Here is a 56,755-nt window from a genome sequence, read left to right as displayed (position 1 = left end):
ATCACCCGCTCCAGCTCGTCATGATTGTTGATGTCCACCTCCAGGGCCGCCAGCGTGGTGGGCAGGTTAAAACGCTTATAGGCGTTCACGAGCTGCGCCAGCACATCATCCTGACCGAGCAGGGCGCTTTGCACCAGAATACCGTAGGCTACTTTGGTGCCGTGCAGGAATTTCTCTGTTTGTGGCAATACTGTCAGACCGTTGTGAACGGCGTGCGCTGCGGCAACACGGGTATAGCGCTCGCCGAGACCGCCCACCATACCGCCACCGGCGATAATCGCATCCACCACGTCACGAAACGCCTGCGTCACGTCGCCACGCGCCTGATCCGCCAGCGCTTCTTCGCTACTGGCGAGTAGCACATCGCGAATCGCCAGCGCGTTATTAATCCCCAGACGTACCGTCAGCGGCAGCTTTTCCGGCGCAGGTGCCAGCACCACCGCTTCATACCATTTCGCGAGCGTATCGCCGATCCCCGCCAGCAGATATTCCGCAGGGGCACGAAGAATGATCTGCGGTTCGACCAGTACCAGAAAATTGGCGTCATCGAAAATCTCGAACTGTAGCGCCTGACCGGCGTCGTTATACCAGACGGAGAGCGGCGTCCAGGCAGCACAAGTTGCCGCAATGGTCGGAATTGCCACCACGGGCAAACCTAAACGACGCGCCACCGCTTTGGCTGTATCCAGCAGGGCGCCGCCGCCTACGCCTATCACGACCGCGCGATCGTCACCGGACAATTGCGCCAGCTCCGCCACGTCATGCTCGCTGCAATGGCCTTTGAACAACAGATGCTTCGCGCCCGGTGCGTTAAAGCCCTCTGGCAGGAACGGACGCGCCCCTTCAATGGCGCGTTCGCCGTAAATCCACACCGCACGGGAAAGTTGCTCAGCCGTATAAAAATCATGGAGATGCGCGAGACTTCCCGCGTGTGAGAAATAGTTAGCCGGGCCGGTGACGACGCGAATATTGGTGTTGCTCATTTGTTGTGTCCTTGTGTACTATCGCTAACCTGATGTTATGTCTGGACATCCGGATGGCTAATATTATTTTGCTTTATCTTATGCCTTTTCTGTCGTTGCCAGTCAAGGCGGCGTATGAAAAATTCGTCAAATAAACTTATTTATCAGGAACTCGCGTCGGATGAGCACTAACCACCTCGAAATGCGCACTATCAGCCTCGCGTTTGGCGGGTTCAGCGCATTGTCGCATGTTGATTTCACCCTGCGCGGCGGTTCCGTTCATGCACTCACGGGCGCGAACGGTGCAGGAAAATCGACCCTGATGGCGGTGCTGTGTGGCACGCATGACCACTACGAGGGCGAGATCGCCATCAATAACCAGCCGGTTTCTATTCGCACCCCGCGTGACGCGAAACAGCTTGGTATTCATCTGGTGCAGCAGGAAGTGGACGTGGCGCTGATCCCCGGCCTGTCGATTGCTGAAAACATCATGCTCGACAGACTGGCGGAACCGGGGCACGCCTGGCACTGGGGCGAAGTGCGTAAACTCGCACAGGAAGCCCTGGCACAACTGGATGTATCGCTGGATGTGCGTCGCTCTATCGATACCTGCACCCTGGCGGAGAAGCAGCAAATCCTGCTGGCGCGCGCGTTGTCTCATCATTGCCGCTTTTTGATTCTGGATGAACCCACCGCCCCTCTCGATCAACACGAGAGCGAGCGCCTGTTCACCGTGGTGCGACGTCTGCAACAGCAGGGCATCGGCGTGGTGTTTATCTCCCACCGCATCCATGAACTGAAAGCGATTTGCGACACCCTGACCGTGCTGCGTGACGGCAAGCTGATTGAGTCTGGCCCGATGGCGGAACTGAGCGGCGAGCAAATCGTCGAGAAGATGCTCGGCCATGAACTGAGTGATATCTACCCGCCTAAGCGCCCGCCGCACAGCGATGAAGTGCTCTTGAGTATTGACGGCCTGCATGACGAGAAACTGCTAAAAGACATCTCTTTGCGCCTGCGCAAAGGGGAGATTCTGGGCATTGCCGGGCTGGCTGGTGCGGGTAAAACCGAGCTGTGCAAGGCGCTGTTTGGTGCGAGCAAAAGTAAAGTCACGCGCGGCGAGCTTAACAGTCAGCCGTGGCGACCACGCGACCCGGCGGATTCCGTATTACGCGGTCTGGCGCTGGTGCCGGAAGAGCGGCGCAAAGAGGGCATCTTCATTGAAGAACCTATTGCCATGAACCTTTCGGTGAGCGCGGACAACTCTTTTTCCCGCTGGAGCCTGTTCGGCCATCGTAAGTCCTGGCGTTGGGCGCAAGAAGTGATAGCCCGCGTCGGCGTGCGCACCACCGGGCCTGGGCAGACCTTGCGTCGCCTGTCCGGCGGTAACCAGCAAAAAGTGGCGATTGGCAAATGGCTGCGCGGCAACGCCAACGTGGTGATTTTTGACGAACCGACCAAAGGGGTCGACGTGAAAGCCAAAACCGACCTGTTCCAGTTGATTGACGGGCTGGCACGGGAAGGAAAAGGCGTGATTTATGCCTCCGGGGAGTTTTCCGAACTGGTGGGCCTGTGCGACCGCATATGTGTGCTCTGGGATGGGCGCATTGTCGCAGAAGTGAAGGGCGAGGAGGCCCGCGAAGAGACTTTACTTTATTTTTCCACCGGAGGAACGGCAGCGTGAGCAAAGCCCTTTCAGTTAAGGCTGCGGTGTCATCCCGTCAGCAGTTTTTCGATTTTCTTTATAAATGGGGCATGCTGCTGACGGTGGTCGCGCTGGTCGTCATCTTCGGTCTGGCATCGGATAACTTCCTCGACCCGTTCAACATCATCAACATCTTACGCTCCATCGCCATCGTCACGGTAATTGGGGTGGGGGTCTCCATTTCGCTGACTATCGGCGGTTTCGATCTGTCCGTCGGTTCAACCGCTTCACTGGCAAACGCGCTGGTGATTTCACTCTTCGTCTGGCATGGCTTTGGTACCACCGAAGCCATTCTGGTGACGCTGGCGCTCTGTACGCTGGTGGGGCTGTTTAACGCGTTTTTAATTGTGGTGCTGCGTATTCCCGACATGCTGGCGACGCTCGGCAGCCTGTTTGTGATTCAGGGCGTGGCGATGACCTACAGCTATGGCGGTTCGATCACCGAAAACATGGTGCTACCGAGTGGCGACATGGCAGAAGGAACGATCCCGGCGGCGTTTGGTTTGCTCGGCCAGGTGCCGACCATTGTCATCATCATGCTGGCGGTGACCATTGTGGCGCAGCTTGGCCTGTCGCTGACTACCCACGGGCGCCGTATGTATGCCATTGGCGGTAACCCGGAAGCGGCGCGTTTATCCGGTATTCGCACCACCCGTTACAAAGTGGCGGCCTATGTGATTGCCTCACTGCTGGCGGGCTTAGGCGGCATTCTGCTGGCTTCGCGCATTGGTTCTTCGCAGGTGAACGCCGGTGGCGGCTACCTGATGGATGCGGTTGCGGCGGCGTGGATTGGCTTTTCGCTGGCCGGTTCCGGCAAGCCGAATGCGCTCGGCACGCTGGTGGGGGCAGTGATTCTCGGCGTGCTCTCTAACGGACTGGTGATGCTCTCCGTTCCGTATTACGCCATGGACATTATTAAGGGACTGGTGCTGGCCGGTGCCCTTGCATTGACTTACTTCCAGCGTCGTTAATTATTCAGGGGATAACAGATGAAAAAGATAGCACTCTCTTTACTGACGCTGGGATTACTGAGCGCGCTGCCGGGTTATGCGGCGACGCCTGCCCCGGTTCCGGACGCCATTGCTAACCATAGCGGCCCGATTCGCATCGCGCTCATCCGTAACCTCGGTTCCGATGACAACACCACCCAGTTTGTGTCCGGCGCGTTGCAGGAAGGCAAAAAACTCGGGTTTAAAATCAGCACCTTCCTGAGCAACGGCGATGACGCTAAGTTCCAGGACTTTGTGAACCAGGCCATCACCCAGAAATATGATGGCATCATCCTCTCGCAGGGCCGTGATCCGTACTCCACTGCGCTGATTAAAAAAGCGGTCGATGCCGGGATCAAAGTCTCGGTGTTCGATACCGCAGTGAACGGTGAAATCCCTGGCGTGACCGTTACCCAGCAGGACGATGCCTCCCTGACCAAACTTTCCTTTGGCGCGCTGGCTAAAGATTTCAACGGCAAAGCCAACATCATCAAGCTGTGGGTCGCCGGTTTCCCGCCAATGGAGCGTCGCCAGGCGGCTTATGCTGAGCTACTGAAAGAGTATCCGGGCATTAAAGAGCTGGAATCTATTGGCGCGGTCTCTTCCGACGTACAGGGCGACACCGCCAACAAAGTGGGCGCGGTGCTGGCGAAATACCCGAAAGGGCAGATTGATGCTATCTGGGGTACCTGGGATGCCTTTAGCCAGGGAGCTTACAAGGCGCTGAAAGAGAACGGCCGCACCGAGATCAAGCTCTACAGTATCGACGTGTCGAACCAGGATCTGCAACTGATGCGCGAGTCCAACAGCCCGTGGAAAGTGAGCGTGGCGGTGGATCCGAAGCTGATTGGTGCCACTAACGTGCGTCTGGTTGCCAACAAGATTGCCGGCGAACAGACCCCTGCGACCTACGACTTTAAAGCCGCCGCCATTCCACAGGCGCTGCTGGCGGCGCAGTCGGGGGCGGTGAACGTGGCATCACTGGCGAAAATCATCCCAGGCTGGGGCCAGACCGAAGACTTTATCGCGCCGTGGTTCGCTACCCTGGAAGCAAAAGCGAAGTAACGGATGCTTTCCCCCTCCCTCACCGGGAGGGCGGCCTGCTCTTCTCCCAGTACTCAGGGGGAAGGCGGTTTGCTTTTCTCCCTCTCCCGTGGGAGAGGGTTGGGGTGAGGGCAACAGGCCGCACCCCGGCTTAAAAGGAACAACAATGGCAACTGAACTCCCACGCCCGGAATACAGCCGTAATATGCGGCTGATTGGTCATAGCGACCAGGGTGGACGCCCGGACGGCGTACAACTGATGGTGCATCGCGGCTATGCCTACATCGGCCACATGGTCTCTCAGGGCTTCTCCATCGTCGACGTGCGCGACCCCAAAAATCCCAGCCCTGCTGGCTATGTTCCGGCCCCTCCCGGTACCTGGAACGTGCACTTGCAGGCGCATGACGATCTTCTGCTGGTGATCAACGCCCGCGACCTCTTTGCTGACGCCCGCTTTGCCGATGAAAAAGTCTATTACACTCGCTCGGTGGGTGAGACGGTCAGTGACGTACAGGACAAAGGCTGGAGCGCCGGGCTGCGCATTTTTGATATCTCCACGCCGGATAAACCGCGTGAAATCAGCTTTCTGTCACTTAGCGGCATCGGTATTCACCGCATCTGGTACGTAGGCGGACGCTGGGCCTATGTTTCTGCGTTGATTGATGGCTTTACCGATTATATTTTCCTGACTATCGACCTGGCCGATCCGCGCAAACCGGAAGTGGCGGGGCGCTGGTGGCTACCGGGGATGAACCAGGCGGCTGGCGAAACGCCGGACTGGGAGGCGGGGAAACGCTATGCGCTGCACCATGCGATTATCGCGGGCGATACCGCCTACGGGAGCTGGCGCGACGGCGGCCTGACGCTGTTGGATGTGAAAGACCGCACTCAACCGACGCTCATTAGTCACCGCAACTGGAGCCCACCGTTTGGCGGTGGCACCCATACCGCGCTGCCGTTGCCGGATCGTGATCTGCTGGTGGTGCTCGATGAAGCGGTGCTGGATAACCAGGAAGACGGTGAGAAGCTGATTTGGCTGTTTGATATTCGCGAACCGTCAAACCCGGTCAGTATCTCCACTTTCCCGCAGCCGGATGAGATTGACTATGTGGCGAAAGGGGCGCATTTCGGGCCGCATAACCTGCACGAAAACCGTCCGGGGAGCTTTATCAGTTCGACGCTGATTTTTGCCACTTATCAGAACGCCGGTGTGCGTGCCTATGATATTTCCAATCCCTATCGTCCGGTGGAAACCGGGGCGCTGGTGCCTGCCGCTCCGGCGAAAATGATGGATACGCGTCCGGGCCGCCCGCAGGTGATTCAGTCCTGTGATGTGTTTGTGGATGCGCAGGGGGTGATTTACAGCACGGATTACAACGGCGGTTTGTCGGTGATTGAGTACCTGGGGTGACACAACCCTCTCCCTGAGGGAGAGGGGATCGATCTGCACCCACTTTTCTCCCTCTCCCTGTGGGAGAGGGTCGGGGTGAGGGCACCAGCGCGCACTCAACTATACTGACGCACCCGGGCAATCAGTTCATCCACGCTGTCAATGCGCGGGGCGATCACAATCAGCACCTTGCCGAGCGCAATAGCATGGCGCAGGCATTCGTGGCGCATCTCTTCATCGGCGATGGTGTCGATATCCGCGACATGCGAGAGGCCCACGCTGCGGCGAATCAGCTCGGTACCGCAGAAGCCGACCGCGTCCGTCCACACTTTTTTGAGAAACTCAGACGCATAGCCCGGTACGCTCAGGGCGGCATCTTGTGTTTTCTCGCGTGCCAGCGCCTGGAAACGCTCGGCGAAGGTTGACCAGAGTTCCTGAATATCTATCAGACGCTGCTCACGCGCCGCTGCCGCATCCCGAATGCCCAGATGGCCCGGCAGGCCGCAGTAGTTAAGCAGCAAATTCCCGATTGCCGTACCGATATCAAAGCCGATTGGACCAAAATAGCCGAACTCGGCGTCAATCGCTTTCAGGCTGCCGTTGGCAACAAAAATCGAACCGCTATGGATATCACCGTGCAACAACGCTTCAGCATGCGAGAAGAAGCTGTGCTTGAGGGAGGCGACCGCCAGCTTAAGCTGTGTGTCCTGGCGCAGGGCATCGACGTCGGCCTCCAGGGCTGCCGGGTAGTTATTACGTTCATGGGCCTGATAGGGATCGTTAAAGAACAGGTCTTCGGTGATCTCGCACATTTCCGGGTTAATAAACTGCGCGACCTGGGCTTTTTTCACATGCGGATGCAGGTAAAAATCGCTGGTATGGAACAGCGTTTGCGCCAGATATTCACCTAACTGGCGTGCGGCCTGCGGGTAGTAAACGTTTTTAATCAGCTCGCTGCGCCAGATGCGATGGTCAGAGAGATCTTCCATGACCATCACCGCCAGTTCCGGGTCGTAATGCAGAATATTGACCGTGTGCTGCGGGGCGTGTTTATAGTGCTCGACCAGCGTTTGCGCTTCCAGACGTGCGCGATCAAGGGTTAGCGGCCAGGACTCCCCAACGCAGCGCACATAGGGCAGCGCCTGTTTGACGATAATGCGGCTTACGCCCTGACTATCAAAAATCTTAAACACCAGGTTCAGGTTACCGTCGCCGACCTCCTGCGCTTCAACCAGTTCGGACGGCGTGTCCAGACCACCAAATTGTTGTGCATACGCCACAGCATCCTGGGCGTTGAAGGTACGGTATTGCGACATTGCCAGTTCCTCATGTTCTTATGCTAATAAAGCCATTCAGACGTCTATACATCTGGATTTCATCCTGACACAATACGATACAACAACGCAACAGGGATTTAACGCTATGCAGACATTACAGACCACCAGCCTGCGGGTTGTTGATAATCAACTCTTTATTCTTGACCAGCAGGCGCTGCCGCAGGAAAAACGCTGGCTGCCAGCGGATTCGGTGGCTTTGCTGGTGGAACATATTCATGCGTTACGCGTGCGCGGCGCGCCGTTGATTGGCCTCTCCGCCAGTCTGCTGTTGGCGCTATTGGCGGAAAAGGGGGCGAACCGTGACGTGCTGGCCCAGTCGCTGGAGACCCTGCGTGCCTCGCGCCCGACGGCGGTTAACCTGATGAATAATCTCGACCGAATGAAACAGGCGCTGACACGCGAAGATTTCGTTCCGGCGCTGGTGGCAGAGGCGCTGCGCTTGATTGCAGAAGATAAAGCCTTGTGCGACAGCATCGCGCAGGCGGGCAGCAGGCTGGTCAAACCGGGCAGCCGCTTGTTAACGCATTGCAACACCGGGGGGCTGGCGACCGCTGGCGTCGGTACGGCGCTGGGTGTTATTGCGCTGGCCCATCAGCAGGGCAAGGTGGCGAATGTCTGGGTGGATGAGACGCGTCCGTTGTTGCAGGGCGGGCGTTTAACGGCGTGGGAGTTAGGCGAACTCGGGGTGCCCTATCAGTTAATTACCGACTCGATGGCCGCCAGCCTGATGGCCAAAGGGCAGGTGGATGCGATTTGGGTGGGGGCAGACAGGATTGCCGCTAACGGCGATGTGGCGAATAAAATCGGCACTTACTCGCTGGCGGTACTGGCAAAATTCCACGGCATTCCGTTTTATGTTGCGGCACCGCAAACCACGCTGGATCCGAACTGCCCGAACGGCGAGGCGATTCCTATCGAGCAGCGCGCCGCGAGTGAAGTGACGGGCGTTGCCGGGAGCTTTGGCGCCGTGCAGTGGGCGCCGGAAAATGCCCAGGTCTATAACCCGGCTTTTGACGTCACGCCCGCCGCACTTATCAGCGGCTGGGTGCTCGACAGCGGCGTGGTCATACCGGAGCAGGTGAGTGGCGGGTTTTTTGCCCGCTGAGTCGGTCTTTGGCTCTCATCTGTTTTCTCCCGGATGGCGGCATAAGTGCCTGATCCGGAATACGAATTGACCCTCTCCCTGTGGGGTGAGGGGGAAAATGCGGCTCGGGAGGCGGGTTCCGTTCACCGTATGTTCATGGCGAAATGTCACCTTCGGACACGTGAACGGGTAAAGGGGAACACCGCGTTCCCCTTTACAATCCCCGCGGCCCCGCAAAAAATCGGTGCTTCGCACTGCGTTCGCCTCCCGCCCCGCTGCCTGCGGTCGGTTTGACTCGACGGCCTGTCTCGACAAACCTCAGTCCGCCATCCCTGGCGGTCTGCCCTTGTCATCGGGTCTTCGTCTCACCGATTTCAGCGGGGACTCAACCCCCTCGCTGCACGCTCTGCGCCAGGGGGGCACAAAGATGACGCTGTGGTTGTCATACGGGAAAACGAGTCAGCCATGGCTAACAAGGTTGAAGACGTTCACAGTAGCTACCGTCCGAAAACATAGCCCGGCTAAGCGCAGCGCCAGCCGGGGTGTTTGTTGTTACCACTTCATCTCGCCGGTGTTCACCTTCGCGCTCAACTCCAGCGAGCTCTCATCCGCAAGCCCTGGATACGCTGCTTTCATCGCCTCGATCACGGCCGCTGAGCCCTTCTGATGGTTCAGTGTCTGTTCGAATGTTTTCAAATAATCATGGGTAAAAGTAATCGCTCCATCGCCTGCCGGGCGTTCGCCCAGGTAGTGACCCGGAATAACCTGTCGGGGTTTCAGTGCCTGCATTTCGCGTAATACGTTCATCCATCCCTGGCGAATGGCCGGGGTCTGGGTATCTGCCGTCCAGACATGAATTCCTGACGCAATACCGGTGCCGCCTAAAATGGCCTTGTTCGCCGGGATCCAGACATAGGCGGCATAATCACCTACGTATTTCAGCTCCAGCGCTTCCCCGTCGACGGTAAAACGCGTGGCGGTGGTTGCCTGCGGAACGATAAGTGTCGTTGGCGCGCCATCTTTCATCTGTGGCCCCCAGAAAGCCAGTTTGGCCTCTTTCGTTGCCTTGATATGGTCAACTACCGCTTTGGACGCCACCACTTTTGCCTGTGGGAAGGCTTTTACCAGCGGTTCGAGACCAAAATAAAAATCCGGGTCGCCAGAGGTGATCACAATCTCTTTTAGCGTTTTGCCACGCGTTTTGATGAGCTTCACCAGTTCCTCGCCATCTTTAACGCTGAACTGCGCATCAAACAGCACGGCTTCTTTTGGCCCGGAGACCAGCGTTGAAGAGACCGGGAAAATGCCTTTCTCCTGCGGGTTATACACATCCAGTTGCAGTGGTGCGGCAAATACCGGTGCGGCGGCCAGCGACAGTAACAGGGTGGCGGATTTTGCGTTCATGACATTCCTTAATGGCTGAGTGAAGAGAGAAGGGGATTAACCAGTGTGAAAAATGCCTCTGGTTGCCCGTAATAACGCGAGACAGGTAAGAGCGTGTACTGCCCGTCTTTATTGATGAATACCGCGGTGGGGAAGCCCTGGCCGCCCGTTTGTGCCATCAGCATTCGTCCATGTTGAATGGCATCCAGCGCTTCATTTTCCGGAATTTGCCCCAGCATGATGTCTGCCCCAACGGATTGACTCAGTACTTCATTGACCACATCGGCGCGGGTAATGTCCTGCCCCTGTTCGTACCAGGCGCGCTGTACAGTATTCAGAAACTGGATGTCGCTACCGGGAGTCGCAAAGCGTTGTGCAGCCAGAAGCCCACGGCTGGCGGGGAGGGAATCCAGCACCATCTCACTGTTCGCCAGCAACTGCGTGCGGTAATCGCTGCCGAAAGTCATGCCGGTTAAAGCAGCGATACGCGCATCATGTTCATGAACATGCGAGAGCCACCCGGCGTCGAGCTTTCTGCGCCGGGTGCCGATGAATAATCCCCCCGGTAAAATATGCTGTTGCGTAAAATCCTGTGCCACACGGTTGAGCAAGGGCAATGCGCCATAGCTCCAGCCGCAAAGCGGATCGATTATCCAGTAAAGGCCGGGTTGAAATCCCATCATGCAGTTCTCCAGAAAGTCAGTGATCACCATTCTACGGATTGCAGCTTCTGCTACTATTCCTGAAACAATTCATGCTGTGTTTCGTAAAACGATCAAATGGAGTGGCAATGGACAGGATCATGGCGGCAATGACCTACAACCGGATTTGCGAACTGGGCAGCCTGAGCGCGGCGGCACGTTCGCTGGGTATTTCACGCCCGATGGTCAGCCGCTATCTGGATGAAATGGAAAAATGGGCCGGGGCGCGCTTGATTCATCGCTCGACGCGGCGGCTAACCTTAACCCCCGCCGGTGAGAAAATCCTTGAGAAAACGCGGCAACTGGCTTCTCTGTCGCAAGACATTGAAGGTGACGCCACGCGCCTGACACCTTCGGGCACGCTGCGTATTGCCTGCGCCCACTTTACGGCGACCCACCTGCTGGGGCCGGTGATCCCGGCGTTTCTGGCGCGCTACCCGGCGCTGCGCATTGAAGTGGATATCAATAATCAGCCGGTCAGCCTGGTGGGTGAGCGCATCGACCTTGCGATACGGATAACCAATTCCCCCGAACCTGGGGTGATTGCCCGCGCGCTGGGGGAATGCCGTTCGGTATTGTGTGCCTCCCCGGCCTACCTTGCGAGAGCCGGGCAGCCTGAAACCCTTGACGATCTCACTCAGCATAATTGTCTGCATTACAGCCGCTTTTCAGGACAATCATGGACGTTTCGCGATCCGGAAAAGGGTACTGTTGCCGTTGCGGTTAATGGTAATTTCAGCGCCGGGATATCGTCTTTGCTGTGCGATATGGCGATGGCGGATGTAGGGCTGGCGCTGGTGCCGGAAATTGAGGCGCGCGTCGGGCTTCAGAGCGGACAACTGGTCAGCGTACTGCCGCAACTGGAGCCGCAGCCGCTGGGCATTTATGGGTTATATCAATCCCGCGATCATCAGCATGCGGCGCTCGGCCTGTTTCTCGATGCGATTAAGCAGCATCTCGCCGCTTAAGCCTGGCTCAGTTCCGCCATCCACTGCTTATGTTCTCTGTCCAGCTCCCGGGCGGTGAGTTCGAGGAAAGCATTGACCGCAGTCGGTCGGTGTTTGCTTCCCGGCACCTGAATCTGCAAAGTGCGCTGGCTTAGCGACGAGTTATTGATCGTTTTAAGCGTCATGCCATCCTGCTTTGCCCGCCACAATACGCTGAAATGGCTGCACACGGTCAGGGCATCGGGTGTATGACGGGTAAAACCGTACAGGGCGGCAAAATTATTGCTGCTGAACGCCGGTTCCAGAAAGGTGCCCGCCATTCGACAGGAGAGATCAAAAAGCTGGCGCAGCGTGGTGCCAGCCTCCGGGAGAACCAGCGGATAGTGGTGCAAATCTTCCATCGCCACACCCGGCTGCGACACCAATGGATGCTCATCCGCCAACAGCAACAGTACCGGCGCGGGCCAGGCGGCAATAATTTCCACGTCCCGTTCAGGCGCGAGGCTGAACTGAAACGCGACATCACAATCATTGCGCCGGATCCACTCCGCCACCTGCATCGCCGTGCCGACCTGCAAATCAAAACTCACCGCAGGATGTTGCTGACGAAAACGCGCCAGTACCCCCGGCAACAGGTCAAACGCCATGCCCTCGGTACAGGCAATACGTACCAGGGCTTTGCGCACCGCTTTCAGCCCCTGAATTTCGGCCATCGCAAATTCCATATCGCGCATGTTTTTGCGCACATGGTTAGCCAGAATCTGCCCGGCATCGGTTAAAACCATACCGCGCGAATGCCGTTCAAAGAGCGTGACGCCCAGCCGGGTCTCCAGCTTGTGGATTTGTCGGCTGATGGCGGAACCCGCCACGTAAAGCTGTTCGCTGGCGGTGCTGAGAGAGCCGGTGGTGGCCACCGCAAAAAAGTAGCGTAGTTCATTGCTCAACATAGATGAATCCTCTGCGATGCCCTGAGATTGTGCAGTGTACCCTTATCAAAAAAGCAACGCCAAATTACAATTATTATTATTGTGGCAAGGCTCTGTTCTGGTTTAGAACAAAAAGACAACAACATCTCATTGCGCCATCGGCAGCAAATGAACCCTGAAAAATTCGCGTTGCAGCCACGCAACTGCAGCTCGACATTTGACGGGGACAGACAGGGCAAACAACATGACAACACAACAGATCGTCGACCAGGCGCTGGCGTGGTTCGACAGCGGCCATTTTAAAAGCATCCTTGCCAGCCGGGTGGCAATCCCCAGCGAAAGCCAGCGTAATGACAGAGATGACGCGCTCACACGCTATTACAACGACGTATTCATTCCCGCTTTTCAGGAATTGGGTTTTACGACTGAGGTGATTGCTAACCCGGTCAATGCCGCCCGACCATTTTTACTCGCCAGCCGCGAAGAAGACCCGATGCTGCCCACCGTGATGTGCTACGGACATGGCGATGTGGTCTTCGGTGACGATGCGCGCTGGGCCGAAGGGCTTTCGCCGTGGACGCTGGTCGAGCGTGATGGCAACTGGTACGGACGCGGTACGGCTGACAACAAGGGTCAACATTCGGTTAACCTCGCCGCACTGGAGCAGGTTTATCACGCGCGTAACGGTCGGCTGGGGTTTAACTGCGTCTGGCTGTGCGAAATGGGCGAAGAGGTGAGTTCGCCGGGGCTGGCCGCCGTCTGCGAACAACTTAAAACACGCATCAATGCAGACCTGTTTATCGCCTCTGATGGACCGCGCCTGAGTGCTGAGCGCCCGACGTTATTCCTCGGTTCGCGTGGCTGTTCCAACTTTCGTCTGACCATTAATGCGCGCGCCAAAGATTATCACTCTGGCAACTGGGGCGGGCTACTGAGCAACCCCGGTACGCAACTGGCAAACGCCATCGCGAGCCTGGTGGATGGTAAAGGCGAAATCCAGATTGCGGCGCTGAAACCGCCGGCCTTAACGCCTGAACTGAAAGCCATCCTGGCGGATATCACCCCGGCACGTGGCGAAAACGATCCCATCACCGACCCGAACTGGGGCGAGCCCGGATTGTCGGCGGCAGAAAAACTGTTTGGCTGGAATACCCTGGAAGTGCTCTCTTTCCTGACAGGGAATCCGGCTCAGCCCATGAACGCGATCCCGGGGCAGGCGACTGCGGTCTGCCAGTTGCGCTTCGTGGTGGGTACCGACTGGGAACATCTGGAGCAGGCGGTTCGTGCGCATCTGGACGCGCACGGCTTTTCCATGGTGACTATCAGCGAAGTGCGCGGCACCCCTGCAACACGCTTTGACCCGACCGATCCGCTGGTGAACTGGACGCTTGAGGCGATGGCGGAGACGACCGGCAAGAAACCGGCCCTGTTGCCAAACCTCGGCGGCTCGCTGCCTAATGATGTGTTTGCCGGGATTTTGGGCCTGCCAACGCTGTGGGTGCCGCATTCGTACCCGGCCTGTGGCCAGCATGCGCCGGACGAGCACCTGCCGATTGCCATTGCCCGCGAGGGGCTGGCGATCATGACCCGCCTGTTCTGGGATTTGGGCGAGCGGGGGGCGGCACTGCTTGCCAGCCATCAGGCGCATCAGAATGGAGGTGCAAAATGACAATTCTCGCCCGTGAGACAGAGCAGGGCAGCGTGCGCCCGAACCTGGCGAAAACGCTTTTTGCCACCTGTATTGGTAATGCCCTGGAGTGGTTTGATATTGCGGTGTACGGCTTCTTTGCCAGCTATATCGCTCAGGTCTTTTTCCCAACGACTAATCCAACGGTCTCGCTGCTGCTCGCTTTCGGTAGCTTTGGTATCGCTTTTTTGATTCGCCCGCTGGGGGCGGTGGTGCTTGGCGCTTATGCCGATAAACACGGTCGTAAGGCCTCGCTACTGCTCTCTATCAACCTGATGATGCTGGGCGGGGCGATGATCACCTTTATGCCCGGTTATGCCACCCTCGGTTTGGCCGCGCCGCTGCTAATTTTGCTGGCGCGCCTGATTCAGGGCTTCTCCGCAGGTGGTGAGTTTGGTAGTTCGACGGCGTTTCTGGTGGAGCACTTCCCGGAGCGTAAAACCTTTATCGCCAGTTGGCAGTTCGCTACTCAGGGAGCCAGTACACTGATGGCATCCGCCTTTGGTCTGGGACTGGCACACTGGCTGACGCCGGAGCAGTTGCTGGACTGGGGATGGCGCGTGCCGTTCGCCTTTGGTTTGCTGATTGGCCCGGTTGGGCTGTGGATCCGTCGCCATGTGCACGAGCCTGAGGCGTATGTTGAGATCGAGAAGCCGCGTCATCCGGTGAAGCAACTGTTGGGTTCGCAAAAACGCCTGTTGGCGCTGGCGATTGGTCTGATGGTGGTCTCCACGGCAATTAACTACATGCTCAATTATGTGCCGACCTGGGCGACCAAAAGTCTTGGCCTGCCCGCGTCATCCGCCTACAGCGCGACGTTGCTGGCCGGGGTGATCCTTACCGTGGTGACGCCAATAGGTGGCCTGCTGGCGGAGCGTGTCGGGCGTGAACGTCTGTTGTGGACCGCGTTGGGCCTGCTGGCGTTTACGTTGCTGTCCGCGTTCTGGCTGACCAGCCTGAACGTCACGCCCCTGTCGCTTTCACTGCTGGTGGGATGGATGGCGTTGTTGAAATCCATCTACTTCTCGACCATTCCGTCGGTGATGGCGGATATTTTCCCGGTATCGACCCGGGCCAGTGGGATGTCCATCAGTTACAACATCGCCGTCACGGTATTCGGTGGGTTTGCGCCATTTATCTGTACGTTGCTTATCAGCGCAACCGGCAGCCACTTCGCACCGGGCTTCTACCTGATGGTTACCGTGTTCCTGAGCGTTGCCGCGCTGTGGCATACGCAAAAACAACTCCGTTAATCAGCAAGCTGCCCCTCTCTGTCCGGAGAGGGGTTATCCCTGTGCGCCAGATCCCGGCAAAATCACCTGAGAATTATCAATTTCACTGTTTGGCGTCTGCGGCGCACTTTTTTTGCTGCTAACGATATTGTTTTCATAACGCGGCGGAGTGATGACCGGATAGACGTAGCTTTCCTGTTCCGAACATCGCACAGGATCGCGCGAACCCGCATAAAACAGATAGTACTGATGGGAGTTGGGGAAATAGGCCAGATCGTCGCCATTGCCAAAGGTGGTGGTCCAGAAGGGCACTCCGGCTTTGGTGTGGCTTTGCAATTTGCCTGAGGCGACCTGGAAGTGATCGCCCCATTTCATGGTGATGAGATAGTAATCAAAAAAGGAGACGGTGATGGCCCCACGGGGCGGGCAGTTAAGTTTGACGGCGTCATCCGCACGTGCCGCCAGTGCCGGTAAGGTCAGTAATAATAAAAACAGGGGATATTTCACGCATCCATTCTCGAGGCCGTAAGGTCAGGAGCGGAATCCTACGGTGTCGGGCCGTGGCATGACCAGCAGCAAGCTGTTACATCTCCCTCTAAAGTTAATCAAAATATGACGTTACTCTTATTCGCCCGTTAGTTTTCCACTACCATCCATCATGACAGTGAATATCCCTTTTCGGGGATAATGTGCGTTTAAAGGGAGAGTCGCTGATGGATATGAATTTTATCTGGCTGAGTATCACCAGTCTGATATTAATGGCTATTGCCATTCCGCTGCTTTTGCAGAAGGTGAAACCGAACCGCTGGTATGGGATAAGAACCGCGCGAACGCGCAATGATGACGGGCTGTGGTATCGGGCCAATCGTCTGTATGGTATGGCGATGCTGACGGCGGGCGTGGCATTTTTTGTGCTCTCGGCTATCCTCGGGAACTGGCGTCCGGGTGAGGATAACCAAAAGATAAGCCTGGTGTTGTTTATGCTTGAAGTGCTGGTGCCTGTGTTCTTTACCCAGGTGAGAGCAAGAATCCTGGCACGGAAGTGATCCCCCTGCGTTTCCCCGCCTGGCGCAGCGCTTAGCCGGGCTACGAGCAACCCCGATTCAGTGAAGTAGCCCGTATAGGGCGCTTGCGCCACCATCCGGGGGCCGGTATCGCTGCGGGCAATCCCTTAAACACAGGGTCCCTTCGCGCAACCGTACATCATCACCAGCGGGAAAATGGGGATCATCAACGGCGCCATATAACTCACATTCTGTTCGGTTTTGTCGGTGATCGTCACCGTCACAGGGGGATCCAGTTTCGTCGCGTCAGCGGTAGAGTAATGCAGGCTCCCGGCATAAGTGCCTTTGGCTTTAAACACGGCGACCATCGTTTTCCCGGACTCCATCACATGCGCATTATAATGATATTTGAGCCTGTCCTTCTGGGCGGCTGTTAACTGAGTCGCATCGACAATCGCGCGATATTCCGCCGTGACATCTTTATCTTTCACCACAAAGTACACCGCCACACCGGGGCTTTTATCCCCGAACTCGTCATAAAAGGCTTTGTAGTCGTTATAAACATCACGGGTCTTATCACGTTTAAAGACATAGCCGTACTTGTCTGACATGACCGTAATATTATTTTCCGTCACCCGCAGGTAGTCGAGTGTGTCCTCTTTCGGCATTGGCACTGTGGTGGCGCAACCGCTGAGCACCATTGCCAGGAGCATCAATATAATTTTCTTCATTCTTCCTTCCCTGTGAATCGCATTCGCAAAAAGAGCAAGTATAGGCCGGGTTTGGCAGGAGAAAAGACAGGCTACAGGAATGGGTAGGGGCCAAAAAAAGCCCCGCGTGAATGCTGGGCCACAACAAGGGGCGGGAACTCACGCCAGCCGTGGATAGTTTTCCGCAATCGCATCGCCGGTGAACTGTGCGATCCAGCCTTCCGGGTTGTCGAAGATGCGAATGGCGGTGAAGTTCGGCTCGGAACCCATATCAAACCAGTGCGGGGTACCGGCGGGCACGGAGATCAGGTCGTTCTTCTCGCACAATACCTGGTACACCTCGTCATCAATATGCAGGCAGAACAGCCCGGCACCTTCCACGAAAAAACGCACTTCGTCTTCGCCGTGGGTGTGTTCGTTGAGGAATTTGGCGCGTAGCGCCTCTTTTTGCGGATTATCAGCACGCAGGCTGATCACATCCCAGCTCTGGTAGCCCTTCTCAGCAACGAGTTTGTCGATCGCGTGCTGGTAGGCGACGATCACCGTCTCCGGTGATGGATCTGCGCCCAGGTCACGGTCGGCTTCCCAACGCTCAAAACGGACGCCTTTGGCGTTCAGCTTTTGCTGAATCCCGGCGGCGTCGGTGCTTTGCCAGACAGGCTTGCTGGCGTCTTTGTCAGAATAAATCGTCAGTGCGCTCATGAGGGGATCTGCTCCGGCTTAATGTGGTCGAAAGAGGGAACCTGGTGATGTTGGCTCGCCGCGTCATGGTCGCCGCGAATCAGTTGTATGGTTCGTAAACCGGCCTGCGCTGCGGCGTCCAGCTCCTGATGGATATCAGAGAGGAACAGGATCTGCCCCGGCGGCACGCCCAGTTGTTCAGCGATATTGCGATAGGACTGAACCTCGCGCTTCGCCCCCACCAGGGTGTCGAAGTAGCCGCTGAACAGATGAGTAATATCACCTTCGTCGCTGTAGCCAAATAACAGTTTTTGCGCCGCCACTGAGCCAGAGGAATAAACATACAGATCAATACCTTTGGCTCTCCATTTCTCCAGTGCGGGCAACACGTCCGGGTAAAGATGACCGGTGAAGTCGCCATTGACGTAGCCATCACGCCAGATAATGCCCTGTAGCGCTTTCAGTGGCGTGGATTTGCGATCCTCATCCATAAACTGCACAAGCGTATCAAGCAGATCGGCGGTGGTCGCCTCAGGCTGTGCTATCTCTTCACGCAAGTTATCAAGGATAGTTTTTACCGGCTCGATATACTGCTGCGCGTTCAGAAAAGCCGGCAAACGTTCGCGGGCATAGGGAAATAACACGTTGTGTACAAAGCGAATATCGCTGGTGGTACCTTCTATGTCGGTAACTATCGCGCGGATCATTATTTCTCCAGCAGACGGCGCTGCATTTCGCATTCAAATAAAAATTCCAGCCCTTCCAGATGGCGACGCGCTTCAGCCACATCGCGCCCCCAGCATGTCAGACCGTGACCACGTAGCAAAAAGCCATAGTTCAAGGGGCGTTCTTGCGCGTAATGTTCAATATGGCGGGCGAGGGCATCAATATCCTGAGCGTTATCGAAAATTGCAATCGGCACGGTATCAAGATGTGTGGTTTGCCCGCGCAGGGATTTTTGCATTTCGAAGCCGCTGATCAACAATTCAGGGGCACGCTCAACGCGTGACAGTACGGTGGCATTCACCGTATGGACATGCAGCACCGCATTCGCATCCGGGAACAGGCGGTAAATCAGCGTGTGCAGGCCCGTTTCCGCTGACGGCTTACGCCCCGACGGCGCATGGTTATCGGCGATCGACACTTGCAGGAAGTCGGCTGTCGTCAGGCTGCCTTTGTCTTTGCCGGATTCGCTCAGCCAGCACCATTGTGCATCTTCACGCACCGACATATTGCCACCAGTGGCAGGGGACCAGCCTTTCTGGCCTATCCAGTGACAGGCGTTAACGAGCTCATGGAGTTGCAGGTTGTTTGTCATAGTCTTCCTGGGTTGCGCGTCGGCAGGAATATTCTTATGGTTTAGACGTCTAAGCGTCTTGATTGCCAAATACTAACATCGTGTTATAGTGGCAGCAACATCAGTATTACAAGCAGGCACGCAACCATGAGCGATAACGCACTGATTCCCCAAAGTAAACTTCCCGCTTTAGGCACCACTATTTTCACGCAAATGAGTGCGCTGGCGCAGCAGTATAAGGCCATCAACCTGTCTCAGGGATTCCCGGATTTTGATGGTCCACGCTACTTGCAAGAGCGGCTGGCTTACCACGTGGCACAAGGGGCGAATCAGTACGTGCCAATGACCGGGGTGCAGGCGTTGCGCGAGGCCATTGCCGATAAAACCGAAGAACTGTATGGCTACAAACCGGACGCGGGCAGCGATATCACAGTAACGGCAGGGGCAACCGAGGCCCTGTATGCAGCGATCACCGCGCTGGTGCGTAAAGGCGATGAAGTCATCTGCTTTGATCCCAGTTATGACAGCTACGCCCCGGCGGTGGAGTTGTCTGGTGGTGTGCTAAAACGTATTGCCCTGCAACCGCCGCATTTTCGCGTGGACTGGCAGGCATTCGCTGCACTGCTGAGCGATAAAACCCGTTTGGTTATCCTTAATACGCCGCATAACCCGTCCGCGACGGTGTGGCGCAAAGAGGATTTCGCGGCGTTATGGCAGGCGATTGGCGAGAAAGAAATCTATGTGCTGAGCGATGAAGTTTACGAGCACATCTGCTTTGCCGAAGAGGGCCATGCCAGCGTACTGGCGCACCCGCAACTGCGTCAGCGGGCGATTGCCGTTTCCTCGTTTGGTAAAACCTTCCATATGACCGGCTGGAAGGTGGGATACTGCGTGGCTCCGGCGGCCATTAGCGCCGAGCTGCGTAAGGTGCATCAATACCTGACCTTCTCGGTCAATACGCCTGCGCAACTGGCACTGGCGGATATGCTGCGAAGCGAGCCGGAACATTATCGCCAGTTGCCCGCGTTTTATCAGGCTCGTCGCGATGTGCTGGTCAATGCGCTCAGCAGCAGTCGGCTGGAGATCCTGCCGTGCGAAGGCACTTATTTCCTGCTGGCCGATTACAGCGCCATTTCCGATCTTGATGATGTGAATTTTTGCCAGTGGCTGACGAAAGAAGTTGGGGTGGCGGCTATTCCGCTGTCGGTTTTCTGCGCCGACCCCTTCCCGCATAAGCTGATTCGTCTGTGTTTTGCAAAACAGGAATCGACCCTGCTGGCAGCCGCTGAACGGTTATGTCAGCTATAACTGACGCTATTTAACCGTCCACGCGCGCGAGAATCGACGGCCTGCAAAGAGTTCTGTCAGGCCGTTAATCTGTTTGAGGCGCAATACTTCATCGCTGTCCATCCCCAGCTCATGGCCAATCTGCTCTTCTGTCCAGCCCATCCGCGAGAGTTCACGAACAATTTCCGCCATCTCATTGATTTGATGGCGGCCACGTGCCCGATTATGCCGGATGGTGGCCGCCATACGATCGGACTTGCTGGCTCGGTCGCTGTTCAGGCAAGTAATCGGGAGATAGCCTTTAAGTTTACTTTTTAGCGCCACCCGACTTTTACCCAGTTCGTGGCGGTGAAAGCCATCGACAATTTCGAAGTGATGAGGTTTGTCTTCCTGCACCACAATGGGCTGGGTGAAACCATCGGCCTCCAGCGATTTCAGTAACAACCGTTTCTCCGGCGGTGCAACATTGTTAGGGTTGTAGTCATTTGGGGAAATGTGGTCGTTCTTCACCCATAAAACACAATCGACAGGCTGGTCGCGAAACGGGCTTAACGCGTGGAGAGTACGACGAAAATCATTGATAGCTTCAATCCGTTCTTCCTCAGGTAATGCGCCGAGAAATGCCTCAATCTCGCTGATTAATCGCTGTTGCATAAAATTCCCCACTCCTTGCGTTTGTTTTTGATTCGTTCGTGATAGCGTTTGTAATTGCTTGTTTTTGTTGGGCTAAAAGAGAGGGCCCTGCACCAGTAATCGTTATTAAGCAGCACTTTGCAGATGCGGCGCCAGGAAGGTATATCTTTTGCGCCAACATCCCCGGGCTGGCTATCGGGAATATGTGTCAGCCCCTGTTTTTCAAACCAACGTAAATAGACGGCGATTTTGTTGCGATAATGCTCCGCGGATTGCTCTGGCATGCTGTCGAGTAAGAAAAGGACATACTCCCGCCAGCTCAAATGCGCAGGTTTAGTGAGCTTACGGTGACCGTAGAAAAGGTTGTCCTGACCGGCATAAATCCCGCCGCTGCTGACGCCGCTGACCCGTTCGCACATCAGGGCCCAGCGCTCAGGCTCTAAAACATGATAGAGCCACAGCCCCTGGCGTTGCTCCGGGCCGAAAGGTTCGCAAATGCGCATATAGCGCGTAGGCACGCCTGCCTGATACATCAAATCGTATAAGGGATTATAGGGGGTTTGGGTTTTACCAAACCAGGTCCAGATATCGGCTGTTTTCCAGTCATAAATCGGGTAAATGTACCAGGCATGCCCGCGCGGGGCAGCGGTAGTCCAGGGTTTATCGTCGGCGAAACGCATTTTGCGTGCCGACGCAATAGCCATAAAGCGGTTGTAAGATTCGTCAGCGCGAATACCGATCATCATGGCTGCCGGGCGATGGTTGGCGAACCAGTCGGCAAACTCACTGACAAACGATTCAAAGGTCATGCCGTGTTGATAAAAAGGCAGCTCCGCTGGATCCGTAAGCGCATGTTCAGGCGGTTGCCGTACCCATTCAACACCGGGTTGCCAGCATTGCCAGGTGGGGGAAAATTGCGATAAGCCATTTTGGGTGGTCAATGGCAACGCAATCCAGAAGAAGCGCTCTGTGATATCACTGTATTCAGCACGCATACGCTCAACATGCTCAATGGTATAGCTAAACTGGGCCTCCCAGTCGATGAATAAAATACTGATTTTCTTTTTTAACTGACGCGCAAGTTGCGCCGTCAGATTGAGCATGATGCTGGAGTCTTTTCCACCCGAAAAAGAAACGCATACTCTCTGAAAGTTTTCCAGTGTCCATTTAATTCTTTCCATGCTGGCGCCCAGAACATCCTGTTCCAGAATTTTCTTGTCAATTTTCACCGTCAATTAATCCCAGTCGGTTACATACTCAGGCTGGGAATGATAATAAAATTAAACAAAGAGTTAATCTTTAATTTGTTATAGATTTCAATGATGTAATTATTTTAAATGTTTGGAGGTATTTATATTCATTGCATTTGTCATTTTGTTTATTTGTACGCAACTCTGTTACGACAACTTATTATTGGTAACAAAAAAAGCGCACCGGAGAAATAATCATAATTCGTAGTGATGTATTTCTCCGGCTTACGTTTTGCCTTTATTGTGTTTTTTTTACCCTTACTCGCCTAAAATCAGCTTCAGTTTTTCCTCATCTGGGAGACCAACCTCTTGTTGCAGCACATTATCTTTATTCATATAGTAAATGGCTGGAGTGGCGTTTGCGCCCAATTCGTCCATTAACGTTTGATTACCTTTTAGAACATTCATGATCGTTGGGGGAATGGTTTTCGGTAAATTCAGCGCCATTTTCCCGAGAGATTGCTCATAGTCATGCCATTTTTTGGCCGGGTCGCTATCGCTCAAAATAGCCGCCGCCGCCGCCGGACTTTCGGGTTTGATGACCCCAACCAATAATGTGCGGATTTGTACTTTACCGGCCTCAACCCAGGGACGTGACTGTTGCCAGAAGCGGCTACAGTACGGGCAGAAAGGATCGGCAAAAACGTAGATCACACGCGGTGCATCCTTTTTGCCATCAAGGATCCACGTTGATTTTTCCATCTGCTGCCAAAGCGCCCGACCTGCCGGTGAGTAGATCTCATCCTGAATCATTTTCTCACTCAGATTGGTGCCAGCGGCGTCGTACATATAGCCAGAAATCGCCTGTTTGCCGTCTGGCGTTACATAAATGGTGACGCCCATGTCCTGATATTTCCCGAGATAGCCTTTCATACCGCCCGGCGCATCGAAGGATTTAATGATAGTGATACCTTGTTTTTCAATGGTTTGTACGGGCGCAGGCAGCTCTTCTGCCTGAACGTAGAAAGGCAAAAGAGAAAGGGCGAGTAGACGTTTAAGCATAAAAAACCTTAAGTAACAATGAGATGAATTAGATGACGGTAAAACCTATCACAACCATAGGCAGTATCTGGAGCCTGTGCATTGTTATGTGACTGCGAGAGTGTTGTAATCCCCACTGTCTGTGCGATAACTTTTATCTTGTCGCGCAACACGATGCCAGTATGACTGGCGCTGAAGCACCCACGGGTATTTCAGGTCTAAAGCCACCCGTGAGGTGGCTTTTTTGTTTTTACCGATGGGATCCCCGTCGACCTTATGCACGTTCATGTTCGGTACATTAAGCAGTTTTGTGCGGGTTGTTAGCTAACGCTTATTGATTTGATAATGCAAACGCATTAGCCGAATCGGAAAAAAATCGTTAACTTACACCTCAACGAAAACACGGAGGAAGTATAGATGTCTTTAATTAACACCAAAATCAAACCTTTTAAAAACCAGGCGTTCAAAAACGGTGAGTTCGTAGAAGTTACTGAGAAAGATACCGAAGGCCGCTGGAGCGTCTTCTTCTTCTACCCGGCTGACTTCACTTTCGTATGCCCGACGGAACTGGGTGACGTTGCTGACCATTATGAAGAACTGCAGAAACTGGGCGTAGACGTTTACTCTGTTTCTACCGATACCCACTTTACGCACAAAGCATGGCACAGCAGCTCTGACACCATCGCTAAAATCAAATATGCGATGATCGGCGACCCGACTGGCGCCCTGACCCGTAACTTTGAAATCATGCGTGAAGACGAAGGTCTGGCTGACCGTGGTACCTTCATCGTTGACCCGCAGGGCATCATCCAGGCTATCGAAGTTACCGCTGAAGGTATCGGCCGCGACGCATCTGACCTGCTGCGTAAAATCAAAGCAGCACAGTATGTTGCTTCCCACCCAGGCGAAGTATGCCCGGCTAAGTGGAAAGAAGGCGACGCGACGCTGGCTCCTTCCCTTGATTTGGTTGGTAAAATCTAAAATTCACGGCGTCTTTCGCGCTACAGATGCGTTGGCTGCGCTTAATCACCCCGGTCACTTACTTTTGTAAGCTCCCGGGGATTCATAAGCTTGCCGCCTTTCTGTAACACGAAAGCCTTGTGAATTGAAATTTCTATCGTTTTTCGCGCTACAAATGCGTTGGCTACGCTTAATCGCCCCGGTCACTTACTTTTGTAAGCTCCCGGGGACTCTCAGGCTAGCCGCCTTGCTCTGACGTGAAATTCTCGGAAATTGCGTAGTACTATCTGGGCGCTTTCGCGCCCATTTTATTCCAACACCATGATGCAAGTTGCATTCAGGCAGCCCAGATAAGGCAGCTTGCATGATGATGTTTTAAGCCCAGGAGATTAAAAATGCTCGACACAAACATGAAAACGCAGCTCAAGGCTTACCTTGAGAAACTGACTAAACCTGTTGAGCTGATTGCCACGCTGGATGACAGCGCGAGATCGGCAGAAATCAAGGAACTGTTGGCTGAAATTGCTGAATTGTCAGATAAAGTTTCTTTCAAAGAAGACAACACGCTGGCAGTGCGCAAACCGTCGTTCCTTATTACCAACCCAGGTTCAAATCAGGGGCCGCGCTTTGCAGGCTCGCCGCTGGGACACGAATTTACCTCGCTGGTTCTTGCCCTGCTGTGGACCGGTGGTCATCCGTCGAAAGAAGCGCAGTCTCTGCTCGAACAGATTCGCGATATCGACGGTGATTTTGAATTTGAAACCTATTATTCACTGACCTGCCATAACTGCCCGGATGTCGTACAGGCGCTTAACCTGATGGCCGTACTGAACCCACGCATTAAACATACGGCGATTGATGGCGGCACCTACCAGAATGAAATCACTGACCGTAATGTAATGGGCGTTCCGGCTGTCTTCGTCAATGGTAAAGAGTTTGGTCAGGGGCGTATGACGCTTGCTGAAATCGTGGCCAAAATTGATACCGGCGCGGAAAAACGCGCAGCTGAAGAGCTGAACAAGCGTGACGCGTATGATGTGCTGATTGTTGGTTCTGGCCCGTCTGGTGCGGCGGCTGCGGTTTACTCCGCACGTAAAGGTATCCGTACCGGGCTGATGGGTGAGCGTTTTGGTGGCCAGGTGCTGGACACCGTGGACATCGAAAACTACATCTCCGTGCCGAAGACCGAAGGTCAAAAACTGGCGGGTGCGCTGAAAGCACACGTGTCGGAATACGACGTTGATGTGATTGATTCGCAAAGTGCGACCAAACTGACCCCGGCTGCCGTGGAAGGTGGTTTGCATCAGATTGAAACCGCATCCGGTGCCGTGCTGAAAGCACGCAGTATCATTATTGCGACCGGGGCAAAATGGCGCAACATGAACGTGCCGGGCGAAGAACAGTACCGTACTAAAGGTGTGACCTACTGCCCGCACTGCGATGGTCCGCTGTTTAAAGGTAAACGTGTTGCTGTCATCGGCGGCGGTAACTCAGGCGTGGAAGCCGCCATCGATCTGGCGGGTATTGTAGAACATGTCACCCTGCTGGAGTTTGCGCCTGAAATGAAAGCTGACCAGGTGCTGCAGGATAAAGTGCGTAGCCTCGGTAATGTCGACATCATTTTGAATGCGCAAACTACCGAAGTGAAAGGCGATGGCAGCAAACTGACGGGGCTGGAGTACCGCGATCGTGTGAGCGGCGATGTGCATCATATCGCGCTGGCCGGTATTTTCGTGCAGATTGGTTTACTGCCGAATACTACCTGGCTGGAAGGTGCCATTGAGCGCAACCGTATGGGCGAAATTATCATTGATGCGAAATGTGAAACCAGCGTCAAAGGTGTGTTCGCGGCGGGTGACTGCACCACGGTGCCGTACAAGCAAATTATTATCGCCACTGGCGAAGGTGCGAAAGCCTCTCTGAGCGCATTCGACTACCTGATCCGCACTAAGCGTGCATAAAAAAGAAGAAAGTAAGATATCCCAACGTATTCGAGTGGCATAACGCTAACCCGCGGGCAACTCGAAGAACAAAGGGACAATACCTGCAATAATCAAGAGGCTGCCTGAGGCAGCCTCTTTTTTTTACCGTACTACCAGTACCGGAATATGTGCATGGCGTACTACGCTCGAAGCGTTCGACCCCAGCAAATGGGTAGTGATAGAGGGGTTGCGTGAACCAATCACCACCATATCCGCGTGTAACTCTTCGGCCATTTCATTGACCACATCGCGTACGCTTCCCAGACGGACATGGGTGTGGATACGTTCGGGGCTGATTGAAAAGTGGCTTATCATCGTGGTCAGCCGGGTTTGCGCTTCATGCTGCAAGTGTTCTTCAAAACGACGAATATCGGCAGCGAATCGGTGCAGGCTGAGGCTGGAAGAAGCAGGCAGAACGTGCAGTAAATGGATGACGCCCGTGTCCTGAGCAAGGAACTCGGCGTGGCGCACGGCTTTGTCGCTTAACTCCATTTCGAAAACATCTACCGGCATAATGATTGTCTGATACATAAACGTGTCTCCCTGTAGATTATGTCACTGGTATTTCAGCAGGAATGACAGAATGATTCTGCTACGTCGCTGGCAATTATTTATTTGAGCTGGAGTTTTCGTAGAAATGAGGATTTTCCGGTAAACCGGGCGTTACCAGTGTCGTTCGAGATAAAGCACGGCCGCGACGATAATTGCCGCCACGATCAAAAAGATAAGGGCGATAATCCATGTTTCGCTCATATGCGAACCCAGGGCAAAAACCTCTTACCACAATAGAAGCCTGAGCGGGACAAAGAAATGCGACATTTGGGTGAGCGGGGAAGGGAAAGAGGATGCGGCATGCATCCTCTTAACAGCGTGTGGCGCGCTTAGCGCAGATATTCGCCAGCGGCTTCCGGCTGGTAGATTAACTCCAGCACTTCAAGATCGGTCGTTGCACCGCCGGGCAGTTCCCAGTGGATACTATCGCCGACGCGTAAGCCCAGTAATGCCGCACCGACCGGAGCCATCACGGACAGTTGCGTCGCGCTATCGGTCATTTGCGCCGGGTATACAAGGGTACGTGTGCGGATATCGCCACTTTTAAGCTCACGGAATTTTACCGTGCTGTTCATGGTGACCACGTTGGCTGGCATCGCTTCGGGGGCGCACATCTGCGCGCGATCCAGTTCGTCATTCAGCACCTTCGCGACCGGCAGACTGGCATGAGCGGGTTGCTCCAGCAGACGGTCAATGCGCTCAGCGTCAAGTTCATTGATGATAATTGCAGGTCTGGACATCTATTACTCCATGTCATGAGGCGAAATCCCGCCAGATTAATCCAAAGAAAAACCCTCGCCGTCTGGCAGCGAGGGTTTAACTCTTCGGATGATACTGAGACTGCACGCAACTTTGAAGTGACTTAGCTCACATTTGCCGGGTTTATGTGTTTAACCCGAAAGGGGAGAGGATTAATAACCGACGCTGTCGATAATAAAGTCGTTCCCGCAGTTACCCGGATGCGGTTGCGCCAGCAGGGATTTCGCGGAAAGTGGCTCGTTGATCGCCCGCGCATCAATGGCGACTTGCATTTCGGTAAGATACGCCGGATTACCGTTACAGGTCAGTTTTACCGCTTTAACACTGTTATCGCCCCAGGTCTTAGCAACGGCGGCGTCAAAATCGCTACGGCTGACATGTTTACCGTAATTGTTCGCCAGGAAAATCCCCAAAGCACTGCGTTTCACTTCCTGATTCAGACGTACCATCGTCCCGAATAAAGCGTCCGGGTCGAAGCCGAAACAAACGCCGTGTTTGGCGTATTCGTAACGTTCGAGGCAAGATGCGCCGCCTGCGCCGGGCATTACCGTGTTGAGCTTATTGGCCATTTCCAGTGACATCCCGGTTTCGGCAGCAGAACATTTCTGGCTGATTTTCGCCTCTGGCATATTGGGAACAGGTCGCGTGGCGCAGCCATATCGCATCCAGCGCTTTTCGTCCACGCCGCGGGCGGCAATAGATTTCGGCAGGCCGGGCCACAGGCCGTGGACGGTCAGAAAATCGATTTTTTGCGGTAGCTCTTTTTGCAGTCGGCATTCCTGCGGCTCGCGCCCTCCACGGTCATGCTGACTCTGGCAAAAACCGGTTTGCCACGAAAGTGCCAGCACGTAGCGGTCAAAGTCACCGTACTGTTTGGGCTCGAGTGGGGCAGCGTGAGCGGGGGTGAGCGACAGCATCGCCATGGCGACACCCAGACTGGCGACGAGTCCCTTTATGAACATTTCTGATCCTGATGATTGCGTTTAAATAATTTCCGTAGGTTATTAAAGCACAAAAAGCGCCGGAGGGGCGCTTTTTGCGTTATGGCAGGACAGGCCGTTAGTGCACGGCAGCGCCGGGAACCAGGATCTCTGTTGCCACGATCACCACAATCAGACCCACAATAACCGGTACGGATGTCCGTTTAACCACTTCAAACGGAGAGATATTGGCCATACCTGCCACCGCAACCACCACGCCGGATACCGGTGAAATGGTGCGGCCAAGGTTAGACGCCTGTAGCATCGGAATAGAGAGGTACGCCGGGTTGATGCCTGACTCATGTGCCAGTTTCGGGATCATCTCGACAAACGCGTAGAACGGCGCGTTACCAGAGCCCGTCGTCATCGCCGCCAGCATGGTGAGAATGACCAGTACCAGCATCAGAATGATACTTGCGGAACCAAACGAGGTGGCAATGGAGATAAGACTCTGGATAAAGCCAATCGTGCTGAGACCCTGCGCGAAGACACCGGCGGCAACTAACAGCATTACCACACCAGCAAACGCATCTGCCATGCCGCGATAGGCTACTTCCAGACCGGAAAAGACGTTCTGTGTATTGAAACCGCGGAAAAACTCCAGCACTGCGGCGAGCAGCATGCAGATTACCAGGATAGTGATGATATGCAGTTCCGGCCCCCATTTACCGTCGAAAATCAGCACGCCGATGATCGGCGTAAACGGCAGAATGGCATAAAAAGACGGGGCGGTGGTGGTAATGTCTTTCACATCCAGCATCTCTGCGGTGATGTTCTCTTTTTTATCCAGATAGCGCTGCCAGAAATAGTGGGCGATGGCCATAAAGATAATGGCAGCGATGGAGATCGGCAGCGTCGTTTTAAACGCGAAGTCGATGAGTGGCATTTCAGCGGCTTTCGCGGCTAAAACGACATCCCCGGAGGTTGGAGATAAAATAATCGCGGCCGGAGAGGCACAAATAGCAGCGGCAGCCCCGCGGCTTATCCCCACGTTCACCATCACGGGGAAAAGCGTTGCCATTAATAACACGCCAAGGCCAGTGGCCGAGGAGACCGCCAGGGACATCAGGCAAGCGACGAAATAGGCGGCAATCATTAATAAATAGGGCGAGTTAATAAAACGCAGTGGGCGGGAGGCGAGCTTCACGACCATATCGTTGGCACCGATATGGGTCATATAGGCGGCAAACCCACACAGCATCATGATCATCATGCCCAGGTCGCCACCGCGGCTCATCAGCAAGATTTTAATGTATTCAACGATGTCTGTTGCGGTGTAACCCGTGCTGGTAGCACTGCCCGGCAGGACTTTATGCCCCATCAGCGCACTGACGATTAATAACGCCAGCCCGCCGACAAACAGCACGCCGGTGGCAGAGTAACCTTTGATGATATAGCGTGCGACACCCACGATTACCACGACGCCAATCAGAAGTTCAATAAACGTTAACATAATGTTCTGGATCCCAGCGTAAAGAACATGAAAAATGACTACCGGAAAAGGAAGAAACGCAATGTGCCGAATAACCGCTAATGAGTAGATGATTAAAATCAAGGAAGATTCGTTTTGCGTATATTATCGCGCATTTTGCTTATTTTCCGCAAAATGACAAAAATACCGTTGCGGAAGTTCGCAAAAAACAATGGGCGTAATGGGATCTAAAAAGAAAATAAAAAGTTAATAAAATTAGTTTCTTTGGTTGCGAATGAATAAACCACGTAAATTAATCAAAAAAAGCTTTAAAAAGAAAAATATCGGCGCCTATACTCGCTCCCGGTTCCCGTATTGATTGACAGGTTATTATGCACACTGGCTGGATTAGTCGTTTACGCGTAATGAGGCGGCATCTGACGATGTTGCTGATCGCGTTCGGCTGGCTATTGATCCAGAGTCAGGTGGCCATAGCCTCGCATGATTGCGACCTGGATGTGCAAGGCGAAACGGTAATGACACAGCATTACGATCATATGATGACCGATAATGCGATGCAGCCGCCTGCCCATCAAATGAAAGCGCCTCTGTGCGACAAGCATTGCGTACCGGATGTGGCGCAAAAAGACAGCGGTCATCAGACGCCAGTCGCGCTGCCTGTCAGCATGACGCTGGTCGTCGCCAAACCCCTTTGTATTGATACCGTCCGTGAGGGCTGGTCGCTCACACCTCCCGCAGCAGGGCCGCCGGCAACCATCCGTTTTTGCCGGTTTCGCGAGTAGAAAACTGTTAATTCGTTGAATTTTAATTAATTTTCGATTAACAGGAGTTTTACTATGCGTTCTTCTATTTTTCGCGCGCTGACAGGCGTGCTGGCTGTACTCTCTTTTTCCGCCGTGCAAGCGCACGCCATGAACCACGACATGAATCACAACATGGCGCAGCACACCGCCATGCAGGCGCATGTTTACCACGCCCAGGGCGTTATCAAAAAAATCACGCCGCAGTCCGTTTCTATCGCTCATAAAGCCATCCCAGATCTCAACTGGCCGCCGATGACCATGCAGTTTGATCTGTCGGAAGCTGCGCCATCGCAGTTGGCTGTGGGCGAAAAGGTTGACTTCGCGTTTGTGCAGAACGCGAACGGTTACCAGATCGTTTCTCTGGCGCCGCAAGAATAACGGGGGCAGGATGAAACGATACTCCCTGAGCCTGGTGCTCGGTGGGGTGTTGCTGGGCTTGATGTGCTCCGCCGCTTCGGCGGAGCCACTGACGCTCACGCAGACCCTCGCCGCTGCAGAACGCTACTCTGCCGAATTATCCGCTAACCGCAATGAAGCGCGGGCGCTGGATGCAATGGCAGATTCGGCCCGTCAACTTCCCGACCCGAAGCTGAAATTCGGTATTGATAACCTGCCTGTACAGGGCAGTAACGCACGCCGTTTTACCCGTGAAGGCATGACCATGCAGCGCATCGGCGTGATGCAGCAATACGTCAGTGCCGAAAAACGCGATCGCAAAGCTGACACGCTGCTGGCACAGGCGCAAAGCGTGAACGCGAAATCCTCGGTGGCGCGTGCGAATTTGCAACGCGATGCGGCACAGGCGTGGCTGGATCTCGCGCTCTCTACGCGCGCCCTGCAAACCGCGCGCAAATTGCTGGCGGAAACGACCGCACAGCAGGGGGCGCAAAAAGCCAGCGTCAGTGCGGGTAACGCGGCACCTGATAGCGTGCTTGCTTTCCAGATTGGCCTGAGTGCGATGCGCGACAAAGTCACCCTTGCGGAACGTGACGTGCAGGTGGCCCGGACTCGCCTGACTCAACTGACCGGACAGCCCGTTACCACTATCGCTGGTGACTTACCTCGCTATGAACGCCTGCCTGCCGACGAGCAAACACTGGAACACGGCGTCGCACTGCATCCGGAAATGATTGCCGCCGCCAGCGAAGCTAACAGTGCGAAGGCGCGCTCTGCCGAGTCCGCTGTTGCCGCCATTCCGGATGTGGAAGTGGAAGTCTGGTATGGCCGTCGCGCCGAAGGGTATGAAGACATGGCCGGGGTGATGTTTACCGTCGACCTTCCCCTTTTCAAATCACAGCGTCAGGACAAAGACCATGCGGCGGATATCTCCCGCTCAATGCAGGCCAACGATCAACTGGCACAGACCGAACGCGAACATGTGGCGCAGGTTCGCACCTTGATTGCTGAGTACAACGCCGCCCAGGCGCTGTGGATGCGCCAGCGCGACGACGTCTTACCGCTGGTACGCAAACGCGCCTCGCTGATGGCGGCGCAATATCGCGCCGGGCAGACACAGTTGCCGGAATTGCTGGATGCGCGCCGCACGGTTCTTGATAGCGAGCTGGCGGTGTATCAGGCAGAAAAAGAGATGGCACGGACATGGGCCGCCATCCATTGGTTGATTCCTCAGGAGCTGGCGCAATGAAAAAAACAGTTTTAGCGGTTCTGATTGCCGCCTGCGTGGCAGCGACGGCGGGCTATGTCGCAGGCCGACAACAGGTCGCGCCGACAGCAGACACCCACGACCACGCCAGTGCTAACGCGGAACGAAAAGTCCTCTACTGGTACGACCCCATGGTGCCGGGGCAGCGCTTCGATAAACCGGGGAAATCGCCTTTTATGGATATGCCGCTGGTGCCGCGTTATGCGGATGAAGGGCCGACTGACAATGGTGTCAGCGTGAGTGCGCGTCAGCAGCAAAATCTGGGGATGACCACGGCGAGTGTTGAGAAGCGCGTACTGGCTCCCGCTTTTTCTGCTTTTGCGACGGTGACAACCGATGAGCGCAGCATCCAGACGATCTCTGCTCCCGCCAATGGCGTAGTAGAAAAACTGTTTGTTCGTGCGCCTCAGCAGTGGGTGAAAAAAGGCGAGCCGCTGGCGCAATTATGGATCCCGCAATGGACGACGGCGCAGCAGGAGTATCTGGCTGTACGCCAGCTAGGTGACGGTGCGTTGACACGTGCGGCGCGTGACCGACTGGCGTTGCAGTTTATGCCAGAAGCGACAATTCTGGCGGTAGAGCGCAGCGGCAAACCGCAAACTCGCCTGACGCTGCGCGCCGATCGCGCGGGTTATGTCGTGAAACTGGATTCACGGGAAGGGGCGCAGGTTGCTCAGGCACAAACGCTATTTGAACTTGCCAGCCTCGACCCCGTCTGGCTGGTGGTGGATTACCCACAAAGTCAGGCACAAACCCTGAGTGCAGGCAGCGAGATCATCGCGCGCTCCTCAAGCTGGCCGGGTGAGCAATTTCATGGCCGGGTGAGCGAGCTACTGCCACAACTGGAAACCACCACGCGCACATTAAAAGCGCGCATCGTGCTGGATAACCCACAGCAAAAACTGAAACCCGGCATGTTCCTGACGGTGACGCAGCCGGAAATGTCGCAGCAGCCTGCGGTACTGGCGATCCCCGAAGAGGCGTTGATTGAAACCGGGGTGGCAACCAGGGTCTTGCTTGCCTCTGGCGAGGGGTACTTCCAGGCGGTGAAGGTGACGACAGGCAGAACATCGCAAGGCTGGACGGAGGTACTCTCCGGTCTTAAAGAGGGGGACAGCGTGGTCACTTCCGGGCAGTTCCTGATTGACTCCGAAGCCAGCTTACGCAGCGCCTTACCGGGAGACACGGCGCAGAGTGCGGTTCCCGACCAGAAACAGGCGCAAGAGTACGAAACCACCGGGGTGATCAAAGCCATTGATGCGGGCAGCATCACACTGGCGCATCAACCCATTCCAGCGCTGAATTGGGGGGCGATGACGATGGATTTCACACTCAAAACACCGGTTGCCACCCTCAAACCCGGCGACCGCGTGATGTTCAGTTTTACCCTTGATGATGAAAACGGCGCGGTGATCACCCACCTGATGCCAGCGACGGAGGCGATGAAATGATAGCCGCCATTATTCGCGCCTCTTTGCGTAACCGACTGCTAATCCTGCTTGCCGCGCTGGTATTGACGGGGTGGGGCATATGGTCGGTGCAGCGTGCGCCGCTTGATGCCTTACCGGATCTGTCGGATGTGCAGGTGATTATTCGTGCCAGCTATCCGGGCAAAGCACCACAGATCATCGAAAACCAGGTTACCTGGCCGCTCACAACGGCAATGCTTTCCGTGCCGGGTGCCAAAACAGTACGCGGTTACTCCATGTTTGGCGACGCCTACGTTTATGTACTTTTTGATGATGATACCGATCTGTACTGGGCGCGCTCACGGGTGCTGGAGAATTTAAGCCAGATCCAGACGTCACTGCCTGCCGGGGTTAACGTGGCGCTGGGACCGGATGCCACCGGGGTGGGGTGGATCTACGAGTACGCGCTGGTTGATCGCACAGGGAAACATAACCTTGCCGATCTGCGCGCATTGCAGGACTGGACGCTGAAATTTGAGCTGAAAACCGTACCCAACGTGGCGGAGGTAGCCAGCGTCGGCGGGATGGTTCGCCAGTACCAAATCGTACCGGATCCGGCTCGTATGCGGGCGTTGAATATCACCCATGCGCAGTTAATCACCGCCGTTCAGTCGGCGAACCAGGAGAGTAGCGGTGCGCTGCTGGAGATGGGCGAGGCCGAATTTATGGTGCGAACCACCGGTTATCTGCAGACGCTGGAGGATTTCCGCCATATCGTCATTACCAGCCGCGAGGGCGTGCCGGTTATGCTCTCAGATGTGGCCAGCGTGCGGCTTGGGCCGGAGCTGCGCCGTGGGGTTGCGGAGTATAACGGTGAAGGGGAGGTGGCGGGCGGCATCATTGTGATGCGCTATGGCAAAAATGCGCTGGAAACCATCCATGCGGTAAAAGCAAAGTTACAGGCGGTGCAGAAGACCCTGCCTGCCGGGGTGGAAATCGTTCCTGTATATGATCGCTCTACCCTGATTGAGCATGCGGTAGAGACCCTGACCCATAAACTGATTGAAGAGTTTATTGTGGTGGCGCTGGTTTGTACGCTCTTCCTGTTTCATTTCCGCTCGGCGCTGGTGGCGATTGTATCCTTGCCGCTTGGCATTCTTGGCGCGTTTATTGTTATGCATTATCAGGGCATTAACGCCAATATCATGTCTCTGGGCGGGATTGCCATCGCCATTGGCGCGATGGTGGATGCCGCGATAGTCATGATTGAAAACATGCATAAAGTGATGGAGCAGTGGCGGCACGATAACCCCGGACGCAAACTGGTGGTGGCGGATTACTGGCGTTTGTCGGAGCAGTCTGCGGTGGAAGTTGGTCCAGCACTGTTTTGCAGTCTGCTTATCATCACCCTGTCGTTTATTCCGGTGTTTTCGCTGGAGGCGCAGGAAGGGCGAATGTTCTCGCCGCTGGCGTTTACAAAAACCTGGTCAATGGCAGTGGCGGCTGGCCTGGGTATCACTCTGGTGCCGGTGCTGATGGCACTCTTCATTCGTGGGAAGATCCCGGATGAAAAAGCGAACCCCATCAACCGTTTTCTTATTCGTCTCTATGAGCCGCTGCTGGACCGGGTACTGAACTGGCCGAAAGCGACCATTGGTGTTGCTTTGTTGTTACTGCTTGCCACGCTCTGGCCGCTCAGTCGCCTGGGCAGCGAATTTATGCCACCGTTGAATGAGGGGGACCTGCTCTATATGCCGTCGACACTGCCGGGGATTTCGGCCCGGGAAGCGGCGAGACTGTTACAACAGACGGACAGACTGATCAAAACTGTTCCGGAAGTGGAAAGCGTCTTCGGTAAAGCGGGCCGGGCGGAGAGCGCAACGGACCCGGCGCCCTTAACCATGATTGAGAGCACCATTCGCTTTAAACCTCGCGAACAGTGGCGTCCTGGCATGACGCCGGAAAAACTGGTCGAGGAGCTCGATAAAACGGTTAGCCTGCCGGGGATTGCCAATGTCTGGGTGCCGCCGATTCGTAACCGACTGGATATGCTGGCGACCGGGATCAAAAGCCCCGTGGGGATAAAGGTGAACGGTAATAACATTGCCGATATCGAGCGAGTGGCTCAGCACATCGAGCAGGTTGTGAAAACCGTGCCTGGCGTGACGTCGGCGCTGGCAGAACGGCTGGCGGGCGGGCGCTATGTGGATATCAATATCAACCGCCAACAGGCCGCACGCTACGGCGTTTCGGTCAAAGAGTTGCAATCGCTGGTCTCAACTTTGGTGGGCGGGGAAAACGTCGGTGAGGTTTTGCAGGGGCGTGAGCGTTTCCCGATCAATATTCGCTACCCACGTGAAATCCGCGACAACGTCGACGATCTTCGTGCGCTGCCGGTGATCACTGAAAACGGCAGTCAGATCGCGCTGGGCGAACTGGCGGATATTGTGGTGAAAGAGGGCCCACCGATGCTGAAAAGTGAGAATGCGCGCCTGTCGAACTGGATCTATGTCGATTTGCGTGGTCGCGACCTTAAATCAGCCGTGGACGATATGCAGCAACGGGTTGCTGAACAAGTGAAATTGCCGCAGGGGGTTACGCTCTCCTGGTCCGGTCAGTTTGAGTATCTGGAGCGGGCGACGGCAAAATTGAAAGTTGTCTTACCCGTCACGCTGATGATTATTTTTGTCCTGCTGTTTATCACCTTTAAGCGCATTTCCGACGCGTTATTGATCATGGGAACGTTGCCGTTCTCGCTGATTGGCGGCGTCTGGTTGTTGTGGCTATTGGGATATAATTTGTCCGTGGCGGGCGCTGTCGGCTTTATTGCGCTGGCGGGAGTGGCGGCAGAGTTCGGCGTGATAATGGTGCTGTACCTCAATCATGCGCTGGAGAAGTATCGCCAACGCGATCCGGATGGTGGCCAGGCGATGTTAAGGCGGGCCATTCATGAAGGGGCGGTGCTGCGCGTGCGGCCAAAAGTCATGACTGTTGCCACCATTATGGCAGGCCTGTTGCCGATAATGTGGGGCGGGGGAAGCGGTTCCGAGGTTATGAGTCGTATTGCCGCGCCCATGATCGGCGGCATGGTCACCGCGCCGTTATTGTCGATGTTTGTGATCCCGGCGGTGTATGAATTGCTTCATCGTCGTCGCTAATTCAGCGTTAAAATGCCGCGTCTCGTTTCCGGGACGTAGCATTTTTGGGGCGGTTAATTCTTAACCATTGATGCGGATCCCAAATAAACGGTAGCTTTGAAAAAACTTAGCGACATTTATCACTTTTTGATGAATAACGACTGGACAAAAGTCTTCACAATTGTTGTACTGTAACTCGACACAGCATTTGTGTCGTTTTTCATGTAAAGGTAATATTGATGTCTAAGATTAAAGGTAACGTTAAGTGGTTTAATGAATCCAAAGGGTTCGGTTTCATTACTCCGGAAGATGGCAGCAAAGACGTGTTCGTACACTTCTCTGCAATCCAGAGCAATGGTTTCAAAACTCTGGCTGAAGGTCAGCGTGTAGAGTTCGAAATCACTAACGGTGCCAAAGGTCCTTCTGCTGCTAACGTAATGGCTATCTAAGTTAGCAATAAGACAGAATTTCAAAACCCGCCTCTAAGGCGGGTTTTTTTTGCCCTTAATTTGCATTCACGCTGGAAAACAACCAGAACGCGAGCGCCGTCATCGCAAATGATCCGAGCAGATTAACGGCCACGTTGAGCAAAGCCCAGCTAAAGCGTCCTTCCTGCAGTAAAAACACCACTTCGGCCGAAAATGTTGAAAACGTCGTCAGACCGCCGCAAAAACCGGTGGTCAGCAACACCTTCCACATCGGGTCGATATGGGTCATGCGGTTAAACCAGGCCAGCCCCATGCCAATAATAAACGCGCCGGCTAAGTTCGCAGTCAGTGTCCCCAACGGAATAGCGTGATGGGCGGGGTTAAATTTCATGCTGAGCGCCCAACGCGCCACGCTGCCAGTCCCACCACCAATAAATACAGCTAAAAGAAGTTGTAACACGGGGAAATCCTGCTATTTGATTTGTTAGAGTGGTGAGTGTAGCGCCGAAGCGCAAGGCTGGCTATGGCGACAGAATCAGGAGAAAACGATGATTGTTGCAGCAGGGCAATTTGTGGTTACCCCGGACTGGCAAACGAATGCCCGGACGTGTGTAACCTTGATGGCGCAAGCGGCACGCCAGCAGGCGTCGCTGTTGGTACTTCCAGAGGCGTTACTGGCACGAGATGACAACGATCCCCATATGTCTGTGAGATCGGCTCAGACGCTGGATGGCGGCTTTTTAAGCCTGTTGCTGGAAGAGAGCCGCCACAACAAACTGACAACCATACTGACCCTCCATGTGCCTTCTGCGCCAGGCAGGGCGGTTAATACGCTGGTGGCGCTGCGCGAAGGGCACATCATTGCCCATTATGAAAAACTTCATCTGTACGATGCATTTAACATGCAAGAGTCGGCTCGCGTGGATGCGGGGCATGAAATCGCACCATTAATTGACGTAGACGGGATGAAGGTTGGGTTAATGACCTGCTATGATCTGCGCTTCCCCGAGCTGGCATTGTCGTTGGCGCTACAGGGGGCAGACATTCTGGCACTTCCTGCTGCCTGGGTTCGGGGCCCGCTCAAAGAGCGGCACTGGGCGACGTTGCTGGCTGCACGAGCGCTGGACACGACCTGTTATATCGTTGCTTCAGGTGAATGTGGCAATAAGAATATTGGCCTGAGTCAGGTGGTCGACCCTCAGGGGGTTGTTATTGCCGCAGCGGGGGAAGCCCCGCAACTCATCATGGCGGAGATTACGCAGCAGCGCTTATCGCAGACGCGGGAAAAACTACCGGTACTGTGCAATCGCCGTTTCGCTCCACCGCAACTGATGTGATGTTTTTTTAAACAATGCTTGATTCATCTCGTTACAGATTGCTATTGTGTGCGCGCGTCGAATGACCGTTAATGACATCAAGTTATAATGGTGCTTTACGCAGTCCGATTTATGAAAGAAGGTATCTATGGGTGAGATTAGTATTACCAAATTGCTGGTCGTGGCCGCACTGGTCATTCTGCTGTTTGGTACCAAAAAACTTCGTACGCTGGGCGGTGATCTGGGCACAGCGATCAAGGGCTTTAAAAAAGCCATGAACGACGATGACACCACGGCGAAGAAAACTGCGGAAGACGACGTTCCAGCCGAAAAGCTTTCTCATAAAGAGTAAGCCTGTTCGTGCAGCATAAAAAACCGGCGCAATGGCCGGTTTTTTTTATGGTAAGTGTAATCAGATATTACCGCATTATTTGACTTCAATACCTTTAGCTTGCAGGTCAGCGTGGTAGGACGAACGCACGAATGGACCGCATGCGGCATGGGTGAAGCCCATCGCCAGCGCTTCCGCTTTCATTTCGTCAAACTCTTCCGGGCTGACATAACGCTGTACAGGCAGGTGGTGACGGCTTGGCTGCAGATACTGGCCCAGCGTCAGCATGGTGACGCCGTGACGGCGCAGATCACGCATAACCTCGACGATTTCCGCATTGGTTTCGCCAAGTCCCACCATCAGACCAGACTTGGTTGGGATCTCTGGATGCGCTTCTTTAAAGCGTTCCAGCAGTTTCAGCGACCAGTTGTAGTCTGCACCCGGACGGACCTGGCGGTAAACGCGCGGTACGTTCTCCAGGTTGTGGTTAAACACATCCGGCGGGGTAGCCGTCAAAATATCCAGCGCGCGGTCCATACGACCACGGAAATCTGGTACCAGCGTCTCAATCTTGATTGCGGGGTTTTTCTCGCGAATCGCGCTGATACAGTCAGCGAAATGCTGAGCACCACCGTCACGTAGATCGTCACGGTCTACGGAGGTAATAACGACGTAACGCAACGCCATATCAGAGATAGTTTGTGCCAGTTTTTTCGGCTCATTGGCATCCGGCGCAACAGGGCGGCCGTGCGCCACATCGCAGAACGGACAACGACGCGTACAGATAGCGCCGAGGATCATAAAAGTTGCCGTGCCGTGATTAAAACACTCTGCCAGGTTCGGACAGGACGCTTCTTCGCAAACCGAGTGCAGCCCATTCTTACGCATGGCCGCCTTGATGCCCTGAATACGGGACGAGTCAGCCGGAAGTTTGATTTTCATCCATTCCGGTTTTCTTAACAGGGCTTCGCGCTCTGTTGCCACGTTTTTAACCGGGATAAGGGCCATTTTATCGGCATCGCGGTACTTAACACCGCGTTCCATCACAATGGGTTTACTCATAGCGTGCGTGTTCCAGTTGCGGATAACGAAGTAAGTGTTTCAATTCAAGGGAATGTTGTATTTATCAACTATTTTTGAATTAATGACGTGCAGTATAGCACTGATAGAGGGCAGAAAGCAGCCTGGCAACTCGGCAAAATGTAAAATAGTTGTTGTTTTGTACCCTTTGCCCAATGGTAATTAGCTGTTTTGCCAGGCTGATATGGACTTCAGAATGCGCGGCGAATAACGTTGATAACGTTTTCAAGCACGGGGTCACGAAGGCTTAACTTATTGTAATACAGAGAAACATCCAGTCTTTCGTTACTGACTGGCGGAAAATCAATTTCCACCAGAGGCCAGCACGCGCTAAAAAGCTTGAACAGACGAGTCGGCATCAGCCCCAACATATCACTGTTGCCAATCAGTGCTGCGATAGTGAACATATTGTAACTGCTAAAACTGACGTGACGTTCAGGGAACAGATCCTGAACACGCTGACGCAACGCACTCAGGTTTTGTCCCTCTAGCATCAATAAGGTGTGTTCATAGTGTTGCAGGACATCTTCGTTGATCGTCGAGCGCAGGCAGGGGTGCCCTTCGCGGCACACCAGCATCAGCCTGTCTGTATAGAGCGCATGATGGCTGAGAGTGCGTGCCGACGGGATATTGGTATCGATGATGAGATCGGTCTGGAACTGACTGAGCTGATTTTCGGCATCATGGATAGGGATGTTGCGCATTACCAGATGTGGTGCGCTTTCTTTGATCGCCTGCCAGATGACGGGAATCACAATGGCGCCCAGCGAAGGCGGTGTGCCTATGGTGATGGTTCGCTGTTTATCATAACTCCCGGTGAGATCCAGCGCACCGAGAATCGACTCCAGACCCTGGCTGATATACTCATGTAAATGTGACGCATAGGCTGTTGGCGTCACGCCCTGGCCTTTACGAATAAAAAGCGGATCGGGAAATATTGTTCGTAATTTTTGAATGGATTGACTAATTGCGGACGGCGTCAGGTTAAGCACTCGTGCGGCATTCACAATCCCTTTGTGTACATATACTGCCTCAAAGATGGTCAATAAATTGAGGTCTATATTGCGTAACGTTCGGAAGATTTGCGGTTTATCATCTTCGGGTCGCTCGGCTATTCTCTGTTCCGGCAAGTTATTATAATCCACGCTTGTGCTCCGTAATCATTCACAATATGAATGATAGTTGAATTTATTATTTATGGTGATGTGTAATTTAAGCTGTTTTTTTCTTCACATATCATCATTATGGATGGTTTTCAGCATGATGCAGGACATTAAGCTTAAATTTAATCCGGCTATGCGCAATTCGACGTAGCAGCAAATGTGCCACGCGTTGCGAATTAACCTGATCAGGCAGGTATTTTGAAAATAGAGAAGAGCGCTGCGGTTGTAAAGTATAACTGGGGGAAATATATAACGACTTGCTTAAAAAGCAAGCCGCTATACATCATATATTAAGTACTGGTATATATATGTGGCGGATTGTTTAGCTGTGCTAAAAGATGGCTAATAAGCATAGGTCTTATTTTGTCCATATTGGCATCAGGCGCGAAATGTTTTACCTGTGTCATTTCCATCCCCGCATACCCACAAGGATTGATGCGTAAAAAAGGGGTTAGATCCATCGCAATATTTAACGCCAGGCCATGAAATGAGCAACCTTTACGGATGCGCAACCCCAGCGAACAGATCTTTTTATCCTGCACATAAACGCCCGGAGCATCGGCGCGCGCGCGCGCCTCAATACCCAATTCCGCCAGCGTATCGATGACAGTTTGTTCCATCACGGTGACGAGTTCGCGGACGCCAAGTTTGCGACGCTTGAGGTTTATTAATATGTACATGACCTGCTGACCGGGACCATGATAAGTGACCTGGCCTCCACGATCGCTTTGTATTACCGGAATATCACCCGGAGAGAGTACATGCTCAGCTTTACCTGCCTGGCCCTGGGTGAATACCGGGTTGTGTTCAACCAGCCAGATTTCGTCAGGTGTGCTCTCGGTGCGGGTTTCCGTGAATTCATGCATTGCCTCCGACACAGGGTCGTAGGGCTGCAGGCCTAGGTTACGGATTAGGATTGTATCCTGAGACAAAACAGCATCTCCGGGAGAAGAAAAGGTGAGGGGAGTATATCACAGAGAGGGTGTTACCCGACCAGCGGCCCGGTAACACCTGGCTTAATTACAGCACCATACGAACAATTTCAATATTGCCCAGTTCTTCGTACAGTGTCTCAACTTGCTCAATATGCGTGGCGGTGATGGTGATGGATACCGAGTGGTAATTGCCTTTGCTGCTCGGTTTTACCTGCGGAGAGTAATCACCGGGCGCATGGCGCTGTACCACTTCAACCACCAGATCAACCAGCTCTGGTTTCGCCAGTCCCATCACTTTGTATGTAAAGGGAGTCGGGAATTCAAGCAGTTCTTTGAGATTGGTTTTCATGTCAGCTCCGGCGTAAAAATAATAACTCCTGCCGAAAGGGCAGGAGTTTATTGAGATGCTTAGTATATGGGGACGGAAATCACACTTTCAAGTGTTCGTTTTTTAGCCGAACCAGTGGTGGAACATCAGCTTGATATAGTCGATGATTTTGCCGAAGAAATTCCCTTCCTGAATTTCCTGCAGCACGACCAGAGGGCGTTGTTCGATGGTTTTGCCGTCCAACTGGAAGTTAATCGTGCCAACCACCTGATTTTTCTGCAACGGTGCATGCAGTTCGCTGGTGGTTAACACATAACTTGCTTTCAGGTCTTTCATGCGACCACGCGGGATTGTCAGGTATACATCTTTATCAACGCCCAACGAAGCGCGATCGTTATCACCGAACCAGGCTGGCTCAGAGGCGAACTCTTTGCCTGCTTTCAGCGGACTTACGGTTTCGAAGAAACGGAAACCCCATGTCAGCAGTTTTTTACTTTCGGCTTCACGCCCTTTGAATGTTCTGCCACCCATCACCGCAGAGATCAGACGCATCTGCCCTTCGGTTGCGGACGCCACCAGGTTGTAACCCGCTTTGTCTGTGTGACCGGTTTTAATACCATCGACATTCAGGCTGTTATCCCACAGCAGACCGTTACGGTTGGTCTGGCGGATACCGTTAAAGGTGAACTCTTTCTCTTTATAGATGGAGTATTCGTTTGGCACATCACGAATCAATGCCTGGCCAATCAGAGCCATGTCACGTGCTGAGCTGTATTGCCCCTCAGCATCCAGACCATGGACAGTCTGGAAGTGGGAGTTCTGCAGGCCAAGCGCGTTAACGTAGTTATTCATCAGACCGACAAAAGCATCCTGGCTGCCAGCAACATAATCGGCCATCGCCACACAGGCGTCGTTACCAGACTGCAGGTTGATACCACGGATGAGCTGAGAAACCGGCACTTGCATACCTGGTTTCAGGAACATCAGAGAAGAGCCACGGAACACCGGGTTGCCGGTCGCCCATGCGTCATTGCCGATAGTGACCAGATCGCTGTCTTTAAATTTACCCGCTTTCATTGCCTGGCCGATGACGTAGCTGGTCATCATTTTCGTCAGACTGGCCGGATCACGGCGCGAATCGGCGTTCTGTTCTGTCAACACCTTGCCGGAGTTGTAATCGATGAGGATCCAGGATTCGGCATCAATCTGTGGGGCGCCGGGAATCATGGTCTTGATGTTGAGATCATCGGCATGGGCTGCGCCGAGGGTTGCGGCAGTGAGTGCCGTGGTGAGCGCCAGGCGCTGTACGAAACGAACGGAGAGAGTGGTCTTCATGGTCTGAACAACGACATCCGTGATGGAGTTAAAAAAAGTGCCCTACTATAGCAAAAGCTATTCTGACAGGCATCCGACTTTCCGCATGACTTTGTTAATGCTGTTTACACTGGCTGACAAAGTCAGATGCCAAATCTGTTATTGCGCGTTGGTCACAAAAGACTGTAACTGCGCTTCATTTTGTAGACGCTGTTGTAATGCACTGGCGTCCGACTTATTGGTAAATGGTCCAAGCTGAATACGCCACACAGCGCCGTTTTGTACCACCCGGCCCGGCACAGAAAATTGCTGGGCCAGGCGCTGCTGGTACTGTTGCGCGCGGGTTTGATCGCTGACTGCGCCAACCTGCACCATATAACTTCCGCTGGCTGCCGCCGGTGCGGCTGATGTTGCAACGTGGCCCTGTACTGAACCTGGCGCGGTGATCGGCGCCGTCACAGGTGCGGTTCGTGTTACCGGTGCCGCTACCACTGGCGCAGCGGCCACGGGGGGCGTGGTCTGCGTCGTCACCGCAGGCGCAGCGGCTTCGCTGCCTTCAAGTACGCCAGCATGCAGCGGCGTCGGCGCCCCAAGGAAACCGCCGCTACTTACTGGCTTTGTGTTTTCGTCCCCTTTCAGCGTCGAATTGCTGATCATTCGCACATTGTCAGGAGCAGGCTGCGGTTGTGACGCGCCATTACCGCTTAAATCCGGAAGTGCCGGCAGGGCATAGGTCTGCTTCGCGATAGTGGTACAAACCGTACCCGGACCGGACATGGAACCGTCCTGCGCCACAATGATCGGGTCGATGCGTACTTTGGTATTGTTCGACGTATTCAGGCGATCCGCTGCCGCACGTGACAATGAGATCACGCGATCGTTACCATAAGGGCCGCGATCGTTGATGCGTACCACCACCATGCGGCCATTGGCCAGGTTGGTAATACGGGCATAACTCGGAACGGGCAGCGTCGGATGCGCGGCGGTCAGTTGTAGCGGATCGAACGCTTCTCCCGTTGCGGTTAAATTGCTGCCTGGTTCCGCATCATAGATAGCGGCGAACCCTGCCTGGCTGAATTGCGAAGGGTTCTGCACAATTTTGTAGCTTTTGCCGTCGCGCTCGTAATCCTGGTTTGCCGAAGGATTCGGCGTCTCAAAACGAGGCTCCGCGCCGCTGATTTCAACGACCGGACCGCTGCACACCGGAGTAGGCGGCGCGACCATCGTCTTTTGCTGACCATCATCACTTGAACATGACGCCAGCAATACTGTTGCTATACAGACACCTGGCCATTGCTTACGCATTGCGCACCCCTTATACGCTTTTTGATAACATCTTCCTGTGGGTATGAATCGACATCACGATACCAAACCCCGCCATCAGTACAATCAGGGCCGAGCCCCCGTAACTTACCAGCGGCAACGGTACGCCCACCACCGGCAAGATACCACTCACCATACCAATATTTACGAATACATAAACGAATAAAATCAACATCAAACCGCCCGCCATGACCCGGCCAAAGGTGGTTTGCGCGCGCGCGGCAATCCATAAGCCACGCATGATCAGCAGTACATAAAGCCCGAGCAGGATCAAAATACCAATCAGCCCCAACTCTTCGGCAAGGACGGCAAAGATAAAGTCGGTGTGGCGTTCAGGCAAAAACTCCAGTTGCGACTGCGTACCGTGCAGCCAGCCCTTCCCCTGCAACCCACCGGAGCCGATGGCGATTTTCGACTGAATAATATGATAGCCTGCGCCGAGCGGATCGGTTTCCGGATCGAGCAACATCATCACGCGCTGGCGTTGATAATCGTGCATCAGGAAGAACCACAATATGGGTATAAATGCCGCTATCAGGAGAACGGCCACTAAGATGAGGCGCCAGCTCAGGCCGGATAAAAACAGCACGAAAAGACCGGACATAGCGATAAGAATGGCGGTACCGAGGTCGGGCTGGGCGGCCACCAGCAGCGTTGGCATAAATATCAGCACCAGCGCAATCGCGGTGTTTTTCAACGATGGCGGACAGACATCACGGTTGATAAAACGCGCCACCATGAGCGGTACGGCAATTTTCGCAATTTCCGATGGCTGGAAACGCACGATGCCTAAATCAAGCCAGCGCTGAGCACCTTTGGAAATCGCCCCGAAAGCATCAACGGCGACCAGCAGGATGACGCAAAAAACATACAGATAGGGTGCCCAGCCTTCATAGACGCGTGGTGGAACCTGCGCCAGTACAACCATCGCGATAAGTCCCATGGCTATCTGGCCGACTTTACGCTCTGTCATGCCGATATCCTGCCCGCTGGCGCTCCAGATAACCATCGCGCTATAGAACAGCAGAGCCAGCACAATCAGCAAGAAGGCGGGATCGATATGGATTTTATCCCAGAACGATTTTTTGTTCGGATTATCCGTCATGATTATTGGTCCTCTGCCGCTGTTGATGCCGGGTTTTCCGACGGCAATTCAGTGTTGTTGTCGCCAAGCATTATATGGTCGAGGATCTGGCGCATAATCGTACCGACCGCAGGGCCGGCGCCGCCGTTTTCCAGGATCATTGCCACCGCAACCTGGGGATTATCATAGGGTGCGAATGCCGTCATCAGCTTATGGTCACGCAGACGTTCGGCGATGCGATGTGCGTTATAGGTTTCGTTAGCTTTCAGCCCGAAGACCTGGGCTGTACCGGATTTTGCCGCGACTTTGTACGGTGAACCGGCAAAATATTTATGCCCGGTTCCGTTCGGGCGGTTTGCCACGCCGTACATCCCATCTTTGGCGATTTCCCAGAAGCCGGAGTGCACATCGCCAACCTGTTTTTGCGGCGGCTGTTGCCATGGAACTTGTTTACCGTCTTCCGTCGTACTCATTAACAAGTGCGGCACTTTGACGATGCCGTCATTAATCAGCGTCATCATCGCTTTGTTCATTTGTACTGGCGTTGCGGTCCAGTAACCCTGGCCAATCCCGACGGGAATCGTGTCCCCCTGGTACCAAGGTTTCTTAAAGCGTTTAAGCTTCCATTCGCGCGTTGGCATATTACCCGAGCGCTCTTCGGCCAGGTCGATACCGGTATACTGACCGTAACCAAACTTGGTCAGCCACTCGGCAAGGCGGTCGATGCCCATGTCGTAGGCGACCTGATAGAAGAAGGTATCCGCTGACTCTTCCAGTGATTTGGTGACATTCAGGCGGCCATGACCCCACTTTTTCCAGTCACGATAGCGTTTTTCAGAGCCGGGCAGTTGCCACCAGCCCGGATCGAAAAGGGTGGTGTTGCGAGTGATCACCCCGGCGCTCAGGGCAGAGACGGCAACATAGGGTTTCACCGTCGATGCAGGCGGGTAAACCCCTTGCGTGGCGCGGTTCACCAACGGTGTGTTCGGATCGTTGAGCAGCGCGGTGTAATCCTTGCTGGAGATGCCGTCGACAAACAGGTTCGGGTCATAGCTCGGCGTAGAGACCAGCGCGAGAATGGCACCATTACGCGGGTCGGTCACCACGACCGCCGCACGGCTACCCTGCAGCAGGGTTTCAATATATTGCTGCAGTTTTAAATCCAGCGTCAGGTAGATGTCATGCCCGGCTTGCGGTGGCACTTCTTTTAACTGGCGAATCACGCGCCCGCGGTTGTTAACTTCGACCTCTTCGTAACCGGTCTGTCCGTGCAGCACATCTTCGTAATAGCGTTCGATGCCGAGCTTGCCTATGTCATGCGTGGCGGCGTAGTTCGCCAGCTTGCCTTCTTTATCCAGCCGTTCGACGTCTTTATCGTTTATTTTGGATACGTAGCCAATCACATGCGTCAGCGCTGAGCCGAACGGATAGTAACGGCGTTTATAGCCTTTTACTTCCACGCCAGGGAAGCGATATTGATTGACCGCGAAGCGCGCAACCTGAACTTCATTGAGGTTGGCTTTGACCGGAATCGAAGTAAATCGATGGGAGCGGGAGCGCTCCTTTTTGAAGTTAGCAATGTCCTCATCGGTCAGGTCCACCACGTCACGCAGCGCGTTGAGTGTTTGCTCAACGTTGTCGACCTTTTCCGGCATCATCTCAATCTGATAGATCGTGCGGTTCAGCGCCAGCGGCGTGCCGTTGCGATCGTAGATAATGCCGCGACTTGGCGGGATAGGAACCAGTTTGATACGGTTCTCGTTAGAACGCGTCTGGTAGTCAGCATGACGGACAATTTGCAGATTATAAAGGTTGGCGATAAGCACGCCGGTGAGCAGCAAAATCCCTGCAAAAGCGACAAGGGCCCGGCGCACAAACAGCGCAGACTCAGCCGAATAGTCGCGAAAAGAATTCTGTAATTTCATCCGCTGCTTAGTTTACCTGGTGGTCATTACTCACGATGATAAGGATGGTTGGTCGTGATGCTCCATGCGCGATACAAGCTTTCCGCCACCAGCACACGCACCAGCGGGTGAGGAAGCGTCAGCGCAGAGAGTGACCAGCTTTGTTCTGCCGCAGCTTTACAGGCGGGGGATAACCCTTCCGGCCCGCCGATAAGCAGGCTGACGTCACGTCCGTCCTGTTTCCAGCGTTCCAGTTCATTTGCCAGTTGCGGCGTATCCCAGGGTTTACCGGGGATATCGAGGGTGACGATCCGATTTTTACCTGCCGCAGCAAGCATCAGTTCACCCTCTTTGTCGAGAATACGCTTGATATCTGCGTTTTTGCCGCGTTTGCCCGCCGGGATTTCCACCAGCTCAAAAGGCATATCTTTCGGGAAACGACGCAGATATTCAGTAAACCCGGTTTGTACCCAGTCCGGCATTTTTGTGCCGACGGCTACCAGTTGCAGCTTCACGCATTAACCCCAGAGTTTTTCCAGCTCATACAGGCGACGACTCTCTTCCTGCATCACATGGACGATGACATCACCCAGGTCTACGACGATCCAGTCAGCGACATTTTCACCTTCCACTCCCAGAGGAAGCATACCCGCAGCACGAGATTCCTGAACCACATGATCCGCGATGGACATGACGTGGCGTGTGGAAGTGCCGGTGCAGATTATCATACAGTCGGTGATACTGGATTTGCCGTGAACGTCGAGTGCGACGATGTCCTGACCTTTCAGGTCATCAATTTTGTCGATTACGAAATCCTGGAGTGCTTTACCCTGCAAGTGTTCCCCCTGGGGTGTACATGAAAACGGTGTAAATAAATGGCCTGACATTATACCTGAACTACGACCATTGTCGGGACAAATGTCCGACCCTGGCTTTTAAAAAGTGGGCTATCATCCCACCCCATGAGTGAGATTGCATCGCCATTTTTGTAAAACAATTTCTGTAAGGCCGCAGATAGCGGTGCGGAGGATAGCAGCCTGTCCGTGTGTGTCAATGACCTGACTGGCGGGAGAGGTGTACCGGGTGAAAAAACGGTCGTTAATCCTCCGCTTGCCACACCGCGCGGCTGTTAAGAACGCGTAACATGGAAAAATCATCATGGATGTCCATTGCGCTCCAGGTGCCCTGGTCTACGCGAAAATGCCATAACGACGCCGCTGGCATCTTAAGTAAACTGGCGATAAGCAGACTCAATACGCCCTGATGGCTGACGATCAGCAGATTTTCCGCAGGGCCCCAGTTGGAGAGCTGGCTGATAAAATCTTGTACACGTGCGGAGAACGCCTGAAAACCCTCTCCGTTGGTTGGAATGGCGTTCTGCCAGTCGGCGCACCACGCGGCATAGCTCTGCGGATCTTCTCGTGTCAGGTCCCGATGGTGGCGCATCTCCCAGTCGCCAAAAAACATCTCATTGAGCAATGGCGTTGAGTGTTGAACGATATTGCGATCGCTCAGGACCAGCCTTGCCGTGTGTTGCGCACGTTCGAGTTCGCTGCAGATCACCCGGTCAAAAGGTACTTCACGCAACAGGTGATGTAGCGTTTGCGCCTGTGAAATCCCCTTTGCGGTTAGCGGGGTAGGTGAGTGACCACTGTAGAGTCCTGCAACATTTGCTTCGGTTTCGCCATGTCGAATCAACCAGAGTCGCATTGTTTTCTCCCGTGCGGTTTTCTGCACGAAGTTTATCATTACACCCTTATTCCTGGTGGCTTTTCGTTTAAAATAATGCTTTTGCCCGGAGCAGAAGATGGCTTTATTTCACAGCACGCACGGCGGAAATATCCGTGAGGCCGCTGCTATGGTGGGTGTTTCAGCCGAGGATTTATTGGATTTCAGTGCGAATATCAACCCGGCAGGAATGCCCGCGTCATTGAAACACGCTTTACTGAATAATTTTGCCGTGGCTGAGCGCTACCCGGATCCCGAGTATCAGCAATTACATCAGGCGCTTGCCGCACATCATCAGGTTCCCGCCGACTGGATCCTCGCGGGCAACGGTGAAACCGAATCAATATTTACGTTGGTGAAAGGCCTTCTCCCGCGCCGGGTGATGCTCGTCACGCCGGGGTTTGCCGAATATCGCCGCGCCTTGCAGCTTTCCGGGTGTGATATCGTCGATTATGCGCTGCGTGAAGAGGATGGCTGGCAGATTACCGGGGCGATTCTTGACGCACTCACCGGTGGCGTTGACTGCCTGTTCCTCTGCACTCCCAATAATCCCACCGGCCTGTTGCCAGATGCTTCACTGATGCATGATATTGCCGCACGCTGTAAGCAGCTCGGCATCACACTGGTGCTGGATGAAGCCTTTATGGATTTCCTTAGCGATCGCGACGGATTTATCCCCCATCTGGCTGACAATCCGCATATTTGGGTGCTGCGTTCCCTGACCAAGTTTTACGCTATTCCGGGGCTACGTCTGGGGTATTTGCTCAGCAGTAACACACACCTTGTCACCCGTATGCGCCAGCAGCAGATGCCCTGGTCTATTAACGCGTTTGCGGCGCTGGCGGGAGAAGTGGTTTTAAACGATAGTGCATATCAAAAAGAAACATGGCAATGGCTCAACACGGAACGACCGCGCTTACGTCAGGCGCTGGAAAATTTGCCTGGGTTATCCGTCTGGCCGGGCGTGGCGAATTATCTCTTCTTGCGCTGTGATGCAGGTATTGACCTACAGCAGGCGCTGCTCCGCCAGCACATTTTAATTCGCAGTTGCGCCAATTATCCGGGGCTCGACGCGCGTTACTACCGTGTTGCGGTACGCAGCGCGTCAGAAAACGATCGGCTGATTGAGGTGCTGGATAGCGTCCTCAGCGATAGAGGCCGTGCTGATTGATATAATCAAGTACCGTGGCGGGAAGCAGGTCATCGCAATTCTCGCCTCTTTCCAGCCTTTCGCGGATGAGCGTGGCGGAAATATTGAACCATGGCGTTTCCGCTAAATAGATTTTCCCGGCAGGCAAGGTATGCAAATCGTCCGCATTGTGTGTCAGATGGTCTTCCAGCCACTGCTGATCGGCTTCATTCTCCATGGCTAACGGGTAACCGGGGCGGCGGCAGACAATCAAATGGCTGTTGTTCAGAATAGTTTCATAGTGATGCCATGTCGGAAACGTTAACAGCGAGTCCTGACCAATAATGAAGGCCAGCGAGCGCTTCGGCCCTTGTTCTTCTCGCCACGCCTGCAAGGTTTGCGCCGTGTACGAGGGGCTCTCACGCCGCAGTTCGCGCTCATCAAGGGAAAAAAGCGGTTTGTCGCTGATAGCCAGTTCCACCATTGCTTTACGCTGTACGCTTGTCGCCTCAGGCTGTGGGCGATGGGGGGGGACGTTATTGGGCATGATAATGACGCGTGACAGCCCAATCTGGTTTGCCAGTGCTTCGACCGGTTTCAGGTGCCCGTAGTGAATAGGATCAAATGTACCGCCAAAAAGTGCCTGCAACTGATTCATATCAACCATCAATAAAAACGTCTGCCAGTGCCTTATGACAGAGTAGCAGAGAAAGCCCTTCCAGTTCTGCCCACACCGATTGGCCAAAATCCTGTTTCACAATCAATTCAATACGCGTAAGCAGATGAACAGCCTGGCGCAGTTGCTCATTACTCAGACGTTGTAGCGCTTCACCGATAAGGCCGCGCCGATTTTGCCAGACCCGGTGTTTATCAAACAGCGAACGCAGCGGCGTATGGGCAGACTGGCGTTTTAGCGTCACCAGTAACGTCAGCTCACGCTGGATAGTACGCAGCAGGATAACCGGTTCGCTGGCTTCGAGTTTAAGCTGATGCAGTATATGAAGCGCACGTTTACTTTTCCCTGCCAGCAGGGCGTCTACCCAGTGAAATGGCGTAAAGTGAGCGGCATCGTTAACGGCCTGTTCCACGCGCGGTAGCGTCAGCTTACCGTCCGGGAAGAGCAGCGCCAGCCTTTCCAGCGCCTGCGCGGCGGCCAATAGATTCCCTTCGTAGCAATAGCAAAGTAACTGATTGGCGGCGTCGTCCAGTTGCAGGTTGTTCTGCTTCGCACGTGCGGCAACCCAACGGGGTAGATTGGCCTGCTCCGGGGTCTGACAACTGACCGAAACGCTGCGATTAGCCAGAGCAGTATACCAGGCGGCATTTTCCTGGGCCTTCGTCAGCTTATTGCCACGCACAATTAATATCAGATCATCATGAAGCAGGCCCACCAGCATGGCGAGGCGTTCATTAAGCGCGGCGTTAGGGCCATTTTCCGGCAACTGTAATGACAGTATTTGGCGGCTGGCAAACAGGCTGAGTGCCTGGCAGATCGCGTAGATAGCATCCCAGTCCGTGCTGGCATCAATGGTGAAGGCGTGATGTTCGGTGAAGTCTTGTGCGAAGGCCGCCTGACGTACGGCGTCATGGCTTTCCTGCAATAAAAGAGGGTCATTACCGAGCAGTAAATACGCCGCGCGCAGCCCTTCATTGAGCTGCGCGCGGAGTTGTTCCGGATACAACTTAAGCATTAGCTACCCGGTTTCGCCGCAGGACGCGCGGACGGCGGGTTTTTTTCGTTATCTGCCGCTTGTACGCTAGACAGTTTGCGAATCAGCTGTTCTGCCGCCTTGTCGTACATCTCCTGAAGAATGATGTCTTGTTCGGCATCTTTCGCCAGCGCCGTCTGCGGGTTATCAAAGAACGAACGATACACACTGGTGGTGATCGGGTAGATGTCATGGCCCGGAATCAGTACGCTGGCGTTAACGGTCATCACCAACTGATACTCAGCAGTGCGTCCGTCCTGGAAAATAGACGCGGTATCACGTGCGAGAGACATGACACCAAGGCGAAGGGAAGGCACATCCTTACGCAATGAGCCTTTCTCCACCAGTTCCACGCCATTCAGCCGCAACTGATTACGTACAGCACGGCTAAGAGGACCGTTCGGATCTGCGGAATCAAAGATTATTGTGTTCATATTGCCCGGCACCTGCGTCGTATTACGCAAGTGCCAGCCGCATCCGGCGGTGAGAAGCACCGCCAGAGATAACAACCATGTTGCCAGATATCGCACGCTTCCTCCCGCGCTTAGCCAACGACCAGATTAAGCAGTTTACCCGGTACGTAAATCACTTTACGTACGGTAACGCCATCAAGATATTTTGCGACCAGCGGTTCCTGACCTGCACGTTCACGGACCTGTTCTTCGGTCGCGTCAACGGCAACGGTGATTTTACCGCGCACTTTACCGTTAACCTGCACGACAACCAGCGTGGTGTTTTCAACCATCGCCGCGTCGTCTGCAACCGGCCACGGCGCGTTGTCGATATCGCCTTCGCCGCCCAGTTCTTTCCACAGGGTAAAGCTCGCATGTGGCGTGAACGGGTTAAGCATACGGACAACCGCCAACAGCGCTTCCTGCAGCAGAGCACGATCTTGCTCGCCTTCGGTCGGTGCTTTCGCCAGTTTGTTCATCAGCTCCATAATTGCCGCAATCGCGGTGTTGAAGGTCTGACGACGACCAATATCATCCGTGACTTTAGCGATAGTTTTGTGAACGTCGCGGCGCAGTGCCTGCTGGTCTTCGTTCAGTGCGCTGATATCCAGTGCTACAACCGGGCCGAGTGCTTTATGTTCATAAGCCAGTTTCCAGACGCGTTTCAGGAAGCGGTTTGCCCCTTCCACGCCGGACTCCTGCCATTCCAGCGTCATATCTGCCGGCGAAGCGAACATCATAAACAGACGCACGGTGTCTGCACCATAACGTTCAACCATTTCCTGCGGGTCGATACCGTTATTTTTCGACTTGGACATTTTGCTCATACCGGTATACACCAGTTCATGGCCCGCCGCGTCTTTCGCCTTAATAATACGGCCTTTCTCGTCACGCTCAACGATGGCTTCTTTCGGTGAAACCCAGTTACGCTCGCCGTTTTCGCCAACGTAGTAGAACGCGTCTGCCAACACCATGCCCTGACACAGCAGTTGTTTTGCAGGTTCGTCAGAGTTCACCATGCCTGCGTCGCGCATCAGCTTATGGAAGAAGCGGAAGTAGAGCAGGTGCATAATGGCGTGTTCGATACCACCAATGTAGATATCAACCGGCAGCCAGTAGTTAGCCGCTTTCGGGTCCAGCATGCCTTCTTTGTACTGCGGGCAGGTGTAACGCGCGTAGTACCATGAGGACTCCATAAAGGTGTCGAAAGTATCGGTTTCACGCAGCGCGGGCTGGCCGTTGACGGTGGTTTTCGCCCACTCAGGATCGGCTTTGATCGGGCTGGTGATGCCGTCCATGACCACATCTTCTGGCAGAATCACCGGGATCTGATCTTCTGGCGTTGGGATCACCGTACCGTCTTCCAGCGTCACCATTGGAATTGGCGCGCCCCAGTAACGCTGACGGGAAACGCCCCAGTCACGCAGACGATAGTTGATTTTGCGCTCGCCAACGCCCTGCGCCGCCAGTTTGTCGGCAATGGCATTGAAGCCATCTTCAAAGCTCAGACCGCTGAAATCGCCGGAGTTGAAGAGAGTGCCTTTTTCGGTCAGCGCTTGTTCAGACAGATCGGGGTCTGAACCGTCTGCTGCCAGAATGACCGCTTTGATCGGCAGATTGTATTTGCTGGCAAATTCATAGTCGCGCTGGTCATGACCCGGAACGGCCATCACGGCACCAGTACCGTACTCCATCAGCACGAAGTTTGCCGCCCAAACCGGAATCTCTTCGCCGGTTAATGGATGAACGGCTTTAAAGCCGGTATCGACGCCTTTTTTCTCCATGGTCGCCATATCTGCTTCGGCCACTTTGGTAGTACGGCATTCGTCGATAAAGGCTGCCAGTTCAGCGTTGGTTGCCGCCGCTTTCTGCGCCAGCGGGTGACCAGCCGCCACCGCCAGATAAGTGGCACCCATAAAGGTGTCCGGGCGGGTTGTGTAAACGGTCAGCGTTTTGTCATAGCCGTTAACGTTAAAGGTGATTTCCACGCCTTCGGAACGACCAATCCAGTTGCGCTGCATGGTTTTCACCGTGTCAGGCCACTGATCCATATGATCCAGGTCGTTGAGCAGTTCTTCGGCATAGGCGGTGATTTTGATAAACCACTGCGGGATCTCTTTACGCTCAACTTTGGTGTCGCAGCGCCAGCAGCAGCCGTCGATAACCTGTTCGTTCGCCAGCACGGTCTGGTCATTCGGGCACCAGTTCACTGCGGACGTTTTCTTATACACCAGGCCTTTTTTATACAGTTCAGTGAAGAACTTCTGTTCCCAACGATAGTATTCCGGGGTGCAGGTGGCCAGCTCGCGGCTCCAGTCATAGCCGAAGCCCAGCATTTTGAGCTGGTTTTTCATGTACGCGATATTGTCGTACGTCCACGGTGCCGGGGCCGTGTTGTTTTTCACCGCCGCACCTTCGGCTGGCAGACCGAACGCATCCCAGCCAATCGGCTGCAGCACGTTCTTGCCCAGCATGCGCTGGTAACGGGAAATCACATCACCGATGGTGTAGTTACGCACGTGGCCCATGTGTAGTCGGCCAGAAGGATAGGGAAGCATCGACAGGCAGTAATATTTTTCTTTGCTCTCGTCTTCAGTTACTTCGAAGGTACGCTTCTCTTCCCAGTGAAGCTGGACTTTGGATTCTATCTCTTCCGGGCGGTATTGCTCTTGCATGGCAGCCAGTGGTCCTGTATTTGCGATACAGCTACAAATGTAGCGTTTTACGTGGTTTTTCAGATCCGCATAGCATAGCCCAAACGACTTCGTCACAACAGCCTTTCGCACATTTAGCCTGCGAAAAGCCCCCGACGAGAATTTACGCACTCTGTGGGGTAATTGACAAAGCCAACGGTAAATAACGTCTATTATTAGAACAGGTTAACTGCCCGGGAGAGGAAAACAATGAACAAGGTTGCTCAATATTATCGCGAACTGGTTGCATCATTGACCGAGCGGCTACGCAATGGCGAAAGGGATGTTGATGCGCTGGTAGCCCAGGCGCGGCACCGAGTAAGCCAGACCGGGGAGCTAACGCGTACTGAAATCGAAGAGTTAACGCGCGCGGTGCGCCGCGACCTGGAAGAGTTTGCTCGCAGTTATGAGGAAAGCCAGGACGATGTCACCGACAGCGTGTTTATGCGGGTTATCAAAGAGAGCTTATGGCAGGAACTGGCGGATATTACCGATAAAACGCAACTGGAGTGGCGTGAAGTTTTCCAGGACCTTAATCATCACGGGGTTTACCACAGCGGCGAAGTCGTGGGGCTTGGCAACCTGGTGTGCGAGAAATGTCACTTCCATCTGGCCATTTATACGCCGGATGTGCTGCCATTATGTCCGAAATGCGGACATGACCAGTTCCAGAGAAGGCCCTTTGAGCCCTAGGTAAACGCACACCGTTTTAATGTTTACACCCTCTCCCGGTCGGTGTACGGTCCGGAGACATGGCAGACAGGTGTTCGGAGACATGGTGAACACTTTTTAACACCCTTTACGCATGATGATCGACCTCTTTTTCAGGTCGATCATCCCCACTTTCGTGCTGTACCACCACACCTCATAACACCCGTCCTCTGCCGTTTCCCGCAGGCCCACATACTCGCCCCTGAATGCTTTCCCCGCG

56 protein-coding genes and 1 pseudogene (1 of these 57 cut by a window edge) are annotated in these 56,755 nt (G+C 54.2%); 22 read left to right on the top strand and 35 right to left on the bottom strand.

The features are described from left to right. Window positions 1–983 carry the 5' portion of an oxidoreductase gene (locus ABU190_RS24515; RefSeq protein ID WP_354692605.1) on the bottom strand. 106 nt of this gene lie to the left of the window's left edge, so 983 of the gene's 1,089 nt are visible here — the first part of the coding sequence; it begins with the start codon at window positions 981–983; its stop codon lies beyond the left edge, outside the window. A 160-nt stretch (window positions 984–1,143) separates the two neighbouring features. Between ABU190_RS24515 and ABU190_RS24510 the strand changes: the two genes are divergently transcribed. The 4 genes from ABU190_RS24510 (at window position 1,144) to ABU190_RS24495 (ending at window position 6,111) form a co-directional block, all read left to right on the top strand. Further along, window positions 1,144–2,646 (top strand): sugar ABC transporter ATP-binding protein, encoded by a 1,503-nt coding sequence (locus tag ABU190_RS24510; RefSeq protein WP_354692604.1) that lies wholly within the window; start codon window positions 1,144–1,146, stop codon window positions 2,644–2,646. Further along, entirely contained in the window at window positions 2,643–3,638 is a 996-nt protein-coding gene (locus ABU190_RS24505; protein ID WP_079498409.1) for an ABC transporter permease, read from the top strand. Before ABU190_RS24510 ends, ABU190_RS24505 begins: the two co-directional genes overlap by 4 nt. A gap of 18 nt (window positions 3,639–3,656) precedes the next feature. Further along, complete coding sequence (locus ABU190_RS24500; protein WP_354692603.1) at window positions 3,657–4,721, top strand: sugar ABC transporter substrate-binding protein; 1,065 nt, start codon at window positions 3,657–3,659, stop codon at window positions 4,719–4,721. A 145-nt stretch (window positions 4,722–4,866) separates the two neighbouring features. Further along, window positions 4,867–6,111: an LVIVD repeat-containing protein gene (locus ABU190_RS24495; RefSeq protein WP_354692602.1), complete on the top strand. Its 1,245-nt coding sequence runs from the start codon at window positions 4,867–4,869 to the stop codon at window positions 6,109–6,111. A 95-nt stretch (window positions 6,112–6,206) separates the two neighbouring features. Here ABU190_RS24495 and mtnK read toward each other — a convergent pair whose 3' ends face one another. Further along, window positions 6,207–7,406 (bottom strand): S-methyl-5-thioribose kinase, encoded by a 1,200-nt coding sequence (mtnK, locus tag ABU190_RS24490; protein ID WP_354692601.1) that lies wholly within the window; start codon window positions 7,404–7,406, stop codon window positions 6,207–6,209. A gap of 106 nt (window positions 7,407–7,512) precedes the next feature. Here mtnK and mtnA point away from each other — a divergent pair, with 106 nt between their 5' ends. Continuing rightward, the gene (mtnA, locus tag ABU190_RS24485) at window positions 7,513–8,532 is read left to right on the top strand and encodes an S-methyl-5-thioribose-1-phosphate isomerase (RefSeq protein ID WP_354692600.1); all 1,020 of its coding nucleotides are present in this window, start codon (window positions 7,513–7,515) and stop codon (window positions 8,530–8,532) included. Window positions 8,533–9,063: 531 nt separating this feature from the next. On the opposite strand, the gene ABU190_RS24480 is transcribed toward mtnA, so the two are convergent. Continuing rightward, window positions 9,064–9,915 (bottom strand): Vmh family MBL fold metallo-hydrolase, encoded by an 852-nt coding sequence (locus ABU190_RS24480; protein ID WP_354692599.1) that lies wholly within the window; start codon window positions 9,913–9,915, stop codon window positions 9,064–9,066. Between the two features lie 8 nt (window positions 9,916–9,923). Further along, window positions 9,924–10,577 (bottom strand): DsbA family protein, encoded by a 654-nt coding sequence (locus ABU190_RS24475; protein ID WP_354692598.1) that lies wholly within the window; start codon window positions 10,575–10,577, stop codon window positions 9,924–9,926. Window positions 10,578–10,684: 107 nt separating this feature from the next. Here ABU190_RS24475 and ABU190_RS24470 point away from each other — a divergent pair, with 107 nt between their 5' ends. Continuing rightward, window positions 10,685–11,563: a LysR family transcriptional regulator gene (locus ABU190_RS24470; RefSeq protein ID WP_354692597.1), complete on the top strand. Its 879-nt coding sequence runs from the start codon at window positions 10,685–10,687 to the stop codon at window positions 11,561–11,563. On the opposite strand, the gene ABU190_RS24465 is transcribed toward ABU190_RS24470, so the two are convergent. Next, window positions 11,560–12,489 carry a LysR family transcriptional regulator gene (locus tag ABU190_RS24465; RefSeq protein ID WP_296418820.1) on the bottom strand — a complete coding sequence of 310 codons (930 nt, stop codon included), beginning with the start codon at window positions 12,487–12,489 and terminating at the stop codon, window positions 11,560–11,562. The two genes, ABU190_RS24470 and ABU190_RS24465, sit on opposite strands and share 4 nt — an antisense overlap. Before the next feature lie 223 nt (window positions 12,490–12,712). Between ABU190_RS24465 and ABU190_RS24460 the strand changes: the two genes are divergently transcribed. Continuing rightward, a complete protein-coding gene (locus ABU190_RS24460) occupies window positions 12,713–14,137 on the top strand; it encodes a M20 family metallopeptidase (protein ID WP_354692596.1) in 1,425 nt (474 codons plus the stop codon). After that, window positions 14,134–15,408 carry an MFS transporter gene (locus ABU190_RS24455; protein ID WP_354692595.1) on the top strand — a complete coding sequence of 425 codons (1,275 nt, stop codon included), beginning with the start codon at window positions 14,134–14,136 and terminating at the stop codon, window positions 15,406–15,408. Before ABU190_RS24460 ends, ABU190_RS24455 begins: the two co-directional genes overlap by 4 nt. A 33-nt stretch (window positions 15,409–15,441) precedes the next feature. On the opposite strand, the gene ABU190_RS24450 is transcribed toward ABU190_RS24455, so the two are convergent. After that, window positions 15,442–15,894, bottom strand: coding sequence for a hypothetical protein (locus ABU190_RS24450; RefSeq protein ID WP_296418800.1), 453 nt, complete (start codon window positions 15,892–15,894; stop codon window positions 15,442–15,444). 206 nt (window positions 15,895–16,100) lie between these two features. Here ABU190_RS24450 and ABU190_RS24445 point away from each other — a divergent pair, with 206 nt between their 5' ends. Next, window positions 16,101–16,433, top strand: coding sequence for an SdpI family protein (locus ABU190_RS24445; protein ID WP_354692594.1), 333 nt, complete (start codon window positions 16,101–16,103; stop codon window positions 16,431–16,433). Between the two features lie 125 nt (window positions 16,434–16,558). On the opposite strand, the gene ABU190_RS24440 is transcribed toward ABU190_RS24445, so the two are convergent. The 4 genes from ABU190_RS24440 to ABU190_RS24425 form a co-directional block, all read right to left on the bottom strand. Then, window positions 16,559–17,122: a hypothetical protein gene (locus tag ABU190_RS24440; protein WP_354692593.1), complete on the bottom strand. Its 564-nt coding sequence runs from the start codon at window positions 17,120–17,122 to the stop codon at window positions 16,559–16,561. A 138-nt stretch (window positions 17,123–17,260) separates the two neighbouring features. After that, window positions 17,261–17,803, bottom strand: a complete 543-nt coding sequence (locus ABU190_RS24435) for an acireductone dioxygenase (protein ID WP_041852164.1) — start codon at window positions 17,801–17,803, stop codon at window positions 17,261–17,263. Beyond that, the gene (gene mtnC / locus ABU190_RS24430; RefSeq protein WP_354692592.1) at window positions 17,800–18,489 is read right to left on the bottom strand and encodes an acireductone synthase; all 690 of its coding nucleotides are present in this window, start codon (window positions 18,487–18,489) and stop codon (window positions 17,800–17,802) included. Before mtnC ends, ABU190_RS24435 begins: the two co-directional genes overlap by 4 nt. Continuing rightward, entirely contained in the window at window positions 18,489–19,100 is a 612-nt protein-coding gene (locus ABU190_RS24425; RefSeq protein WP_041852162.1) for a methylthioribulose 1-phosphate dehydratase, read from the bottom strand. The genes mtnC and ABU190_RS24425 overlap by 1 nt, the downstream gene beginning before the upstream one ends. Window positions 19,101–19,226: 126 nt before the next feature. Between ABU190_RS24425 and ABU190_RS24420 the strand changes: the two genes are divergently transcribed. Beyond that, the gene (locus tag ABU190_RS24420) at window positions 19,227–20,387 is read left to right on the top strand and encodes a pyridoxal phosphate-dependent aminotransferase (protein ID WP_354692591.1); all 1,161 of its coding nucleotides are present in this window, start codon (window positions 19,227–19,229) and stop codon (window positions 20,385–20,387) included. Between the two features lie 6 nt (window positions 20,388–20,393). Here ABU190_RS24420 and ABU190_RS24415 read toward each other — a convergent pair whose 3' ends face one another. The 3 genes from ABU190_RS24415 to dsbG all read right to left on the bottom strand — a co-directional run bounded on the left by ABU190_RS24415 (window position 20,394) and on the right by dsbG (window position 23,251). Continuing rightward, the gene (locus ABU190_RS24415) at window positions 20,394–21,020 is read right to left on the bottom strand and encodes a ParB/RepB/Spo0J family partition protein (RefSeq protein WP_354692590.1); all 627 of its coding nucleotides are present in this window, start codon (window positions 21,018–21,020) and stop codon (window positions 20,394–20,396) included. After that, the gene (locus ABU190_RS24410) at window positions 21,005–22,180 is read right to left on the bottom strand and encodes a DUF3440 domain-containing protein (RefSeq protein ID WP_354692589.1); all 1,176 of its coding nucleotides are present in this window, start codon (window positions 22,178–22,180) and stop codon (window positions 21,005–21,007) included. The genes ABU190_RS24415 and ABU190_RS24410 overlap by 16 nt, the downstream gene beginning before the upstream one ends. Window positions 22,181–22,507: 327 nt before the next feature. Then, window positions 22,508–23,251: a thiol:disulfide interchange protein DsbG gene (gene dsbG / locus ABU190_RS24405; RefSeq protein ID WP_354692588.1), complete on the bottom strand. Its 744-nt coding sequence runs from the start codon at window positions 23,249–23,251 to the stop codon at window positions 22,508–22,510. 396 nt (window positions 23,252–23,647) lie between these two features. Here dsbG and ahpC point away from each other — a divergent pair, with 396 nt between their 5' ends. Both ahpC and ahpF read left to right on the top strand, forming a co-directional pair. Continuing rightward, entirely contained in the window at window positions 23,648–24,211 is a 564-nt protein-coding gene (gene ahpC, locus ABU190_RS24400; RefSeq protein ID WP_041852156.1) for an alkyl hydroperoxide reductase subunit C, read from the top strand. Between the two features lie 374 nt (window positions 24,212–24,585). Next, entirely contained in the window at window positions 24,586–26,151 is a 1,566-nt protein-coding gene (ahpF, locus tag ABU190_RS24395) for an alkyl hydroperoxide reductase subunit F (RefSeq protein ID WP_041852155.1), read from the top strand. Between the two features lie 123 nt (window positions 26,152–26,274). Here the strand turns inward: ahpF and uspG are convergent, their stop codons facing one another. The 5 genes from uspG to dcuC all read right to left on the bottom strand — a co-directional run bounded on the left by uspG (window position 26,275) and on the right by dcuC (window position 29,916). Then, window positions 26,275–26,703, bottom strand: a complete 429-nt coding sequence (uspG, locus tag ABU190_RS24390) for a universal stress protein UspG (RefSeq protein ID WP_110295810.1) — start codon at window positions 26,701–26,703, stop codon at window positions 26,275–26,277. A gap of 132 nt (window positions 26,704–26,835) precedes the next feature. Continuing rightward, the gene (gene yldA / locus ABU190_RS24385) at window positions 26,836–26,925 is read right to left on the bottom strand and encodes a small membrane protein YldA (protein WP_271851235.1); all 90 of its coding nucleotides are present in this window, start codon (window positions 26,923–26,925) and stop codon (window positions 26,836–26,838) included. A 128-nt stretch (window positions 26,926–27,053) separates the two neighbouring features. Continuing rightward, complete coding sequence (rnk, locus tag ABU190_RS24380) at window positions 27,054–27,464, bottom strand: nucleoside diphosphate kinase regulator (protein WP_071193879.1); 411 nt, start codon at window positions 27,462–27,464, stop codon at window positions 27,054–27,056. A 171-nt stretch (window positions 27,465–27,635) separates the two neighbouring features. Further along, window positions 27,636–28,406, bottom strand: coding sequence for a ribonuclease I (rna, locus tag ABU190_RS24375; protein WP_354692614.1), 771 nt, complete (start codon window positions 28,404–28,406; stop codon window positions 27,636–27,638). A 136-nt stretch (window positions 28,407–28,542) separates the two neighbouring features. Then, a complete protein-coding gene (dcuC, locus tag ABU190_RS24370; RefSeq protein WP_041852151.1) occupies window positions 28,543–29,916 on the bottom strand; it encodes an anaerobic C4-dicarboxylate transporter DcuC in 1,374 nt (457 codons plus the stop codon). A 401-nt stretch (window positions 29,917–30,317) separates the two neighbouring features. Here dcuC and ABU190_RS24365 point away from each other — a divergent pair, with 401 nt between their 5' ends. The 6 genes from ABU190_RS24365 (at window position 30,318) to cspE (ending at window position 37,356) form a co-directional block, all read left to right on the top strand. Continuing rightward, window positions 30,318–30,677, top strand: coding sequence for a DUF2946 domain-containing protein (locus tag ABU190_RS24365; RefSeq protein WP_334312451.1), 360 nt, complete (start codon window positions 30,318–30,320; stop codon window positions 30,675–30,677). 54 nt (window positions 30,678–30,731) lie between these two features. After that, complete coding sequence (locus ABU190_RS24360; protein WP_354692587.1) at window positions 30,732–31,076, top strand: copper-binding protein; 345 nt, start codon at window positions 30,732–30,734, stop codon at window positions 31,074–31,076. 10 nt (window positions 31,077–31,086) lie between these two features. Continuing rightward, complete coding sequence (locus ABU190_RS24355; RefSeq protein ID WP_354692586.1) at window positions 31,087–32,343, top strand: TolC family protein; 1,257 nt, start codon at window positions 31,087–31,089, stop codon at window positions 32,341–32,343. Next, entirely contained in the window at window positions 32,340–33,812 is a 1,473-nt protein-coding gene (locus ABU190_RS24350; protein WP_354692585.1) for an efflux RND transporter periplasmic adaptor subunit, read from the top strand. Before ABU190_RS24355 ends, ABU190_RS24350 begins: the two co-directional genes overlap by 4 nt. Continuing rightward, entirely contained in the window at window positions 33,809–36,928 is a 3,120-nt protein-coding gene (locus ABU190_RS24345; protein ID WP_354692584.1) for an efflux RND transporter permease subunit, read from the top strand. The genes ABU190_RS24350 and ABU190_RS24345 overlap by 4 nt, the downstream gene beginning before the upstream one ends. A gap of 218 nt (window positions 36,929–37,146) precedes the next feature. After that, complete coding sequence (gene cspE, locus ABU190_RS24340) at window positions 37,147–37,356, top strand: transcription antiterminator/RNA stability regulator CspE (protein ID WP_012542460.1); 210 nt, start codon at window positions 37,147–37,149, stop codon at window positions 37,354–37,356. A 55-nt stretch (window positions 37,357–37,411) separates the two neighbouring features. On the opposite strand, the gene crcB is transcribed toward cspE, so the two are convergent. After that, window positions 37,412–37,795 (bottom strand): fluoride efflux transporter CrcB, encoded by a 384-nt coding sequence (gene crcB / locus ABU190_RS24335; protein ID WP_041852145.1) that lies wholly within the window; start codon window positions 37,793–37,795, stop codon window positions 37,412–37,414. An 88-nt stretch (window positions 37,796–37,883) separates the two neighbouring features. Between crcB and ABU190_RS24330 the strand changes: the two genes are divergently transcribed. Both ABU190_RS24330 and tatE read left to right on the top strand, forming a co-directional pair. Further along, window positions 37,884–38,672, top strand: a complete 789-nt coding sequence (locus ABU190_RS24330; RefSeq protein WP_354692583.1) for a deaminated glutathione amidase — start codon at window positions 37,884–37,886, stop codon at window positions 38,670–38,672. Between the two features lie 127 nt (window positions 38,673–38,799). Further along, window positions 38,800–39,003 carry a twin-arginine translocase subunit TatE gene (tatE, locus tag ABU190_RS24325; protein WP_041852143.1) on the top strand — a complete coding sequence of 68 codons (204 nt, stop codon included), beginning with the start codon at window positions 38,800–38,802 and terminating at the stop codon, window positions 39,001–39,003. A gap of 75 nt (window positions 39,004–39,078) precedes the next feature. Here tatE and lipA read toward each other — a convergent pair whose 3' ends face one another. From lipA to ABU190_RS24270, 11 genes are all read right to left on the bottom strand, one after another. Beyond that, entirely contained in the window at window positions 39,079–40,044 is a 966-nt protein-coding gene (gene lipA / locus ABU190_RS24320) for a lipoyl synthase (protein WP_079498387.1), read from the bottom strand. A gap of 209 nt (window positions 40,045–40,253) precedes the next feature. Then, a complete protein-coding gene (locus ABU190_RS24315) occupies window positions 40,254–41,207 on the bottom strand; it encodes a YbeF family transcriptional regulator (RefSeq protein WP_041852141.1) in 954 nt (317 codons plus the stop codon). A 308-nt stretch (window positions 41,208–41,515) separates the two neighbouring features. Next, window positions 41,516–42,157 (bottom strand): lipoyl(octanoyl) transferase LipB, encoded by a 642-nt coding sequence (gene lipB, locus ABU190_RS24310; protein WP_354692582.1) that lies wholly within the window; start codon window positions 42,155–42,157, stop codon window positions 41,516–41,518. A gap of 88 nt (window positions 42,158–42,245) precedes the next feature. After that, a complete protein-coding gene (gene ybeD / locus ABU190_RS24305; RefSeq protein WP_007373847.1) occupies window positions 42,246–42,509 on the bottom strand; it encodes a DUF493 family protein YbeD in 264 nt (87 codons plus the stop codon). A 102-nt stretch (window positions 42,510–42,611) separates the two neighbouring features. Then, window positions 42,612–43,823, bottom strand: a complete 1,212-nt coding sequence (gene dacA, locus ABU190_RS24300; RefSeq protein WP_271850852.1) for a D-alanyl-D-alanine carboxypeptidase DacA — start codon at window positions 43,821–43,823, stop codon at window positions 42,612–42,614. Between the two features lie 138 nt (window positions 43,824–43,961). Next, window positions 43,962–45,107 (bottom strand): endolytic peptidoglycan transglycosylase RlpA, encoded by a 1,146-nt coding sequence (rlpA, locus tag ABU190_RS24295; RefSeq protein WP_354692581.1) that lies wholly within the window; start codon window positions 45,105–45,107, stop codon window positions 43,962–43,964. A gap of 10 nt (window positions 45,108–45,117) precedes the next feature. After that, window positions 45,118–46,230, bottom strand: coding sequence for a peptidoglycan glycosyltransferase MrdB (mrdB, locus tag ABU190_RS24290; RefSeq protein ID WP_041852137.1), 1,113 nt, complete (start codon window positions 46,228–46,230; stop codon window positions 45,118–45,120). A 2-nt stretch (window positions 46,231–46,232) separates the two neighbouring features. Further along, window positions 46,233–48,134 (bottom strand): peptidoglycan DD-transpeptidase MrdA, encoded by a 1,902-nt coding sequence (gene mrdA, locus ABU190_RS24285; RefSeq protein ID WP_041852136.1) that lies wholly within the window; start codon window positions 48,132–48,134, stop codon window positions 46,233–46,235. 26 nt (window positions 48,135–48,160) lie between these two features. Further along, complete coding sequence (rlmH, locus tag ABU190_RS24280; protein WP_041852135.1) at window positions 48,161–48,628, bottom strand: 23S rRNA (pseudouridine(1915)-N(3))-methyltransferase RlmH; 468 nt, start codon at window positions 48,626–48,628, stop codon at window positions 48,161–48,163. 3 nt (window positions 48,629–48,631) lie between these two features. After that, window positions 48,632–48,949, bottom strand: a complete 318-nt coding sequence (gene rsfS, locus ABU190_RS24275; protein ID WP_041852134.1) for a ribosome silencing factor — start codon at window positions 48,947–48,949, stop codon at window positions 48,632–48,634. Between the two features lie 262 nt (window positions 48,950–49,211). Then, complete coding sequence (locus tag ABU190_RS24270) at window positions 49,212–49,823, bottom strand: adenosylcobalamin/alpha-ribazole phosphatase (protein ID WP_354692580.1); 612 nt, start codon at window positions 49,821–49,823, stop codon at window positions 49,212–49,214. Between the two features lie 97 nt (window positions 49,824–49,920). Here ABU190_RS24270 and cobD point away from each other — a divergent pair, with 97 nt between their 5' ends. Further along, window positions 49,921–51,012: a threonine-phosphate decarboxylase CobD gene (cobD, locus tag ABU190_RS24265; RefSeq protein ID WP_354692579.1), complete on the top strand. Its 1,092-nt coding sequence runs from the start codon at window positions 49,921–49,923 to the stop codon at window positions 51,010–51,012. On the opposite strand, the gene nadD is transcribed toward cobD, so the two are convergent. From nadD to leuS, 4 genes are read right to left on the bottom strand one after another with little or no spacing between them, the layout of a single operon-like run. After that, entirely contained in the window at window positions 50,987–51,628 is a 642-nt protein-coding gene (gene nadD, locus ABU190_RS24260; RefSeq protein WP_354692613.1) for a nicotinate-nucleotide adenylyltransferase, read from the bottom strand. The two genes, cobD and nadD, sit on opposite strands and share 26 nt — an antisense overlap. Window position 51,629: 1 nt before the next feature. Beyond that, a complete protein-coding gene (gene holA / locus ABU190_RS24255; RefSeq protein ID WP_271850825.1) occupies window positions 51,630–52,661 on the bottom strand; it encodes a DNA polymerase III subunit delta in 1,032 nt (343 codons plus the stop codon). Then, window positions 52,661–53,209 (bottom strand): LPS assembly lipoprotein LptE, encoded by a 549-nt coding sequence (gene lptE, locus ABU190_RS24250; protein ID WP_354692578.1) that lies wholly within the window; start codon window positions 53,207–53,209, stop codon window positions 52,661–52,663. Before lptE ends, holA begins: the two co-directional genes overlap by 1 nt. Window positions 53,210–53,223: 14 nt before the next feature. Continuing rightward, window positions 53,224–55,806, bottom strand: coding sequence for a leucine--tRNA ligase (gene leuS / locus ABU190_RS24245; RefSeq protein WP_354692577.1), 2,583 nt, complete (start codon window positions 55,804–55,806; stop codon window positions 53,224–53,226). 228 nt (window positions 55,807–56,034) lie between these two features. Here leuS and ABU190_RS24240 point away from each other — a divergent pair, with 228 nt between their 5' ends. Then, window positions 56,035–56,517 (top strand): zinc ribbon-containing protein, encoded by a 483-nt coding sequence (locus tag ABU190_RS24240; RefSeq protein ID WP_354692576.1) that lies wholly within the window; start codon window positions 56,035–56,037, stop codon window positions 56,515–56,517. A gap of 96 nt (window positions 56,518–56,613) precedes the next feature. Here the strand turns inward: ABU190_RS24240 and ABU190_RS24235 are convergent. Further along, window positions 56,614–56,755, bottom strand: a pseudogene (locus tag ABU190_RS24235) (IS481 family transposase); the annotation flags it as partial.

The sequence above is a fragment of the Phytobacter sp. RSE-02 genome, from assembly GCF_040578655.1.
In the GTDB taxonomy this organism is placed as follows: domain Bacteria; phylum Pseudomonadota; class Gammaproteobacteria; order Enterobacterales; family Enterobacteriaceae; genus Phytobacter; species Phytobacter diazotrophicus.
This window is presented reverse-complemented; position numbering and strand designations above follow the sequence as displayed.

Excerpts from the sequence above, each read along its gene's own strand:
- ABU190_RS24475 (WP_354692598.1), bottom strand. The coding sequence starts at position 10,577 with ATGATGGGATTTCAACCCGGCCTTTACTGGATAATCGATCCGCTTTGC.
- mrdA (WP_041852136.1), bottom strand. The coding sequence starts at position 48,134 with ATGAAATTACAGAATTCTTTTCGCGACTATTCGGCTGAGTCTGCGCTG.
- cspE (WP_012542460.1), top strand. The coding sequence starts at position 37,147 with ATGTCTAAGATTAAAGGTAACGTTAAGTGGTTTAATGAATCCAAAGGG.
- ABU190_RS24420 (WP_354692591.1), top strand. The coding sequence starts at position 19,227 with ATGAGCGATAACGCACTGATTCCCCAAAGTAAACTTCCCGCTTTAGGC.
- mtnK (WP_354692601.1), bottom strand. The coding sequence starts at position 7,406 with ATGTCGCAATACCGTACCTTCAACGCCCAGGATGCTGTGGCGTATGCA.
- ABU190_RS24365 (WP_334312451.1), top strand. The coding sequence starts at position 30,318 with ATGTTGCTGATCGCGTTCGGCTGGCTATTGATCCAGAGTCAGGTGGCC.
- lipA (WP_079498387.1), bottom strand. The coding sequence starts at position 40,044 with ATGAGTAAACCCATTGTGATGGAACGCGGTGTTAAGTACCGCGATGCC.
- ABU190_RS24445 (WP_354692594.1), top strand. The coding sequence starts at position 16,101 with ATGGATATGAATTTTATCTGGCTGAGTATCACCAGTCTGATATTAATG.
- mtnC (WP_354692592.1), bottom strand. The coding sequence starts at position 18,489 with ATGATCCGCGCGATAGTTACCGACATAGAAGGTACCACCAGCGATATT.
- ABU190_RS24470 (WP_354692597.1), top strand. The coding sequence starts at position 10,685 with ATGGACAGGATCATGGCGGCAATGACCTACAACCGGATTTGCGAACTG.
- ABU190_RS24460 (WP_354692596.1), top strand. The coding sequence starts at position 12,713 with ATGACAACACAACAGATCGTCGACCAGGCGCTGGCGTGGTTCGACAGC.
- ABU190_RS24240 (WP_354692576.1), top strand. The coding sequence starts at position 56,035 with ATGAACAAGGTTGCTCAATATTATCGCGAACTGGTTGCATCATTGACC.
- ABU190_RS24350 (WP_354692585.1), top strand. The coding sequence starts at position 32,340 with ATGAAAAAAACAGTTTTAGCGGTTCTGATTGCCGCCTGCGTGGCAGCG.
- ABU190_RS24440 (WP_354692593.1), bottom strand. The coding sequence starts at position 17,122 with ATGAAGAAAATTATATTGATGCTCCTGGCAATGGTGCTCAGCGGTTGC.
- leuS (WP_354692577.1), bottom strand. The coding sequence starts at position 55,806 with ATGCAAGAGCAATACCGCCCGGAAGAGATAGAATCCAAAGTCCAGCTT.
- rnk (WP_071193879.1), bottom strand. The coding sequence starts at position 27,464 with ATGTCCAGACCTGCAATTATCATCAATGAACTTGACGCTGAGCGCATT.
- ahpF (WP_041852155.1), top strand. The coding sequence starts at position 24,586 with ATGCTCGACACAAACATGAAAACGCAGCTCAAGGCTTACCTTGAGAAA.
- dcuC (WP_041852151.1), bottom strand. The coding sequence starts at position 29,916 with ATGTTAACGTTTATTGAACTTCTGATTGGCGTCGTGGTAATCGTGGGT.
- ABU190_RS24425 (WP_041852162.1), bottom strand. The coding sequence starts at position 19,100 with ATGACAAACAACCTGCAACTCCATGAGCTCGTTAACGCCTGTCACTGG.
- ABU190_RS24345 (WP_354692584.1), top strand. The coding sequence starts at position 33,809 with ATGATAGCCGCCATTATTCGCGCCTCTTTGCGTAACCGACTGCTAATC.
- ybeD (WP_007373847.1), bottom strand. The coding sequence starts at position 42,509 with ATGAAAACCAATCTCAAAGAACTGCTTGAATTCCCGACTCCCTTTACA.
- ABU190_RS24500 (WP_354692603.1), top strand. The coding sequence starts at position 3,657 with ATGAAAAAGATAGCACTCTCTTTACTGACGCTGGGATTACTGAGCGCG.
- yldA (WP_271851235.1), bottom strand. The coding sequence starts at position 26,925 with ATGAGCGAAACATGGATTATCGCCCTTATCTTTTTGATCGTGGCGGCA.
- cobD (WP_354692579.1), top strand. The coding sequence starts at position 49,921 with ATGGCTTTATTTCACAGCACGCACGGCGGAAATATCCGTGAGGCCGCT.
- ABU190_RS24360 (WP_354692587.1), top strand. The coding sequence starts at position 30,732 with ATGCGTTCTTCTATTTTTCGCGCGCTGACAGGCGTGCTGGCTGTACTC.
- ABU190_RS24355 (WP_354692586.1), top strand. The coding sequence starts at position 31,087 with ATGAAACGATACTCCCTGAGCCTGGTGCTCGGTGGGGTGTTGCTGGGC.
- tatE (WP_041852143.1), top strand. The coding sequence starts at position 38,800 with ATGGGTGAGATTAGTATTACCAAATTGCTGGTCGTGGCCGCACTGGTC.
- mtnA (WP_354692600.1), top strand. The coding sequence starts at position 7,513 with ATGCAGACATTACAGACCACCAGCCTGCGGGTTGTTGATAATCAACTC.
- ABU190_RS24270 (WP_354692580.1), bottom strand. The coding sequence starts at position 49,823 with ATGCGACTCTGGTTGATTCGACATGGCGAAACCGAAGCAAATGTTGCA.
- ABU190_RS24455 (WP_354692595.1), top strand. The coding sequence starts at position 14,134 with ATGACAATTCTCGCCCGTGAGACAGAGCAGGGCAGCGTGCGCCCGAAC.
- ABU190_RS24495 (WP_354692602.1), top strand. The coding sequence starts at position 4,867 with ATGGCAACTGAACTCCCACGCCCGGAATACAGCCGTAATATGCGGCTG.
- dsbG (WP_354692588.1), bottom strand. The coding sequence starts at position 23,251 with ATGCTTAAACGTCTACTCGCCCTTTCTCTTTTGCCTTTCTACGTTCAG.
- ABU190_RS24510 (WP_354692604.1), top strand. The coding sequence starts at position 1,144 with ATGAGCACTAACCACCTCGAAATGCGCACTATCAGCCTCGCGTTTGGC.
- ABU190_RS24480 (WP_354692599.1), bottom strand. The coding sequence starts at position 9,915 with ATGAACGCAAAATCCGCCACCCTGTTACTGTCGCTGGCCGCCGCACCG.
- ABU190_RS24410 (WP_354692589.1), bottom strand. The coding sequence starts at position 22,180 with ATGGAAAGAATTAAATGGACACTGGAAAACTTTCAGAGAGTATGCGTT.
- rna (WP_354692614.1), bottom strand. The coding sequence starts at position 28,406 with ATGGCGATGCTGTCGCTCACCCCCGCTCACGCTGCCCCACTCGAGCCC.
- ahpC (WP_041852156.1), top strand. The coding sequence starts at position 23,648 with ATGTCTTTAATTAACACCAAAATCAAACCTTTTAAAAACCAGGCGTTC.
- holA (WP_271850825.1), bottom strand. The coding sequence starts at position 52,661 with ATGCTTAAGTTGTATCCGGAACAACTCCGCGCGCAGCTCAATGAAGGG.
- dacA (WP_271850852.1), bottom strand. The coding sequence starts at position 43,823 with ATGAAGACCACTCTCTCCGTTCGTTTCGTACAGCGCCTGGCGCTCACC.
- ABU190_RS24435 (WP_041852164.1), bottom strand. The coding sequence starts at position 17,803 with ATGAGCGCACTGACGATTTATTCTGACAAAGACGCCAGCAAGCCTGTC.
- ABU190_RS24465 (WP_296418820.1), bottom strand. The coding sequence starts at position 12,489 with ATGTTGAGCAATGAACTACGCTACTTTTTTGCGGTGGCCACCACCGGC.
- mrdB (WP_041852137.1), bottom strand. The coding sequence starts at position 46,230 with ATGACGGATAATCCGAACAAAAAATCGTTCTGGGATAAAATCCATATC.
- rlpA (WP_354692581.1), bottom strand. The coding sequence starts at position 45,107 with ATGCGTAAGCAATGGCCAGGTGTCTGTATAGCAACAGTATTGCTGGCG.
- ABU190_RS24415 (WP_354692590.1), bottom strand. The coding sequence starts at position 21,020 with ATGCAACAGCGATTAATCAGCGAGATTGAGGCATTTCTCGGCGCATTA.
- uspG (WP_110295810.1), bottom strand. The coding sequence starts at position 26,703 with ATGTATCAGACAATCATTATGCCGGTAGATGTTTTCGAAATGGAGTTA.
- nadD (WP_354692613.1), bottom strand. The coding sequence starts at position 51,628 with ATGAATCAGTTGCAGGCACTTTTTGGCGGTACATTTGATCCTATTCAC.
- ABU190_RS24330 (WP_354692583.1), top strand. The coding sequence starts at position 37,884 with ATGATTGTTGCAGCAGGGCAATTTGTGGTTACCCCGGACTGGCAAACG.